The sequence below is a fragment of the Endozoicomonas montiporae CL-33 genome (assembly GCF_001583435.1).
Classification (GTDB): Bacteria; Pseudomonadota; Gammaproteobacteria; order Pseudomonadales; family Endozoicomonadaceae; genus Endozoicomonas_A; species Endozoicomonas_A montiporae.
On the sequence record NZ_CP013251.1, the window covers coordinates 2,918,558 to 2,976,228 of the forward strand.

The window sequence follows — 57,671 nt, forward strand, 5'->3', positions numbered from 1 at the left end:
CAGTTCTTAACGCATACTCCTCTCCACGATAGTGGCGAATATACTGAACGCGATAGTTGCCATTCTCGTCTTTCACCATAAATATCTCGACTTTGTAGTGCTCACTGAACTGATTGAGAACACCGTTCGCAGCTCCGGGATCAAGGTTGATATTAATACTTTCACCATCGACCACACGGCGACCCAATACATCGCCTAGATAATCGTAAAACTCCTCCACGTTAACAAGATTTTCATTAAGGTTGATATGGCCCGTTAAGGTGAAGCGGAATGCAGCCAGAATGAAGGTACCATCCGAGTCTGGATTACAGTGGTTTTCGTCTTCTATTTCCCTTACCAGAACTGACGCCTCCCCCAGAGAAAACTGCGCCCTGCCCACCCCGGTATTCCAGACCGTTCTGCCTTTTTTTACGCATTTTGTCAGCATATGTTTTTTGTACTGATGTTGTGAGAGCTGGAAATGATTGGTCTGCATTGCGATTAAAATAGAGTTCATCCACTCTGGCAGATGCTTGCCTTCAAGATGGTTAAGGGACTTGTATTGCCGAACCAGCCACAAAGCCGCCACCAGCATTTTTCTTTGAAGTTCGCCAATGGATCTGGCCTTGCGTCTTTTCATTACCTCTTTAACATACTTCGATTTTTCATTATTCAGGTACTCCATCTGAACTTTATTAAACTCTTCAAAGTTTGCCTTCATGAGAACTTGAATGAAAAGCGCAACATTTGAATGCTGCGACTCAAAGCCAGAGTCGTACTGCTCGAGCTGGTTCCATGAAAAAGGTATTGCATTGTCTATCGCTGATGCTTCATTTTGCTTAAACTGCTCTCCAATGGAAGCAGCTTCTTTCCGTTCTCGAAACTGGCGAGCGACAAGCGATAAGCGTTGCAGCAACTGCCCGATGCATAGCTCTGTGACTTGCCCACTCCGGGAACACAAAAAATCATTGGGATATCGGCGTGCAAGTAAGTTCAGTATTTCAGGAGGGAATTCAGATGTTGGAAACGACAGGTTCAGTGCCTGTTCGTCTGCAAGATAATTCAGATCATTCGAGGCTTGTTTAAGTATTCTCTTGATTTCATCCTCTGATTCATTTTCGGGCTTTGGATTCAACCGGTTCAGTAAAGTATCAAAACGAACATAGTCGTTACCCCAAACCAGTTTATAGCCATCAAAAGCCGCTCCGGCACTGAAAGCCCCCAAACCTCCAGCTACCGTCCCTCCGAGCTGACCTTCCAGAATCCTGCGTTTAATGGCAAGATACGGTGGATTAACGATCGCACTTTCCGGGTTTCTGTAAACAAATCGAACCCCGGGATCCAGAACGCCCTCCTTAACCAGGCGCCCGTGTAACTGATTGACCTCTTTGCCTATACGCCGATGGTTAGGCTTCGCCTGCAATGTTCCATTCAACAAACGCTTCAGGGCTTTTACCGGATTGCGATACAGCTTGAAAACCTCATACTCGATGCTGCAGTTTTACCTAAACAAGTAACGTATTTATCTCGATTCTAAGCTGCATCTAAAAGTTTAAACTTCCGGGCGTGTGCTTTGAGTGAGTCAGTTGCCTTTTGTTCTCCCAGGTCTCTACCAGCCATATGCCTGCTCGACTCCCGCTTGGGCAAAGTATGCTCTAAGGCTAAGGCCAGAGCCTTAAGCTCGGTATCTGGATCTTCCGATTCAACCACTGATTTCACCGTAGCAAGCAAGGCTTCTGCATTGAGGCGTTCGATCAGACAGCCTGCGGGCATTCCGGCCTGTTTGTTTTTCAGTAGGACGAATTGCTCAGGGTGCAGTAACAGCATGTGTTCGCACAGCAGGCTCAGGATCACGCCGCGCTGCGATCCGTCAGCACCTTGCTGTTTGCTCAACCTGTTCCAGCCACAATGAGCTTTCCAGTCTTGAATGAAAACCTCGACCAACCACCTCAAGGTGTAAATCCTGGCTATGTCGGTATGCCGCCATGACATATCTGAAGCCACCAGATAGCGATAATCCTCTTCACCCTCATACTTCAGGGCAATAACAAAACGTCTTTTCCCATGAGCCTTAACATACAGCCGAGCAGCCAGCATCGTGACCTGCTCTTCTTTGCCACCGCGTATTATGAGTTGAGTTTCAGCGCCTTTCTGGCGCGAAAAGTAAGCTTTGAGAGTCGCTTCCGAGTGGTTTCGGTTGGATACTTTCTGATTCGAGCGCAGTTGGCTGACAACCTGGGCTCCGCCTGTTATTTCCGCAGCCTTATCCATAAAGTCTCCTGTGCCATACAGTGCATCAGCGAGAATTGCTTTGATCGTAATGTTGGGAAACGAATCAACAAATTCTTGCAGCATAACCAGCGTCAACGACTGCATGGTGGGGTAACGAACATGATCTGGCTCAGGACGGTTCGGTCGTTCTTTTTTCTGAATGCCTTGCTTCCTGAGCGCCTTGTCTTTCTTCCTCCATGCAGATAACTCAGGGTCAGGAATATAAAAGCGAAACCCTACTGGAAAGGTAGCTACTTCAGTAACGAGCACCATAAACACCAGTTCCTGCCCATTAAAATAACCACCTGTTGATTTGTCTTTTATCTTATGGGCACCGTCGATTTTTGAAGTCCTTTTAGTGCGCTTTTTTCCTGTATCGTCGATAGCAAGGGTTCCACTTTGTATTCCATAGCGTAGAAGAATATTTCTGACGCTGGCCTGTAGCAGGCTTTGCCATGCAATTTCTGCTTGATAAAACATCCAGCACAGACGGGTCGCTTTGAATCTGCCTAAGCTTCTGCGCTCAAAAGCAGCCCAGTTAATAGTTTTAGTTACCACGATTCCCATGATAAAAACGCCCAGTGCCACTTTCTGGGATCTACTCAACTGCGCAGAGGAATTGATGGACTTGAGCGAATCATTCAAAGCATCCAGAAAGGCAGTGACAACGGGTAATGGGCGAATTAGCAAGATACGACACTTGACGGTTATTAAGTTCCTATGAGATCTTACCTCCAACCTGCTGCTGTGGCTATGATGGAATCTCGCAAGGCTTGAATTCGGAGCTGCAGTAGTAGTCTGCTCTTATGCCACCCTGCCATTTCCTGCTCTCCCTCAAATATCAAAAACTGCAGCATCGAGTCATACTTATGCCAACTATGTTGAATGAAATCATTCACATTGTTGAAGAGTTTTCCGTCAATTTCACCCGCAAACACCCCCCCCCTGAACGCTGCCTTGACTGCGCCACTGATTGTATCAAGGGAAAAGTCAGCACCGACAATGACACCTTTTTTAATCTGAAACAGGAGCTTTGCAGTATCGGTGGTGACATACCAGTCATGGCGTGTGGCTCCAAGATACCCGGTCAAAATAGCACTGGCAGCCCCGGGAACCGATGGCCCCCCACCGACCCTAAGCCCTGCCTGCACCCGGTAAAGAGCCTCCTCGCCGGGGTTACCAAAACCCTGCAAATCTTTTTTCAGCTTTTTCTTAAGCTCAAACTCTTCAGTCCGGAACACACTGTCTTCCAGAAGCGTCATCATCAACCCGATAGTTTCACTATGCTCCTGAAACTCGCTCTCTTCGCCTATCAGTATTTGGGATTCATTCCCTATCCGGCTTCGCTCTGCCAGATCTTTGAGCATCCTGATCACCTCTCGATGAAGGAGGTGCACATTATCAACGGAGTACGGGTCCACACGATGGTTGTTCATGGCCATATTCAGAAGGTTCAATCTGACCTGCGGAATATGGAAGCGATAAGTATCAAGAAATGAATCCATAACCCGGTCGAACAAAATCACAAACGTTGATCGGTCTGTTGGGTCTAGCACACCGCCTTCCTGAGCAACTGCACGAGCATGTCTGCCAACCGAAGGCGTAAATAAGCGGGTTAAAACCTCTGGCTCAAGCTCATTTATAACGTCCGAATCCTGGCCCACTCTTTCTGAAAAGAAATGCCTTAAAGCACCCTCTTCAAGCTCATCGATAACATCTCTGGTTTGGCCTTGGTTATTGGCTTCAAGCCGGTCCAAGGCTTCTGTAATTTCTCTGAGTTGTTCAGAAATCAAATGGCTCAATGCCATTAGCTCTTCATCGTCCGTATCTTCAGATGGCTCCGATGTATTCTGAAGCTCCTGCTCAGAAACTTCCGGAAGGCCTTGAGATATATCAGACTCTTCCCCCTCAAGGAGGAGTGGTTGTGACAAATCATTTTCTTCATCAGCATCACTATCTATGCCTGTGCTGTAGCCACTGCTTTCCTCATCTGACTGATGCTCTACAGTCCTCGACTTACAGTTACGGCGTCGCAACTCTTCACCAAATCCGTCCCTGGGCATGCAAGGACGCCGGTGTCCAACGCCGACCGTAATGGTCCAGTGCTCACTACTGAGATCATTATCTTCGTCATCACTGACAGCTCTGGAGTCTGCATGACGGTTCTGCAGGTTTTCCCGTGCCGCCCATTGCCTTAGCCGGAGGAATTCCAGACCAGCATAACGACCCAACGTTCGACTGGACTGTGGTTCTTCATCTTCACTGTCACTACTGCTCTGATCAGCAAAACCATCATCGCTATTATGGGCAGCCGTGTGAATCTCTTGATGAACGTCAGGGTTTTCTTCGACTCTGGACACCTGAAAACGAACCATTCTATTAGGCCGCACTTATCGATGAACAGCCTCAGGCTCAACATTAACTTCCTGAGCAAGCGCTGGTCGAAAGAAATCCTGAATCCTTTGTACATCTCTGTCTCTTTCAGACAGGCGTAAAAAACCCGGTGGAAGAGATCGCTGCCAGGGAGGAAGATCTTCTTGTCTATTCCCATCATTCCCGTCTTCTTGTTGTATCAGTGATCGCAGATCCTGTTTTCTCAACGTCACAAGAGCAGAAAGGCCAAGCAGAGACGATGTATGATAGACATTGGGAGTAGCAGCACGAGCCTGACCGTTATGCCCGGCAGTAAAAGGCATGGAAAGTATCAGCGAAAGCAACTTGCACTTGAACTTCAAAAGGGTGTGTATCCTTTATTGCATATTATTCAAATAATTATGTCGCCAATTTAAAGTAATGGTTAAAAATTGCACTGGTCTAAAAGCACTAACCTGCAATGCTCTTAAAGTGGTTTTTAAATAGCGCCAATGGCTATATGATGCGCCATCCGTTTTCATTACCTGTTCTCACCCAAATGAAAAGAGCACAGGTAATATAGCCAAGATGGAGTTTTACTATGGTTTCTGAAATTTTTGATCCGCAGCGATGGATTGAAGTCAAAGGGTTTGACTTTGAAGACATCACCTACCACCGGGCAAAGGATCAGGGAACGGTTCGCATCGCGTTTAACCGCCCTGAATGCCGCAATGCCTTTCGCCCGAAAACCGTTGATGAACTGTATCGTGCGCTGGAACATGCCCGCATCTCCAGCGATGTCGGCGTTGTTATCATTACCGGCAATGGCCCATCAGCCAAAGACGGAGGCTGGGCGTTTTGTTCTGGCGGCGATCAGCGTATTCGCGGCAGAGACGGTTACAAATACGAAGGCATGCCTGCCGATGAAATAGACCCGGCCAAACTCGGACGACTGCATATTCTGGAAGTTCAACGGCTGATTCGCTTTATGCCCAAAGTAGTGATGGCAGTGGTTCCGGGCTGGGCGGCAGGTGGCGGTCACAGCCTTCATGTGGTGTGCGACCTGACCATTGCATCTGAAGAGCATGCCGTGTTCAAACAGACTGATCTGGATGTCGCCAGCTTCGACTCCGGCTATGGTTCTGCGTACCTTGCCAAAATGGTCGGACAGAAAAAAGCGCGGGAAATTTTCTTTCTGGGACTCGACTACTCGGCTCAGGACGCCGCCGATATGGGCATGGTCAACAAAGTCGTTCCCCACGCCGAGCTGGAAAACGTAGCTTTGGAATGGGCAAAGATTATCGGCGAAAAATCACCAACCGCTCTGCGAATGATGAAGTACGGCCTGAACCTTACGGATGATGGCATGGTGGGCCAGCAACTGTTTGCCGGTGAAGCGACACGACTGGCGTATGGAACCGATGAAGCGCAGGAAGGCAGGGATTCTTTCCTTGAGAAACGTCCAAAAGACTTTTCAAAATTCCCCTACCACTACTAAAAGAAAAGTGTACTTACTGTAGGTTGGGACGAGCGAAGCGACCTCCCAACACGGTGAGCCAGCTGACAAGGTTACATGAAAGCAACCCGTATGTGCCATGTTGTGAGTCACCGTGTTGGGAGTCGCGTTCCGCTCGTCCCAACCTACGGGATGCATCAAACCAGAAGGCTTTACTCAGCCATTTCCAGCAACAACTTGTTCAGGCGCTGAACGTAAGAAGCCGGGTCATCCAGCTGCCCACCAGCGGCCAGACTCGCCTGATCAAACACCACCTTGCTCAGGTCAACAAAACGGTCTTCGTCGCTTTCCTGATCCAGACGGGTAATCAGCGGGTGCTCGGGATTGATCTCAAAGATCGGCTTGCTCTCAGGTACATCCTGACCCGCTGCTTCCATAATGCGACGCATCTGCGCTCCCATGTCGAACTGTCCTACCACCAGGCAGGCCGGAGAGTCAGTCAGACGGTGGGTCACGCGCACTTCTTCAACACTGTCACCCAGTGCATCCTTGATACGCTTCAGCAGGTCTTCTTTTTCCTTGGCACTCTCTTCCAGAGCTTTCTTGTCATCTTCGTTGTCCAGAGTCCCCAGATCCAGATCGCCACGGGCAATATCGGCAAACTGCTTGCCATCGAATTCCTGCATGTGGGACATCAGCCATTCGTCCACACGATCGGACAGCAGCAGCACTTCCACACCCTTCTTACGGAACACTTCCAGATGCGGACTGTTCGCCGCAGCATTGTGCGTGTCTGCAGTGATGTAGTAGATCTTGTCCTGACCTTCCTTCATGCGGGAAATATAGCCTTCCAGACTCTGATCCTGAGTTGCGCCTTCGCTCTCGGTGGTGGCAAAACGCAGCAGTTTGGCGACTTTTTCACGGTTAGCAAAGTCTTCAGCAGGGCCTTCTTTCAGTACCTGACCAAACTCAACCCAGAATTCGGCATACTGTTCCGGCTCTTTCTTCGTCATTTTTTCCAGCATATCCAGCACACGCTTGGTCAGTGCTGTTTTCATGCTGTCCACCGCCGGATCTTTCTGCAGAATCTCACGGGAAACGTTCAGAGACAGATCGTTAGAATCCACCACACCCTTGATAAAGCGCAGGTACATGGGCAGGAACTCATCGGCCTGATCCATGATGTAAACACGCTGAACGTAGAGTTTCAGACCTTTCTGCATGTCACGGTTATACAGATCAAACGGTGCCTTGGCCGGGATAAACAGCAGGCTGTTGTATTCCAGCTTGCCTTCCACGCGGTTATGACTCCACTTCATCGGATCAGTAAAATCGTGACTGATGTGTTTGTAGAACTCTTTGTATTCTTCGTCAGAAATGTCGGAACGGGAACGGGTCCACAGCGCCTTGGCAGTGTTTACAGTTTCCCACTCTGGCGCTTTGTTTTCCTGCTTCTCTTCTTCGCCTTCTGCAGCCGGTGCTTCTTCTTTCAGCATCAGGATAGGCAGGGAGATATGGTCAGAGTATTTGCGAATGATATTGCGCAGACGCCAGCCATCGGCAAACTCTTCTGCTTCCGGCTTCAGGTGCAGAATAATACTGGTACCGCGCTTTTCTTTCTCGATAGTCTCTACGGTGAACTCGCCGGAACCGTCGGACACCCAGCGAACCGCTTCGCCAGCAGCGACATCGGCTTTACGGGTTTCAACGGTAACCTTGTCAGCAACGATGAAAGCCGAGTAGAAACCCACACCAAACTGACCAATCAGCTGGGAGTCTTTTTTCTGGTCGCCGGTCAGGTTCTTCAGGAAATCGGCAGTGCCGGACTTGGCAATGGTACCCAGATGAGCAATCACGCCTTCGCGGTCCATACCAATGCCGTTGTCAGCGATGGTGACGGTTTTGGCATCCTTATCGAAGCTGATGCGGATATCCAGATTCGGGTCAGATTCCAGCAGGCTGCCATTGTGCAGGGCTTCAAAGCGCAGTTTGTCGGCCGCGTCGGAAGAGTTGGACACCAGTTCGCGCAGGAAAATTTCACGGTTGGAATACAGGGAATGAATCATCAGGTGAAGCAGTTGCTTTACTTCAGTCTGAAAACCTAATGTTTCTTTCTGGGCTTCGACAGTCATACGATCCTCAATACGATGTCATTCAATTCAAAATGCGTTAACTCGTATTTAGGGGTGATCGTTTTTGTTTTCAAGGGAGAAAATTAAATTTCTTTATTTTTCTGTCGGACGAAGCACCGACAAGTGTCTAAAAATGCGTCTCACGCTCGCTGACCGCCAGCGCATCCAGCACTTTTGAGTGAAACTCACGCCTGTACAGAATAAAGACAACCAGTGCCGCCGCGCCCATGAACAGACCGGGGTGAATAAACCACGCCAGCGTTGCCATGGCAAAATAATAAGCTCGCAAGCCATAGTTAAAATGGTTAGCTGCCAGAGTCATAATGTGTGCTGAACGAGTAGCAAACACCGCCTGCCGGGTTTTATGACCATTGATATCCTGACACAGGGGGGCACTGCCAAAAAGAACACAGCTAAAGTTATAAAGCCGCAGGCTCCAGGTAAATTCGAAGAAGGTGTATACAAAGATCACCAGCATCACCAATACCTTCAGCTCCCAGAGTTCACGAGTATTGGTAGTCACAAAAGGAATGGTGGACAGCACACCCACCGCTTCTTCCGAAGCAGCGATACCCGTCACCAGACCGGCAATAATCAGAATACTGGTAGAGGCAAAGAAACTGACACTGGCCCTGAGGCTCTGCAACAGACTGGCATCGGCGATGCGATTGTCTCGCCCCAGCAGCCGGTACATCCAGTCGCGTCGGTACAATGCCAGAACACTGGCCAGACAGGGCGTTTCCTTGCCTTTGTAGTAGGCGAAAGTAGTGTAACCAACCCAGAGAACCACCAGCGCCAGCAAAGCGATCCAGTCCAACTGGGTACCAACCGATCCGAGTCCTTCTAACATTACTGTTCGCTCTTGTTATCCATTATGTATCTGCGACTGTAAGCCATGTTCCGCTTCGGTCATCGTCAGGTAAGCACCGATGACAAGCGTTGATACCTGACATATCATAGCAGCTTGGTAAAATGGCTTTTATTCGCCACATACTCTTTATATCGTCACGACCCTGATGATCTGATGAATATAGACAACGACCGTATCATTTGTAGAAAAAACACAGATTTGTTATTTTCACCGGAATGCGTTCATCAGCTCATTGTTTCATTCAACTGGAGAATGAATGACAAGTTCGCAGATTTTGGCCGGCTGGGGTGTTTACCTTGCCGGTGTATTGGCTTGCACCATCGCCCTGTGGGTCATCACAGGTTCCATTAACCCCCGGGTTCGCAGACTCATGCGAGTGGGGCTTGTCGCACTACTGGTCACCCCCTGGTGGCACAGTGCCGATGTTAACCTGTTACAGCCCGCGTTATGGGTGATGATTTACGACGGGCTATCATCCGGCTTTCCGGAAATGGCAAGGGCCGGGCTGCCTTTGGTGGTTGTGACGGCAGTCAGTGCCCTTATTGCAGCTTCAATGCCAGTGTCTGATAAAGCAGGCAAAAAAAAGCCGGCTTCGACCCGGAAAGAGAAACCGTCCGGTCATCAGCCTGACAACCGTCAGGAACCCACACTTTAAGCCAAGAATACAGACGCATCAGCAGTACTCACCCTCTGGTGATGCGTTCAGTGACAGGGAAGTTTTCACTCGCCAATTTTGATAATAAACACAACGAACACTGACCGAGATTCAACTATGTGTGAACTGCTGGGCATGAGTGCCAACACCCCTACCGACATCTGCTTCAGCTTTACCGGCCTGATGCAAAGGGGCGGGCGTACCGGTCCGCACCGGGATGGCTGGGGCATTGCTTTTTATGAAGGTGCCGGTGTCCGGGAGTTTCGTGACCCTTACCCCAGCTGTGACTCCGAAATTGCCAATCTGGTACGCAACTATCCCATCAAGAGCGATATTGTTATCAGTCATATCCGGCAGGCTAATGCCGGCAGGGTCAGCCTGGAAAACACGCACCCCTTTACCCGGGAGCTGTGGGGTAAGAACTGGACCTTTGCCCACAACGGCCAGTTAAAAGGCATTAAGAAATATAAGCTCTCTCACTACCTTCCAGTAGGTACCACTGACAGCGAGCATGCTTTCTGCTGGCTGATGGGTACCATTCGTGAACGCTTTCCCAAACCGCCCAAACGAGCGAGCACCCTGCAACGGTTTATTCATCAGCAGTGCCATGAACTACGCAAACTTGGGGTATTCAATATGTTATTGACCGACTCCAAATACCTGTACTGTTATTGCACCACCAAACTAAGCTGGATAACCCGCAAAGCACCCTTTGATCAGGCCTGTCTGAAAGATGCCGAACTAACCGTTGATTTTGACCAGCTGACGACAAAGACCGATATTGTCACGGTGATCGCCACAGAACCACTGACCACCAATGAAGACTGGAACCGGATGCAGGAAGGTGAAATGACTGTTTTCAGGCTGGGTGAAAAGGTCTATTGCCATTGCGAATCTCTTCCTTCTTGATTAATAAGCTTTCTGAACAATCAGGCTCCACTTTTTAAAAAGCAGAGTCTGATTCATTTTATTATCCACTTAATACGCAATTTTAATAAAACTAATGTACCAAAAAGTACATTGCTTCAGGTTTTATTTTCATCACAGTTTCGATGTGTATTATGTTCACTCTTACATTAAAACAACTGCATGCCAGACACAAAAAGCTCTTCTGTAGCAAGGGATTAAGGCAAAGTAATAAAATGTAAAGACATTAGAAGAATAAAACTCAGAAGCAATTACAAATTATTGAGATTGAGCATTCCAGTGAATGCATGCCCCTTTATACATAGACATACATAGACGAATGCAATCAAATTAAGAAAAAAACAAAAATACAGACTACTTTAATACAAACCAGCAAGGGGCGAAAACAATCACAGGGATTGCAGTAGTCAGGAACTTCTGCTGTTTATCAGCTTGCAACCATGTCTGGAATAACAGAGACACATTGCATGAATCATGATGCGTTTGATCGTTAGCATATAGTCTGGCTATCTTTCGCAATAGATTGAAAAATCTCATATGACAAAGATCTTACTAAATGCTGTCTCTAAAAATAAACACTCAAAAGCAGTGAAAACAATACTTAGGATATTAGAAGGTTTTATAACCATGAGAGTGGCACAATCGATTACCAGCCTGGCTCTGAGTTTATCAGCAGTACTCACTTACGCTTCAGGCCCAGCTGAAGTCTCTTCAGTTACAGAAAGCAATGGCAAACCGGCCTATGTACAGATTACAGGTGCCGTGTTAGCAGAAACTTTGTCAGGCATATTTCAAAATAGGAAGTATGAAAATATGCACCACTTCAGGCTTCCCAGTGACCTGACCATGGGCATAGATATTTCCTACGGCGAAAACACTGACAATAAAGAATGGCCTCAGGCAACCTTTTACAGATTTTCCATGTTTTCAGTTGACGCCGTAAAAAAATATACAGACTTTCTCCGATCCGGGTCCGATGACAGAGAGAAATCTTCTGAAGGTCATTGCAATGCGGATAGCTGCAATACCGAGTCAGAGCAGGCCAATCAAAATGCTTTGATTCCGATGGGCGGCGACCAACAACGCAATGAGTTGATGAGTTTATCACAGGGTAAAGATGTCCTATCTGATTTGTCTGAATATTTTGAGAAAGACCGCTCCTCGGGATTTGGCGAATCAATATTGTCTGAAATGGATGACTCTGAAAAAAAACCTTTTGCGGATGGCGTCAATTTTAGTATTAATAACCCACTGGCAGGGCTTGGTCTGACCCAGCTCGCGGAGCTGATTAAGCAGTTACAGGAACAGAACCCAGAACAAGGAGAACTGGTTCTTTACGTAGCTCACATTCCACAGGTGAATCAGGCTCTCAAAAACAAAAAGATAGTCACTAGAGTGAAGTATCAGGTTTGTTCACAGGACCCATACAACAAAGGCACACTATACGGGTGCACCCGTCTTTTTAACCGAAATCAGAATAAGCCGGGCTTAATGCTGTTGAGTGCAGCTCACAAAGAAAGTCTACGCAAAATGCTAAAGGATACTGAAAGAGCCGGTTTTGTCAGCTTTTTATCTGATCAAATAGGTTATGATCCAAAGACAACAAGCTTTGAGGTCTATGACATCTTCGCTTACATCGCGAACGAAGTAAAAGGCATTATGGATACGCATGGCTTTACGATGGACGAACGATTCATTGACGACAGTATCTACATATCAACTTATACAGAGAGCAACGGGCAAATCATAAAGGATAAAAGCGGTAACCCACAATCCTTTACTTCAACACTGACCAATAAAAAGACCAAAAGTAAAATATTCATGACAGTGAGTACACAGGGTGGAAATTTTGCAAAAACAACATTCCATGCTGAAAACTTTGAACATGAACAGATTGCACTAACACCAAGATCTGTATTAAAACAGGAAGCCCTGAAAGCAGGCTACATAGATGCTCAAGCTATGTATGGCACAGTTAAAAACCTTGCTCAACTGTTCGGTAAAAACAACAATCTATTGCAAACTATTGCAGGCCTTAAGCTTGAAATTGAGAAAATGAAAATGCTGACGTCCAAAGGAATAAGGGGTGGTGTGTGTAAGAATGTCAATATTGACTGGGAAGAAAAAACAATCAGGGGATATTGCTACCCTAATAATAACTGGTATCCCAAAAACCTCGAAATGAGCTTCAAACAATGTAACCTCCTCAAAGGTGGTGTTGAAATAAACTTTACAAAAGACAGGCATGGCCACACAAACGGTTTCAAACTGGTATGCGAACATCACCTAACTGAATGAGCATTTTTAGCTTCATACTATAAAGAATAATCTATTTATTATGAGCGCAACTCCACGATAACGAAAAAAGAGGGCTGGTTTTATGCCAGTCCTCTGAAATTGTTGTTAGCTGATCACTTAAAATAAGCATTATCCGTGACAGTATGATCCGTCACGTCACGCACACCCTTCAGCTCCGGAATGCGCTCAACCAGTGTTTTTTCCACGCCGTCTTTCAGGGTCAGATCTACCGCACTGCAGCCCTGACAACCACCGCCAAATTGCAGAACCGCAACACCGTCATCAATTTCCACCAGTGACACCATACCACCGTGGGCAGCCAGACCCGGGTTGATTTCAGTCTGCAGGAAATAGTTGATCTTCTGATCCAGCGGGCTGTCTTCATTGACTTTTGGCAGCTTGGCATTAGGTGCCTTGATGGTCAGCTGACCGCCCAGCTTGTCTTCGGAAAAGTCCACTTCAGCGTCTTCCAGGAAAGGTTCGCTGACCCCTTCCACATAACAGTTGAAATAGTCCAGCTCCATCATCAGGTCGCCTTCCTTCTCCTCACCGGGCTTACAGTAAGCCAGACAGGTCTCGGCATACGGTGTTCCCGGCTGGGTCACAAACAGGCGAACGCCAATGCCTTCAACGTTCTGCCGTTTCAGCAGACCTGCCAGATATTTCTGCGCGGCTTCTGTAAATGTAATCTTCAATTCAAATACCTCATTCGGTCAATGGGCACATTCTATGCTAATGAACCCCTTCAGGAAATGTTTGTTTCTTCAGATGACCCGTTCGTTGACTGCCAGCCTCTGGCAAGCGGTGACTGACCTGCTGACAGATATACTCGCCAATGGGAATCGCTGACGTCGCCGCAGGTGAAGGCGCATTGCAGACGTGCAAACTTCTTGGGCTTTCGGCAAACAGAAAATCATGCACCATTGAACCGTCCTTCATCACCGCCTGGGCGCGAATGCCTGCCGGATAAGGTGTCAAATCATCAAGCTGCAACTGCGGGCAGTATTTCTGTACCCGCCGCAGATAGCCACGCTTCCAGATCGAATCAAGGGTTTCACTGAGCCCGGTCTTCAGATTGTTTCGGGTGGCCCGCCAGAATCCGGCAAAGCTCACCATCTCCCTGATATCACTCAGGCTCATATTTATACGACTGTACCCTTCCCGCTTCCAACCCTGTACGGCATTCGGCCCGACGGTGACAGAGCCGTCGATCATTCGGGTCAGGTGTACGCCGAGGAAAGGCAAATCCGGATCAGGAATGGGATAAATCAGATGATTCACAATGTTATTGTGCTGCGGAGCCAGCTGATAGTACTCACCGCGGTAGGGAATAATCTGGAAATCCGTTTTGATCCCCAGCATTCGGGTGGTCCGGTCTGCCATCAGGCCCGTGCAGCACACCAGATAGCCCGCCTGTAGCCATTGCTGTTCAGAACCATTGTCTACGTTCAGGCGAATACCCTGTGGTCTTTCCTCCATAGAAACCACTCTGGAACGCAATCGAACCTCACCACCCAGCTCTTCAAAACAGCGTGCCATGGCCCTCGTGACCCGACTGTAATCAACGATACCCGTGGTTTTAACATAAATCGCTCCGCATCCGACGATATTCGGCTCGCGTTGTTTCAGGGCAGCCGCATCGAGCCACTCCACCTCAATGCCGTTTTCCAGACAACGTGCATAAAGAGCTTCCATCCGATGAAACTCCAGCTCATTCGTTGCCACCAGCAACTTGCCGCATTGGTCGTATGGAATACCCTGTTGGTCACAGAAGTCCATGGTCGCCTTGACGCCCGCTTTGCAGAAGCGGGCTTTCAGGCTGCCCGGAGCATAATAGACACCAGCATGAATGACACCGCTGTTATGCCCGGTCTGATGCTGCGCCAGTTCAGACTCTTTTTCCAGCAGCAAGACTGATTTAGCAGGGTAACGCTGTTTCAGCTGCCACGCTGTGGAGACTCCGACAATACCACCGCCTAATACAATAAAGTCGTACATCATTGTTTTGACTGCCCTGTGATCCGGATGAAGTACTATTTATAAAAGTAACTATTTATAAAAGTAACTATTTATAAAAAATGACTATTTATAAAAATGTCCGCGCTGACGCAGCAATTCGCGGTACAAGCCGGGATCAGCCATAAAACGATCTCTGCCGTGTAGCCAGATATGGTTCTGAATCACCAGCATCGAACCGGGAGGCAGAGTGACTGCAAAACAGTTCGGGTCTTTTTCCAGAGACTCTCCCATTGCATACAGATACATCCCCTGATCCATATTCTGCGGATCCGCAAACTGATCGATGAACAGCATCATGGGTCTGCCATTCGCGTCTTTTTCAAAAAACACCGGATGGCTGACTTTATAATCAATGTTTTTGCTCGGTGGTGAGGCCCACTCAATGGACTCACTGGCCAGCGGATGCTGGTAGAACTGCTCCAGCTCTTCCCAGTCGTCCATATGCAACAACAGCGATTCGCCTCCCTGCACATTGCGTTCCGCCAGTTTCATCATCAGCACAAAGTCTGTCCGCTCGTCCACGTAGGTACCGTCATTGTGCAACTCCATACGACGGTGTGCCTGCCTGAGATAACTGTCACTGTCGTCTTTGTTTTCCACCGCGAAGCACGCGTAATACTTACCGTACATGGCATCAAAATTGGGCACACCGATCAGGTGAGACACCGCAGTGGACAGTTTAATATGAAATTCGGTGTCATCCTTTGCCTCATCACTGTCGTATTGTAACAGAAACGCACCGGTTTCCCGGTTTGACAAAATACCGTTCAGCTTTGAACTCAAAGACCGGTTGCACACCCTGTCGAGCTGATCAGCAATGGCAAAACGTAAAAAGGGTTTGTATTCCACTGCCTGCAGATTCCACTGTTCTGTCGCCTGTTTAAAGGCGTCAATGGTTTCTTTCTGCAGGGTAATCACCTGCAGGCGGTGGTTATCAGGATACGGATGAAGAGTGTAACCCAAAGGTTCAATGGCGGTTTGCACAAGTGGTGTGACGGCAACCATAGAAGTTTCCCTGTTATTCATTGTTCTGGGAGAACAGGTCAGTCAACACAAGTACTCTAGGGCACAATAAAGAAGACACCTGTTTTCTATTTTCTATCGTTATGGACCCACTGCACATGCTATGCAGTGGAGGACACTGTAAAACTGGTGACCAGATATTTCAACACCTGTTGCAGCCTCTGCTGCACCGGGTATTCGGGCTCGTTAAGCCAGCAAAATGTCAGGCCCGCAACAGCCCCGGTGGTCGTTGCAGCGCAAAATTCCGGCGTTAGTCCCGTCTTGAGCTGTCCGGCATAATGTCGGTAAAAGCTGACCAGTTGGGACGTCAAAAAGGATTGCAGCTCTGGTCGGTCATGGTCGTCCATCTGAAAACTGCTGACCAGATAGATAATAAGTTCCCGATGCAACCTGCCCGACTGAAGAAACCATTGCAACAGAGGTTGATAAAAGTCATGCAGCTGTTGGGACAGCGAACGACTATCATCACGTACCTTTATCTGGATACTGTCTGCCAGTGGAGACAACAGCCGGTCAAAACACAGCCTGATCAGAAGGTCGTGCCTGGAGCGGTAATACTTATAAAATGTCATTCGGGAAATATCTGCCTGTGTACAGATAGTTTCGACGGTGACGGCCAGAACGCCCTGCTGCTCAATCAGGATAACGGCCCCTTTCAGGATGCTGTCATCGACAAACTGTTTCTTGCGCTCCCTGCGACTTAGGACCGGATAAGACAAACGAATCAATACCTGTTAAGTTACTGGCTGGCCTTCATAATAATGAAAACCCGGGTATAGGTGGAACCTTTGACTGTACAAGCCATCACTTTAAGAGAAAAACGTAAGCAGGCGATACGTCAAAAGATTCATACACAGGCCTGCTTGATTATTCAGGATACCGGTCTGAACAACCTGACCATCGACAGAGTGTGTCAGGCCACCGGCATCACAAAAAAGACGTTTTATAATTATTTCCCTTCGCGTCATACACTACTTCTCAGCTTGTGTCAGAGCCTGCTACTGGATCAGAACCTGTCTCTGGTTCGACACGTCTGCCAACAGACGACCACCCTTGAGCAACGTCTGCAACACTTTTTTCTCCGGTTTAAAGAACGGTTCAGTCACCGTGGCACTCTGGAGAAAGAGCTGATTCGTTTTCTGTTAACCAATTTTATCGATCATCGCGATGAAGGCACCGACATCCACCAGCAGATGCTCGCCACCTATGCCGAGCTGTTTCACAGCGATCATCACGAGCTGGCACCCGGTCTCGACAGCCAGCTCTGTGCCGAGATCACAGTGGGTATGCTAAACACCATTACACTGGACTGGCTGAGCGATGAACATTGCCCGATAGAGCACCGCCTGGACGATCTCTACCAGTTTATCAACAGTTCCATGATCAGTCGTTCATCGGTCAATAACCCCGGGCTTACCGAACCCCCAATTTCCTAAGAGTCGATGGCGAAAAATACGAGGTAGTGGGCCAGAACTGTTATATCGCGTGAATATTGACCCCAAACTCAACTTTATTAATCAATAATCCAATAACAATATCGTGCATCTTTTCGAGCTTTGAAAAACAAATTGTCTTTCTGGCCAACCGTTTAATCCAAGTCCGAAAATTAAGGTTTTTACGCTCTATCTTCTGAGTGTTTGCTTTACCAATAATATGCATGTTTTCATCAAGGTGTCGCTCATAGGCTCCCCAATCATCGGTGTAAAATTTATTAATACCAAATGGCTTCAGAAGTGTTTTGAGTTCTTTAAAAACTTCATCTTTCCGTTTTCCGAAAACATAAGCAAGCACGGTATTTGTAGCGTGATCAACAGCATACCAAAGCCAGCGTTGGTTCGATTTATCATGAACATACGACCACTGCTCATCTAGCTCAGCCTCTTGGCAGACAAGCCCTACATGAATAATTGCATCTGACTTGAGATCAATAGTTTGAATATTTGGGTTGACCTTTACCAGACCGCTTTCTTTTTTTTAAGAGTCTTTATTACTGTTGTCTTGCTTATTCCGAGTACTTTACTTGTATCCCTGATTCCGCTGCCATTTATTGCCATATCGATGATTTTTTCTTTAACGCCAGGCTCACAGGCCTTGTAGCGATATTCAAGCATGAAGGTTTTGATTTCACATTTGTCATTACAGCAATAGTATCGTGGAACATCATGAGTGCTGTATCCGAAAGGCCGAACTTGGTTACTGCCACATGTTGTACAGAGGACTTGCGTAAGGCACATTTTTAAACCGCATTTTTCAAAGTTGCCGAATGTCGTATTTTAGCAGACAGGGCTAGAATCACAGAACTGTGCCACTACCAAATACGACAGACTCTTTGGCTTCTGGTTATACTTCCTCGGCTTATTAAAATTAGTTACCCCGTCAGCAAAGTATTCTCTGGTGACCAGATCAAGGTAGATCGACGTCCTTGAATAGATTCCACCGACATCATATTGGTTAATCGAATTCAGCATTGTCGTACGCCACAATTTGTTGCGGTTGTCGTATTGATCGACCAGTACCGGCAGCCAGCTGTCTTCGTCCAAAAACAGTTCTCTGGTTTTATAAATATTACGAACGCCTTTTTTCAACTCTGCCCTGAGTACCCAGACCCGATGCAGCTCATAACGCATAAATTCAGGATTAGGGTGTCCGGCAGGCAATAGCGTTTTGGCATTGGCATCATTATTTTCAAAACGGTAGGCATTATAGGGAATCAGCATCTCCTTCTTGCCAACCAGAGTCCAGTTATAACGATCCGGTGCGCCATTAAAACCATAAGATTCGTCAGTGGTTCGCCAGTTTCCTAATCCCTGAGGAGAGTCGTAAGCAATCGTGGGCGCACGCCTTACACGACGAACTCCCGGTGAATAGTTCCATGCCGCCCGAGGCTGCTCTTTCGGGTTAATAAACTCATGCACAACATAACTTTTGCCTTTATCCCGGTTGGGCGCATGGGTCTCAATCAAAGTACCCAGCCTGGGCATTTTCTGATCCTGAAATTCTTCGATGGTCAGATTCGGATCGAAATAAGGCGCATAACGCAAGGTAGTGGTTTCACCGACCTGATGGCTGCCGTTGCGATAAACCAGAACCTGACGTTCTGTGACTAATGATGAAAGAAGCCCTCTGGACAAAGTGGCATTCCAGACGGCCTCGCTGCCATTTTCAGGGATGGGAAAAGGTGCTCCACCAAAGGTACTGGTAACACCACTTCCGCCGTCCACCAGCTCGGCACGCACCGCATTCTTGCGGGTTTCATCCAGCATAAAATCCGGGTAACTGCCATCCCTGTGGGAAGGGTAGACATGCATCTTGAAGGTTCTGGGATAAATTTTGAACAGTTTCTGAATGCCCGGTGTCAGCAGCTCAAGGTACTGTTTATAGTTTGCCGCGGTAATTGTATACAGTGGTTTTTCATCTTTATAAGGGTCAACGTATCTGCCACCGGGACGATAATCACCAGGCGGTTCAAAATCCGGGTTCCAGGCCGGAATAGTACCCTCCGCATTACCCGCACGCTCTGCACCAAATGGTGTTAAGTCACTATCCAGCTTTGATGCTTCTTCCAAACTGACTCTGGCGGATGCCGACACCGAAATCAGTGTCAATCCGGCAATAGCAGCGACCAGCAAAGATTTTGTTATTTTCATTAGTATCTCTGTGCGCCTTACATGGTATTGGTCGTCAGTCAGTGGCAATCAGCTCTTTTTCCTTGCGAACTTCCGCTTTCGCTTCAGGCTGGAATTCCGCATAGAACTGCTGGAACCATCGACGATACTGACCAATAGGTCCATCACCATCACACAGGATGGGACGATCCAGATACTTTTTATGCACCCAGATTGGAATATCCTGCTCCAGCTGATGCACGACTTCATCTCTGAAGCCACGAGCATAGACGTTCTGAGCCTCACTCTGCCCAACAGGCAGGGTAAAGTTGAAGCGTAACTGCAGGTTCTGGTCGTCTATTGGGGTGATCGTTGCCATCATGACAATATCAAATAACCGTGAGAATCGTTGGTAGGTCTGTCCGGGCCCAATGGAGTATGACTCCAGCTTGGCCGTTTCAAAACCACCCTTGCCATGTTCAACACTGCCGTCTTGCTGGACTTTATTGGCCTCGGAATCAAACATGGTACAACGACGATGGCCTTCCAGAGTGACTACACCATCGGGCACCGTTGGACGACCATGAACAGTGACAAAGTGCGCCAGATCAGCGGCGTTTTCACCGGTTTCCTGAATAATGGTCGGAATGGTCCACTCGTAGGTATCCATATCAGTCCAGCCTTCAGCCCCGATCTCGGGGATTACCTCGACCTCAAACAACGGTGCGGCATCATAGGGGTGGTACCAGGCCCAGATCATTTCGTTGCGCTCAACCACTTCGTAGTGGCGAATGCATTGCTTGTCTTTGACTTTTGGCGGTGTCCGTTTGGCATAAGGTACATCGGTACACATGCCATTACCGTCAAACTTCCAGGCATGGAAAGGACAGCTGACACTTTCGCCCTTAACAATACCTCCATGACCCAGATGGGCACCGAGATGGGGGCAGTAGGCATCCAACATCGAAGCTTTGCCGGATTCTGTACGAAACAGCACCAGTTCCCGACCAAAATAACTGAGGGGCTTTACTTCACCTTTTTCCAGCTTGTTCGAATACTCAACGGCGTACCAGCCATAAGGAATAGGCTTGTCGTAGCGACTCTTACTCATCACTGTATCCTCTGTTGTTCTGCTTCTGGTCAGCGATTGTTGTTGGTTTTCAGCATCAGCTTTTTAAAGGTGACAGCGTTATGGTCTTCCAGGCTGCGCTCCGGCTCACCGTCCAACTCAAGGTTCGGGAACTGCTTGAATAATTCAGTCATGGTCAGATACAGCTGACTTTTCGCCAGCGAGGCACCAATGCAGAAACGGGGGCCATAACCAAACAGCACGTCCGGATCGAATACCCTTTCAACATTGAACGTATCCGGGTCTTCGTAATAATCAGGGTCACGGTCTTTCAGGTGTGGCATTAGCAAAATCATCTGGCCTTTCTTCACCTGTTGCCCCAGTAACTCCATGTCTTCTGGTGCGTAACGGGCAAAGCCCATCTTGGATTTGCACGACCAACGCATGATTTCACTGAAGGCATTACGAAATGCTTTTAATGACGACAATGCCGTATCAATCTGGTCTTTATGCTTCAGCAGGCTGTAGGCAGTCCATTGTTGTCCGACCAGTGTCGTGTCTGCTCCCGCACCAATGAGTGCCAGAATCAGCGTGATAACATCCCATTCTTCGAAGTCTTCATGCTTCTTCTCTGCCTCAAGCAATACACTCAGGAAGTCATTTTCCAACGGTTGGTCACGACGCTCTGCCATGACCAGCTTGAGAATATCGATAGCCCGGCTACTGGCCTGACGTGCCGCTTCACGACGTTCGGGAGTCAGAGTCGGGTTCCATGCCTCGGTGAATTTCATAATCACCGGCTTCATTTCTTCCCAGTACTGTTCAGGCACACCGACCATCCGGGTGATGGATATAAACGGTATGTGCTGGGCAATCTCTTCAATGAAATCAAAGCTTTCGCGGTCTTTCAGATTGGCAATCAGCTTTTTGATATCCGGTTCAATCCGGCGCTGAATTTCATCCACAACATTGCGTGAGAAAGCGGGTGAAGCAATCTTACGGATAAGCCGGTGGTGTGTAGGGTCGGCCAGCAGACTGTGACCAATCATGGCCGTTTCAAAATTGCTCCATTCTTCTTTCGGCGGCACTTCAGGAGCGTACTGCCAGTCGTATAAATCAGACGACAGGTATTCCCGCTTCCAGCAGTCCATGATGTCGTCCATGCGGGTCATAATCCACGCTTGCCAGGGTGGAAACCATACCAGACGACCACGTTCTGCTAATGCCAGACACTGGGGCACCGGGTTAACGCTGTAATCCAGAGAATTCGGGCGAAATACCTGTTCAATAGGGGCATCTTTCAGTGAAGAAAGCACTTGAGCTTCCTGAGTCATGAATTGTCTCCTGCTGTTCTTATTGTTGAGCACCGACTGCAGTGCTGTGCAGGCTAATCAGGGTTGGCATCCTGCGTTTTTCTTCCTTAACTGTTCACAAATACTGTGACGGATTGCCATGTTTACACTTGCGTTGAAAAATATACATTGAGTATACCTTTACAATCAATGTCTTTTTTTGCTTAATGTCCACAGCGTTTTGAACAGACTTTTTCAAACCGCTGGCGACAACCAATAAAACAGACAATAAAGGTCGCAGAACTCAACCTGGAGTTAAGCAATGCAAGATTTTAATAATAAAGTTGCAGTCGTGACTGGCGGAGCCAGTGGCGTAGGTAAGGCCATTTCGAAATTGCTGGCATCACTGGGTGCCAAAGTGGTGGTATCCGATATTGAAGCTAAAGCACTGGATGCAGCTGTGGCCGGTATCGTTGAGAAAGGCGGTGAAGCCATTGCCTGTCAGGCAGACGTCACCAGTCCTGAGTCTATGCAGAATCTGGTTGACACTTCTGTAAAACAGTACGGCGAAATCCATCTGGTCTTTGCCAATGCAGGTGTCGGCACCGGTGAAGGCGGCCCAATGTGGGAATACAGCCTGAATGACTGGGAATGGGGTTTTAACGTCAACACCTGGGGGCTGATTCACTCAATCAACGCCTTTATCCCCTTGCTGGTTAAGCAAAATAAAGAAGCTCATTTTATTGTGACCGGTTCTGGTAATGGCGCTTTTGTTATGATGCCGAACACACCCATTTATACCGCCAGCAAAGCTGCGGTGCAGGCCATCACAGAAAACCTCCACTATCAGCTTCAGGGTGCGCAGTCTCCGGTTAAGGTTAACGCCCTGTTCCCCGGACCACACGTGGTTAACTCCGGTATTTTCAACTCAGAACGCAACCGTCCAGAAGATCTGCCGGTAGACCCCAAAAAACAGGACTCCGGCATTCATTCTGTGGAAGATATGCGCAACATTATGGCGCAGTACGGTCAGAAACTGGAAACCACCGAGCCTGAAGAAGTCGCTCAGCACGCCATTGATGGCATCAAGGCCGACAAGTTCTGGATCTGCCCGAGAACTGAAAAATCAACACTGGCCTTTAAAGCACGCGTTGAAAGTATTCTGACCGGTGAAACCCCAACACCACCAAACGTTCTCTGACGTTTAATTAATAACCGCAGACCTTACAGGCCAGATGTTACACCTCTGGCCTGATTTACAAATATATTAAAAAAGAGGATAAGCCATGAGCAACGTTCCTCAGAGTAACCCCGGTGAAATACTGAACTGGCCCATGCTGAAAATTCAGTACCAGACCACACCGGAAGCCATTGCCAAGCTGCTACCACCCGGCATTGATGCCGGTCAGTCCCCTACCGTTTATCTGACTGTTTACAACTTCCCTATCCTCAACGAGCCCGAGTACGGTGTCGTGGTCAGCGTAGCTGCCAACTGCGATGGTGTTGAAGGCGAGTACACGCTGCTGGTAGGTATTGATCAGGAAGCACCGGTGATTCGCTGCCAGGAACGCTGGGGGCAACCCAAGTATGTCGCACAGGTTGAGTATTACCGAATGATCGACAAGGTCGCCGCAAAAGCGACACACGCCGGATATACCTTTCTGGAATTCGAAGGCAAAATCACCGGACCGGACGACAATCTGGAAGGATTTGACACCAATGAATTCTGGACCAAGTATTCCCGCTCCTTTGATATGAGTGAAGGCAAATACGACCTTCCTCCCAGAGTGATCCGGGTGCACAGTCAATACGGTACGGCCTACAAGGAAAAGGTCGAAGGCACATTAACCCTGCGCGAAAGCCCGTGGGATCCCATTGCCACTCTGCTACCAGTGACATCCAAGCCCGAAGCCCATCTCTGGACGCCGATCTTTAAAGGCCGTCAGTATCTTGAACACAAACATCTGGACGGTGCAGCCTTCTGGCCTTACTCCGAAACGATCAGCGGTTCCCGCTGGCCGGGTGAAGGTGGCGGGCCGTTAAAGAGCTGAGTCAGACACGATAAATAATCCAGAACTTTTCTGACAATACTCCCCTTGTCCGGGCTGGCTTAACAACCTCCCGGACTATTGACCCAGCTCAGAACACTATTTAGCCGACTATGTTCAGATAGTGGCAGCCTCTTTTGTTAATTTGCCCGTCAACATCATCACAGCTAACGGCTATGCAAAGCATAACAACGACAATTGCGCATCATCTTGCCGAGATCATTGACGATATGAATCGCTGGCAGGACAGTCATCAACTGCAGATTGAACAGGTGGCCACAAGCAACCAGGCCAGTGCCCGTAATCTGGTTGATTATCTGGGCTTTCGTTCGCAGGATCGCACCCGCCTGCAAGCAGAACTCAGCGCTATCGGTCTCAGTTCACTTGGGCGCTCAGAAGCAGCCATACGGGCGCAGATTAACCGCATCAGCGACATCATTGAAGGGCTTCAGGGTGACCAGAAAGCCGTTGAACGGCTCAATACACGACCACCACAGGATAAAGGCAGCAATAAACTTCGCAGAAAAAGTGAAGAACTGTTTGGCCCTTGTTCGAATCAGCGCAACACACGCATCATGGTCACAATGCCGGGCAGTGCGGCATCCAGCCCTGAAATCATCAGCCAGTTTCTGCAATCCGGCATGAACGTAGCACGCATCAACTGCGCCCACGACAACCCGGATATCTGGCGCAGTATTGCCATGCATATCCGTCGCCTGAGCAAAGAACTGGATCAGCCCTGTAAAATCATGATGGACCTAGCGGGCCCCAAACCAAGAACCGGACCCATGCCTGCCGGTGCACAGGTCGTTAAAGTCCGACCACATAAAGACACCCGTGGCCGAAGCATAAAGCCTGCAAAAATTGTTTTTTACAGTCACGTGATGAATATTCCGCCTTCGTTTCCGGATGCGGTATCGATCCCGTTACTGTGTGATTCCTTCAACAACCTGCCTCCGATTAAAGGTGTTAAACTGTACGACACACGGGATAAAAGCAGAAAGCTTGACATCATTGAGCAGACGACAAACTACATCATTGCCATCTGCAACAACAGTGTTGTGTTTGAAACCGCTCAGATTGTCTACTTCAAATCAGCATCCAACCTGCTGCCCATCACCGTGGCTCCCCTTCCTGCCATGGAAAATTTTATTTACCTGCAGGAAGGCGATCCGCTGTTTCTGACCGGCGATAACCGAACCGCATCGCCAGCCACCTGCAATGATGCCGGTGACGTATTGGTGCCAGCCACCATTAGCTGCGCGGTCAAAGAAGTCATTGAAGCTGCACAGACCGGACATCAGATCAAAATGGATGATGGCAAGTTTACAGCGGTTGTTGAACAGACATTCCCGGACAAACTGAAGCTAAAAATCACCGAAGCTCCGCCACTGGGTGCCAAACTGAAAACCGAAAAGGGGCTGAACTTTCCTGACACGGAGCTGCCTGTCAACGGGCTCACCAGTAAAGACATCAACGATCTGGAGACCATTTCCGACATTGCCGATATTGTGGCGCTCAGCTTTGTAAACCGGGTCAATGATATTGAACAGCTGCAACAACAACTGCAAAAGCCCGGGCACAAGCATCTTGGTATTATTCTCAAAATCGAAACCCGCCGGGCTTTTGAGCACCTGCCCGAGCTGTTGCTGAGCGTTATGCAGTCCGAACATGTGGGCGTTATGATTGCCCGGGGAGACCTGGGCGTTGAAGTCGGCTGGCGCCATATGGCCGAGCTGCAGGAAGAAATTCTCTGGCTCTGTGCCGCCGCGCATATTCCTTCCATCTGGGCAACACAGGTGTTGGAAAAACTCGCCAAACAAGGTCGGCCTTCCAGAGCGGAAATCACCGACGCTGCCATGGCCCAGAGGGCAGAGTGTGTCATGCTCAACAAAGGGCCATACATTCACAAGGCGGTACGCATGCTGAACCGGATTATCCGCACTATGGACACTCAGCAATACAAAAAGAGCGCCAGACTGCCGAGACTCAAACTGTATACCCAGACACCGAGGGCTGGCCGCCCGACCCCGAGACCCGAACCGGAAGTCTCAGCCACAAATATGTGAAAACCACGCATTGATCTGAATCAAAAATCTCTGCATTCTGCGCAGCCGTTTTATCGCGAACCTTTTTTCTTCGCAGACGGCTGCTTCATGCGCCGAAGCCATACCGGAAACTGAACAGGCTTTTATTGCCTATAATCCATCGGCGTTATTCACCTGTAGAGACTTACATGCGTCAACTAAACCCTGAGAAACATACCACTGCCGTACTGGTCGTTCTGACCCTCTTTGCTGTTGTGGGTCCGGTGTCCATTGATATTTTCACACCGTCATTGCCCGCCATCACACAGTACTTCGACACCGACTATGCTACCGCTCAATGGAGTGTCGGCATCTTTATGCTGGGTTTCTCACTGTCCATGTTGATCGTTGGTCCGCTGAGTGACCGCTTTGGTCGCAAAAATACCCTACTCGGCGGCTACTCACTGTACCTTCTGGCCACCATTGCCACACTGACCACCAACAGCATTCACCTGTTTATCGCTGCCCGTTTTGCCCAGGCGATTTTCGGTTGTTTTGGTACTGCAGTAGCAAGAACCATTGCCCGTGACTACTACTCCGACAAGATGGAAGTGAAGATTCTGGCTTACATCAGCGCCTGTCTGACCATTGCGCCGATGGCGGCACCCATTGCCGGTGGTTACATTCAGCAATACGCAGGCTGGCAATACAGCTTTCTGGTCATGGCCGCCTTTGCCGTCATTGCCATGCTGGCGCTGACTCTGCTGCCGGAAAAAGCCGAGCGTAACCTGAATGCCACTAACGGCATGTTCAAAGGCTACTCTGCGGTTCTGACCGATCTGCGCTACATGCGTTTCTCGGTCGCAGCAGGTGTTGCCTTTGCCGGTGCCTTTGTGTTTGTTGCCGGTGCGCCGTTTGTACTGATTGAGCAACTGGGCATCAACCCGAAAGATTATGGTTTCATCTTCGCCTCTGCCATTGCCGCCTATCTGGTCAGTGCGACTATGGGGCCTAAGCTGACTGATCGTCTGAGCCGTGAGCAGGTCACACTGTTGTCCGGTTCTACCCTGATGATCGGTGCGCTGATCTCCATCGCCTCGGCCTGGTTCAGTGGCGGAGAATCCGTCATGGGTTATGTAGCTGGTATTGTTGTATACGAACTGGGTCTGGGTATCTTCAACCCGCTGTGTCAGGCGCGTGCCACCGAACATATGAAAACCCATATCGGCACCGCATCCGGCCTGATTTTCTTTATTGAAATGCTGATGGCGACCCTGATCAGTGGTGCGGTCGGTTTCTTGCCTGTAGCAGGCACCATGACTCTGGCTGCTGTTACTCTGGCGTCTGCAGCGTTTGCTTCCCTGTGCCTGATGGGCACTGGCAAGCCTGCCGAACAGCTGACGACCCAGGCAGCATAATGCAGGGTCGTTCATTAATTGATATAACTACAATCAGCAGCTGGTTGGTCTAGTTCACCAGCTCCCCACATCACTGGGATTTTCCAGATGAATGAAGAATCATACGGATTCACAGATAACAAGTATTGACGTAGTGATTCTTTGTAATAAGGGACTATTGATGTTGATAAAGGCGTCACCGTTTTGCTGGAAGAATCCCCACTAGCGTCCGAACTGGGTGATTCCGTTAAAAAATCCTCCGGCCTTCTTTTCAAATAAGTTAGATCTTTGCGTGTGAACCAAGACAGATGGCGATTCTTAAGGAGTTTAAGAACCTCTTTCTGGTAAACTATCCCAATTTGTTCAGGGGTGATGATCAGAAAAATCTCGTCGTCGTTTAGAGATAAAAGATTAAATTCCTCGTGAGCTATACCAGTAGGTTCAACATAAAATGCAGCCAAGAGAAAACCATCACCAAAATGGGCACCTGAATTCAATCGCGAAACCACTCTTTCAGCATTTAATTCTCCCAGAAATCCACTTAGAGGCAAACCTAGACCCATAGGATCGCTATTTAAATTAAGCAAATAGTTGGAGATTTGTCTTGGTCGAAAAATAACAGTGCCCGGATTGTATTGTCCCAATGCACCAGCAAGCCCTGACAGCAAAATTGAATGTAGATTTTTTATAATGGCTTGGGAAATCTCCGGTAATTGTACCAATGCTCCTCTATGACTTCTAGGTATACGGACACGGACCCCTCTCTCTTTCATTACTCCTGATTCTGTGTATATCGCTTCCACTTTCGGTTCATGAAGAACCAATGGATGCATTTTGAACTTTAAACTTGACGAATCATCCAAGCCGAAAATATGCCTGAATTGTTTCAATCTTTTATCATCAAGAGGAAAAAAAGTAAGCTGTCTTTGACCATTTAGTGTTTCAATAAAATCTACGTTCACACTGGCCTGTTCTGTAACAGGCACAGATATATAGTTTATTTTGACCACAGAACCGTCTGTTAAATGATGTTTGCCGACAACTGCATAATGAATACCCTTGTACGGGTCTATTATCAATGTCAGTGCATACACTTTTGATATAAACAAACACAAAATAACCATTAATAAATTATGCCTAGCTTTCATTTTTCCATTTTCCACAGACTTTTTGAAAAAGGATTTAAGAGTAGTTCATGTTCTGAATTTATACAGCCACTGCTCCAGCACCACAGGCGAAGGCATCATCATGCCCTGCCGGAGCACTTCTTCTCAGTCAATGGAATGGTATCGTGTGGAGAACCTTTACTGAGAAGTACATTTTGACTGCTTTCTGATACCATCCCAGTTTCAATACCATTCTGACTAAACCTACAAGAACGAACTGGCTGGAATCTGTACGCATGCCGATACTTTCAGAACAACGAATTCAGGAGGCACAGGAACGTGCCCAACTGCTGCACAAACGACTGCAACAACAGATTTTGATTCTGGACGGTGCCATGGGCACCATGATTCAGGGTTACCGGCTGGAAGAGAATGACTACCGTGGCGAACGCTTTGCCAGCCACTCCTGCGATGTCAAAGGCAATAACGATCTGCTGTGCCTGACTCGCCCGGACATTATTCAGGAAATACATCAGTCCTACCTTGATGCCGGTGCGGATATTCTGGAAACCAACACCTTCAATGCCACCACCATTGCCATGGCGGATTACGAGATGGAGGCGCTGGTACCGGAGATCAACCGCGAAGCGGCACGACTGGCACGCGCCGTTGCCGATGCTGAAACAATAAAGAACCCAGATAAACCCCGTTTTGTGGCGGGCATTCTGGGTCCCACCAATCGCACTGCATCTATTTCTCCGGATGTGAACAACCCCGGCTATCGCAATGTCAGTTTTGACGAGCTGACAACGGCTTACCGTCAGGCCGCCATCGACCTGCTCAACGGTGGTGCCGATATCCTGATGATCGAAACCATCTTCGATACATTGAACGCCAAAGCCGCCATTTACGCCGTTAAAGATCTGTTCGATGAGCTGGGTTTTGCAGTACCCATTATGATTTCGGGCACCATTACCGATGCCTCCGGTCGAACCCTCTCCGGTCAAACGACAGAAGCCTTCTGGAACTCGGTCGCCCATGCTAACCCGCTGTCGGTGGGTCTGAACTGCGCTTTGGGGGCAAAAGAATTGCGCCCTTATCTGGAAGACCTGTCAAACATTGCCGACACCTTTGTCAGCGCACATCCCAATGCAGGCTTACCTAACGCCTTTGGCGAGTACGACCAGACACCGGAACAGATGGCTGAGATTGTCGCCGAATTTGCAGAATCCGGGCTGATCAATATTATCGGTGGCTGCTGTGGCAGCACCCCTGATCATATTGCCGTTATTGCTGAAAAGATGTCGTCTATCTCCAGACGCGAAGTACCGGTCATTAACAAAGCCTGTCGTCTGAGCGGACTGGAACCTTTTAATATTTTTGAAGACTCCCTGTTCGTCAATGTCGGCGAACGATGCAATGTCACCGGTTCTGCCCGCTTCAAGCGACTCATTGTTGAAGAAGATTACGACACCGCTCTGGATGTTGCCCGTCAACAGGTGGAAAACGGCGCTCAGGTCATCGATATCAATATGGACGAAGGCATGCTCGATGCCCGTCAGGCGATGATTACCTTCCTGAACCTGATCGCTTCGGAGCCGGATATTTCCCGTGTGCCCATTATGGTGGATTCGTCCAAATGGGACGTTATTGAAGCAGGACTGCAATGCATTCAGGGCAAAGGCATTGTTAACTCCATCAGCCTGAAAGAAGGTGAAGAACAGTTCCGTCATCATGCCAGACTGTGCCGCAATTACGGTGCTGCGGTAGTGGTTATGGCGTTTGATGAGACTGGGCAGGCTGACACTGAAGCCCGAAAAATTGAAATCTGCCAACGCTCTTACGATATTCTGGTGAACGACATTGGCTTCCCGCCGGAAGATATTATTTTTGATCCGAATATCTTTGCCGTCGCCACCGGTATTGAAGAACACAACAATTATGCGGTGGATTTTATCAATGCCACCCGCTTTATTCGTGACCAACTGCCCCATGCCATGATATCCGGCGGTGTCAGTAATGTGTCGTTCTCTTTCCGGGGTAATAATCCGGTTCGGGAAGCCATTCACGCTGTCTTTTTGTATCACGCCATTAAAGATGGCCTGACCATGGGCATTGTGAATGCGGGACAGCTGGCTATTTACGAAGACATTCCTGCCGACCTCCGTGACCGGGTAGAAGATGTGGTGCTAAATCGCAATCCGGATGCCACCGATGCCCTGCTGGCGATTGCCGAACAGTACCGGGGCGATGGTGCAGCCAAGGCCCAGACCGAAGACCTGAGCTGGCGCGAACTGCCTGTTAACAAACGTCTTGAACACGCATTGGTAAAAGGCATTACCACTTATATTGTTGAAGATACCGAAGCCGCCCGACAAGCGGCTGAGCGTCCTATTCATGTCATTGAAGGCCCGTTGATGGACGGCATGAACGTGGTGGGTGACCTGTTTGGTTCCGGCAAGATGTTTCTGCCACAGGTGGTAAAAAGCGCCCGGGTGATGAAACAGGCGGTTGCGCACCTGATTCCGTTTATTGAGGAAGAGAAAGGCGACGAAGTTCGCTCTAACGGCAAAATCCTTATGGCAACCGTTAAAGGTGATGTACACGACATTGGTAAAAACATTGTCGGTGTCGTGCTGGCCTGTAACAACTTTGAAGTCATTGATCTGGGCGTGATGGTACCCTGCGAAAAAATCCTGCAAACCGCGGTTGAAGAGAAGGTTGATATTATTGGCCTGAGCGGACTGATCACGCCATCGCTGGACGAAATGGTACATGTTGCCAGCGAAATGCAGCGTCAGGGCATCAATCTGCCACTGATGATCGGCGGTGCTACCACGTCCAAAGCGCATACTGCTGTTAAAATCGAACCGGAATATCAGGATGATCTTGCCGTGTATGTCACTGATGCTTCGCGCAGCGTGGGCATCGCCACCCGTTTGATCAGTAAGGAACTAAAGCCGACACTGGTGGAAGAAACCCGGGCGGAATACGACAAAATTCGTGTCAGACATCACAAGCGCAGCAATAAACGACAGCTATTGACCTATCAGGAAGCGTTGGAAAACCGCTTTCAGCCTGACTGGACAGACTACCAACCACCTGAACCAACGTTCACCGGTGTCAAAGTGTTTGAGGACTTTCCTCTGGAACAGCTAGTTGATTACATCGACTGGACGCCGTTTTTTATCACCTGGGATCTGGCTGGAAAATTCCCGGCAATACTGGATGATGAGGTGGTCGGTGAAGCCGCCACCAGCCTTTATGAAGATGCCCGCGCCATGCTGGATGAACTGGTTCAGCAGAAGAAAATCAAGGCAAGGGCAACCATTGGCTTCTGGCCAGCGGCTCAGGTGGATTTTGATGATATCGAGCTGTATAGCGATGATTCCCGTTCAACCGTGTTGAACCGCTTGCACCACCTGCGACAGCAGACACCCAAACCTGAAGACAAGCCTAATTACGCACTGTCCGACTTCGTTGCCCCCAAAGAAACCGGACTCACCGATTATGTGGGTGGGTTCATTACTACCGCCGGTATTGGCGCAGAAGAGTTGGCAAAAGCTTATGAAGACGCTGGTGATGATTACAACAGCATTATGGTGAAAGCTCTGGCTGACCGTCTGGCAGAAGCTTTTGCGGAATGCATGCATGAGAAGGTACGAAAAGAATACTGGCACTACGCACCGCAGGAGTCTCTGAGTAATCAGCAGCTGATTAAAGAACAGTACACCGGTATCCGCCCTGCCCCCGGTTATCCGGCTTGTCCGGACCATACGGAAAAAGCAACACTGTTTAAGCTGCTGGATGGTGAACAAAATGCTCAGGTGTCACTCACCGGGCATTTCGCCATGATGCCTGCCGCCAGTGTCAGTGGCTGGTATTTCTCGCATCCGGAATCAAAGTATTTTGGGCTGGGGAAAATAACGGCTGATCAGGTGGCTTCTTATGCGGATCGTAAAGGTATTTCTGTTGAAGAAGCTGAAAGGTGGTTGAGGCCTAACTTGTCCTGAATGAAACCGTTAGCCTCCCTTTCATGGAGGCTAACGGGGCATACCTCGCCAATTCTGTTCCAAACCATTACAATCGCGGCAGTTTTTCTAATCACACGTTTTGTCTTTTCTCTTTCATTACGAGGCAGTCTTGAAGCCGCGCAGTCTGACCATTGTAAAACTGGCAACACCCATTATTCTCGCTATGTTGTCACAAAGCCTGCTGAATCTGGTGGATGCCGCGCTGGTCGGGCCTCTGGGTGAAGAGGCTCTGGCGGCGGTGGGAGCCGGAAGTTATGCCAACTTTGTTGCGCTGGCCCTGATCGCCGGGCTGTCGGCGGGCGTTCAGGCACAGGTAGCACGACGGTGTGGAGCCGGTCAGAAGCAACACTGCGCGGTACCGGTTAATCACGGCATTATCATTGCCCTGCTCTTTGCACTGCCTGTCAGTCTGGTTCTGATGGCCATGGCACCATGGATTTTGCAATTGTTCAGTCAGGACGGTGTGGTACATGATGCTGCCGAAACGTATTTTCGTATAAGAGTGATGGCTCTGATGGCTGCTGCCATGAGCCTGTCATTCCGGGGCTACTGGAACGGCACTGGTCAACCTTCCGGTTTCTTAAAAATACTGGTGGTTTCCCACCTGTTTAATGCTGTGGTCAGTTATGTGTTGATTTACGGTAAGCTTGGTCTGCCAGCCATGGGCGTTGCAGGTGCAGCCCTGGGCACATTTCTGGCCATGTATCTCGGTGCTCTGCTTAATCTGTTGATTCTGTTTCGTCAGGTGAAACACCATGGTTTCCTGCAACCCTTTCGACGGGCTGACTGGATAAACCTGAAAACACTGATCAGGCTGGCGATTCCCGACTCCTTGCAGCAAACCCTGTTTGCTCTGGGTATGATGCTTTTCTTTGCCATTATTGCCCAGCTGGGTACCCGGGAAATGGCCATTGCTCATGTGTTAATGAACATTTCGTTGTTCCTGATTCTGCCCGGGATAGGACTGGGTATGGCTGCTAATACGCTGGTCAGCCAGGAGCTTGGGGCACAGAAACCGGAAATGGCAACGGCCTGGGGCTGGAGCAGTGTTCGGGTCGCTACAGCATTGCTCAGTACGCTCAGTCTGCCATTACTGCTGAATCCAGAATGGGTACTGGGACTATTCCTGCACGATCCGGAGCTGGTGAGCGCCGCCAAACTCCCTCTGCAACTGACGGGTGTTGGTATTATTCTGGATTCTGCCTCACTGGTATTAACCCAGACATTGCTGGGCGCAGGAGCCAATAAAACAGTGCTGGGGATTCGTTTTGGCGCTCAGTGGGGCTTTCTTCTGCCCGTTTGCTGGTTGCTGGGAACAATTCTGGGTGCAGGGCTGACAACACTCTGGGTGCTGACCCTGTTGCAGCGGCTGATCAGCTCTACCGCTTTTATTGTGGTCTGGAGAAAAAGACAGTGGAGTCATATCAGGATCTGATACGACTCCTTTACCAATAAAGGTTACTTTATTCCGTCAGCAATAACCGGATACCAGCCTGACGACTGGATGAGGTACTGAACGATGATAATATTCTGAACCGGTCGGACGATACACCATCAGCCTTTAACTGCTGCTGCAACATGGACTCTTGCCTCTGTTGGATGGCAACCTGACTGTCAGCTCCTTTCACGCCTTCCTCCAGCACAACCGGTAATTCGATATTAATCAACAGCTGTCGCAAGTCGTTGCTACGTAGTGCTGAAAGCACCTCACGATAGGTATCATTCCGGGACAACTGCTCAGCACTGACAGGCAGGCGATCAATGTAATAAGCCATTGCAGCAGTGTCACCGCCTTGCACCTTAGCAGCAACCGAGAACTCATCCACCAGCGTATAAACCCGTCGATTACCGCGTTTCACTGAGTAGACCGTATAATATACGACATCTTCAGGTCTTACTTTCTTACCCAGAAAATAATGCTGTTGTCTGCTCATTCCATAGAGTGAAGAGACACGGAAAATATCATTTGCCCAAAAATTACTGTCGCCACAGCCAAAACTGTTGCAACTGAACAGAGGTTGAACATTTTGGGCTTTCAGCTGTTGCAGGAAGAACTGGTAACCGTCTTCACTTTCGTGACCAGCCGGTAACTGATAAACACGTCGTGTCAGAGTTCCATCAAGACGCTGCATTTCATCGGCCAGCACAACACCGTTCACCTTTTTCATTGGGCTGCTGACAATGGGGTGATTGCTGCGGTGTTCATCAACCCTGAGATTGACAGACGCAGCCGGGTAAGGTTGAAAATCCAGTGCCGTAACCGTTGCTGGAACAGCCACTATCAGTAACAGCACTGCTTTTACCGGTGTTTTACAGGCTTGCCATAGGCTCCGCATAAGTTGATTCGCTCTAACCATGAGTCGGATTCTACATCTTGTTATCAACGGTGACAGACTATCACAAGGTCACTATTGCAGAACAGTGTCCCAGATCTACAAGAGTCCAGACAGATGGGGTTGTGTTTTCAAGATATAAGGCGCTGGACAGCTACTTATTTCGATAAGCTTTAATGGCATCGGTCAGAATGGCTTTTATGCCGCGTTTTCTTTCAGCCAGTACCTCGTCCGTAAGAGATTGCAGAGTTCGCCCCTGTTCCAACAGTTTCTTCTGGCCTCTTGCCGTGCCTTTGGCATCTTTTGCCAGTTCAGACTCGGCAGCTGCCATAATTTTATCCGCGTCTAGAAAGGCTTTTCTGGATTCAGGACGAATCGCACGACCATGGTAGCTCTTCAATTTCTTTTTTAAACGTTTTGTTAAACGATCTTCAAGCAGACTGTAGTTCTCGTCCCAGACATCATCCAGAGATCGCATCTGCCCTTCCCCCATAACCTGATCGTGCGCTTTAATCATATTGAGCAATGACTTGACCCCGGAGGTTTTATTTTGCAAATCAGCTTTCAATCGGTTTCGGTCATCATCACTAAGATTAGTGGCAGACAATTTAGTCCGGGTTTTGGCGACATCCTTGAGGGTGTTTTTTAAGTCTGCACGCAGGGCTATTCCGGAAACGGGTTCCAATCCCATACAGGTTTTATAGAGGAACTCAAGATTTTCTTTTTTAATCAAGCCTTTTCTTATAAGCGTACTGGTTGTGCTGCCAACCATTGCTTCATCCTTTTCATTGCCAGCCTTTTGAATCTGAAAAACCGTAGCGGCCAGCAACGCCAGCTTTTTCTTATTCCGGGGCTTGGTCCGGGTTACACCTTCCACAGTAAAAGATATGGACTTGAGATAATCACCATGAGTGCCCAGCTCTATCATGCCATTGTAAAACGCTTCCTGAAGTTCAGCCGGAGGGTTACCCTGACAGTGCTGCTTGACGTAATCCATAACTTCCCGGGTGTAATTCGTGAAAGCGACCTTCAGTGATTTCTGATCAGTGGCTTTCAAACCAGCCGCCACTGTTTTAGCAATACCTTTGGGTAGTTCGGCTTCTTTTATCTGTCCCCTGCCAGAAGGCACCAGATCAGGAATGTCCATATTTGTGTCAATGGACGAATCGTCAGGCTCAGTTTGTTCAGGCAAGACTTTCAGCTCCCTGACTCTGGACAATGATGCTGTTTTGTCAGCACTACCACTGGATTGAAGCTCTACGTTCCAGGTCTGAGCTCTGGCACCCGGAGACTTTTCAGAGTTCTGTGTCTTAGCGGATGACTGACTTTTTTGACCCGGCTTCGGTGGCAGATCCGGCTTAATCTTTGGCTTTGGTTTTAGCTTAGGCTTTAAGCTCGGATCAGAAGGTGTTGGACGTTGTCCCTGAGTCTTTGGTCTTTGTGGAAGAAGCGACTTTTTCGCAGGTTGGGGTTTTGTCTTTGAAGCTGTTGCAACAGAGGGCTTTTCTTCAGATTTTGGTACTGTACCAGACTGGTTGTCCTTAAGAATCTGGCTTGGTTTTTTGTGCGACAGCAAAACTTTACACGCCGGATCAGGAATCACCTTTGTCATCCGTTCGCACAGCATAAGAGTTGGAACCTTGTTATCTGATGGCTTATTAGGAGCCTTTGATTGTGAGCTGGAAATATAACGGGTGGGTTTTGGCTCAACGGCAATTTTCTTACCTCCCAGCCCCTCACCAACTTGAGATTTGACACTTTTCTTAACTGACGGCTCTAATGAAGAACGATTAAAGCTTTCAGTAGTATTGTTAATGGGGCTTCCTGACATATGGCTTTCTTGTTTAGGTCAAAAGGTATTCATGTAATGGTAGTTAAGTAATTCAAAGAGCGTTTCCATACACGGCATTAGCAGCTGTTTCCGCGCAGCTTCGACTGAAAAGCCGACTTAGTACGTTCTGTATCCATTAACCTTCTATTGTATGTGTCAAAAACCCGGCATTGTCAGTCATTATTATCCCAGCTTACTTCTCACAGGCATCATTGCGCTTTATCGGTCAGTTAGATTTGAACGGCAGGGGTAACATAATGGTTGAACTCTAATAAAATCAAGGTATTATAAGCAGCAAGTCAGCAGCGATGCTAAATGTCGGAGCGTAGCGCAGCCTGGTAGCGCACCACAATGGGGTTGTGGGGGTCGGAGGTTCAAATCCTCTCGCTCCGACCAGAATTTTTACTGATATTTCAGCAACTTAAAAAGCTAATCATTCGATTGGCTTTTCTTGTTTTGGACATGTTTGGACACGTTTTGGACAAAAAAAATTTGCACGTAAGCAAATTATTGAACGACAGCATCTAATTATCGCGCTGCGCTTTCCTCTGAATGCTCAACCTTACCCAGCTCCTCTAAAGCCTCAAAAGTAAGAGCAGCATGGCACTCTATGTAGTGCCTGTCAGAAAACCTCTGAAAAACGGCAGTTGTTCTTGGCCGACAGAAGTTGATAACGGCTGGATTTGAGTTACCAGACGAACAAAGGATGTTTTTTGTACCGCACTGTTCAAAATACAACCTGATTCGACTATCTACAAGCGCAGTAATCTCTCATGCCCGGCATGATCAAAAGTAAACTGACGGAAGCCTGGCTGAAAGGCTACTGACGATCTCTGGTCAGCAGAATTTTACCCAGCCGTTTCAGGTTGCTGGCGACAACAGCCAGTGCGACATAGCGCTCAAAGCCTTCTATCCCTTTATCCGGGCATTTGTCGAGACCATTCGCTTCCAGTGCATTGATATCGGAATGAACTACCCCGGAGCAAGCTCCGGGGTATCAAGTTAGCTCTTGAGTAGTTCGCAGCAAGCTGCGGGGAATTAGACCCAAGGCTTCGCATTCAACGGCTGAGTGTTTTCTTCTTGCCCGGATAAACTCCGGGTGGGATTCCCGTTTTTTATCATTGGCCGACAGCCTCCCTTTCTTGGGGAGAACCGGGCGTTCCAGAAGAACTTCCAACTTTTCAAGATTGCCCGGACTCCAGAAGCCTTTGTCGTAGCTCACCTAGCTTAATGTCGGGAACCGCTTTTTGGCAGCCTCGGCCATAGGTACTGTAACCTGGTCGTCTGTTTGTTTTTGCATGACCTGATGATGCAAAGTAAAACCGAACTGATCCTGCAACACGCAGACCCGTAACCCCAGTTCAACCGGAGTTCCGGCTTTGCCTTTGCTGATCCATTCTGTATGAGGCTCAAAGATTGAGAACACCTTCTCATTATGGGGAATCTGCTCATGTTCTATCACCCGTCGGTAAATCAGGTTTATCTGGTGACGGCTGTGGGCTATGTGGTATTTGAGGTTTTCCAGCCTTGGCTCATCCGGTTGTTTTTTCAACAGCAAGGACAAGGTCGTTTCAGCTTTGCGGACAATTGAAAGGCTGTACTTTATGTACTCAAGGTGAGCCATTTCAATGTCGTGCTGCCGCTGCTGTTGTTTCAGTTCACAGTTTGCGCTGGAATGCTTCAGGTTTCGAGCCTTGTTGTAGCGTTTGCGATGCTGGTCTTTAAGATATTTGCTCTGACGCCAGCCCGGAAGCTGGTACTGATTGGAGAGAGCGGATGCAAACTCAATGCTTTTACGGCAAGCGTCGCTCAGAAGGCTGATATCCGTGGGGAAATGGACATCGGTTTTGACTACGAAGGAATCGGCACGGCCATGTAGCGGCTCATCTTTTTTTTAACCAGCTGGTGACCTGCATCCACCGTGACCTGGTTAATCTGATCCAGTATCTCCGGTGTGAAGAGGCTGATGTTATCCTGCAATGTTTGTATGTGGTAGGAATGGGTACAATATGGGCCGTGACCGAGCATTTTCCGTAATGTCCCATGTTCATTAGCCAACTCTTGCAAGCGGTAATAGTCACAATTAGTGACAAGGCGCAGAGTGCCGAAAACCAGAATGTTCCAGAGGTCCATACCGGGACGACCATTTTGCCGACTGGCAGGAATCATGTTCTCAAGCACCTGAAAAACCCTGTGTCGCAGATCAGGTGTTATCCAGATATGTTGCAGGCCCCGAAGCAGACGGGGAATGTCGTCTCTGGACTTGGGATTAAACGTGATGGCAGAGATATCAACTTCGCCCAACTGCATTTGTGGGTTGATGGTTTGGCGCATAAATGTGAAGGGTGAAAGTCTCATATTGACTGGTACTATAATTCCAAGTCACCTTTCTGCATGGGGAATGGGATGACATTGTCCATACCCACTTCCGTGACCTTGGCGCAGTAGGTCACCGCCAGTAACTTCCAGCCATTGTCGAACATGCCACTCTGAATTAATGACCTTGCTGTCAAAATACCTTGGCCTCCGGGATGCCGCCACCTCATTCCAGAACACTTCATTCGCTGCGTTACCAAGGTTTTACAAGTAGCCTCAATAAACCCCTGAGCCTATTGGCAAGTTGTGCGACAAGTGTTCAGCATAGTTCATGCGGGTTCGATTACTTCTGAAGTACTCCAGCTCTGTTTTCAACTTCGATCGACGAGGGTGTCGTTTATGCTGGTAAGCCAGAGCTTTGATGACTTTTTCAACACCTTCGGGCTCCTCTTTGAGGATGTGGCGATAGGTGATGAACTTTTCTCTGGATTTGTTGCTGTTTTCACCATAGGACAGGTCAAACGCTTTCTTCAGGTGCTCTGCGGCATGATAGAAGTCTACAACCTCGTGACCTTCAGGGAGTTCATTGGCAAGGTAGGTCCAGTTGTCTTTTGCCCCATCAGCGACTTTAACAAGCGTCAGATCTGGCCTCTGTCGAAGAGCTTCGCTCAGGAGTGCGGAGAGTGATTGTTTCAAAGTCACTTTCTTGCTTTCAGGCATTCGACTCATCCTGACCGTTGAGAGGCGTTCACCCTGTGCATCGTAAAACGACAATGTTCCACAACTGGCCTCCTGACAGCCAGCAGGGCCACGGGTTCGCTTGCCATCGACTCTATTCTGTTCCCGCTTTTCCTGACGTTTACCATCTTTCATCGGCAACATGACGCCATCAAGAGAAGCGGCCGCAGTCACAGCTTCTTCAGGAACCTTGACGCTTTCCCAGAGAAAGTCTTCAAAGGCTTCCCTATTGGGTTCCCACTGCGCATTGAACTTTTTGGGTAGTCTGGCCAGAGAGCTTTCCGAGGGCGTCATGTTCCCTATCAGATCAAGTAGGCTTTTAGCCTCTCCGGGAGGCATTTGCGCAACCATCCAGACAGCTTGTTTAGCTGCTTTTGGTGTCCAATACCCCTCTACAATACCTGCCTGTAGCTCCAAAGGGATGATAGAGTGATCCTTACCGTTACGATAGAGCGTACGCAAAACCCGGACAGGGCCGACAGCGGATTGATAAGTTTCTGAAGATCGCAACACCCGATGGTAACAGACACCGCTTACCTCAATCGCAGGAACGTCAATATCAAGCCCGGTCAGGTCTTCTGCCAGAACGCTTTGCTCTGCTTCGATAAAGAGTTTATGGATCTCACCTTCATAGTCTTCAAAGTGCTTGATTGGGCTGTGTTCCTGACGAAGAACGGCCAGTTTTTGCTCAAGCTGTTGGATAGCATGACAAGAAAAATTGGCGGCTTCAGCTAGTGGCTGACATACTTGCATCGGGGCGGCCTTTCACTGTTGCGGTATCTTTTACAGTAACCATCATAGCGGTGTTTGGCCGTTCCTATGTAAGTCCAGAGAAAATTTGTAGCTGCTGTATAAACCACGGACGGCAAGCCCAGAAAAAATGGTCAGTATGAGACTTTCACCCAATGTGAAAACAGCTTGTTTTGGAAAATCTTCGAGTACTATATGGGGCTGCAGGCTGCTATTTTCAAGTGTTTGAGGGTTTTCGGACAGGCACTATGTAACCGTCCGGGTTATGACCTTCGAGGTAGATGTCTGTAGTCTCCTCATCTTTGTGAGCCATCAATTTTTGAATCTCTTTTTTATCCGCTCCGTTGAGTTTTAGGGTAGTGGCACAGTTCTGTGATTCTAGCCCTGTCTGCTAAAATACGACATTCGGCAACTTTGAAAAATGCGGTTTAAAAATGTGCCTTACGCAAGTCCTCTGTACAACATGTGGCAGTAACCAAGTTCGGCCTTTCGGATACAGCACTCATGATGTTCCACGATACTATTGCTGTAATGACAAATGTGAAATCAAAACCTTCATGCTTGAATATCGCTACAAGGCCTGTGAGCCTGGCGTTAAAGAAAAAATCATCGATATGGCAATAAATGGCAGCGGAATCAGGGATACAAGTAAAGTACTCGGAATAAGCAAGACAACAGTAATAAAGACTCTAAAAAAAAAGAAAGCGGTCTGGTAAAGGTCAACCCAAATATTCAAACTATTGATCTCAAGTCAGATGCAATTATTCATGTAGGGCTTGTCTGCCAAGAGGCTGAGCTAGATGAGCAGTGGTCGTATGTTCATGATAAATCGAACCAACGCTGGCTTTGGTATGCTGTTGATCACGCTACAAATACCGTGCTTGCTTATGTTTTCGGAAAACGGAAAGATGAAGTTTTTAAAGAACTCAAAACACTTCTGAAGCCATTTGGTATTAATAAATTTTACACCGATGATTGGGGAGCCTATGAGCGACACCTTGATGAAAACATGCATATTATTGGTAAAGCAAACACTCAGAAGATAGAGCGTAAAAACCTTAATTTTCGGACTTGGATTAAACGGTTGGCCAGAAAGACAATTTGTTTTTCAAAGCTCGAAAAGATGCACGATATTGTTATTGGATTATTGATTAATAAAGTTGAGTTTGGGGTCAATATTCACGCGATATAACAGTTCTGGCCCACTACCATTTTTTGGTGTAACTTTTCGATTTATACGCCGCACTAAAGTTACAACTTTTCTGTTCTTTGGGCCGATGCTTACGTGCAAAGGTCTGTTGGCACCATAGAAGTAGAGCTTATCGAAGTCACAGTTCTGAATGACCCACTCAGCCACCACATCAGATGACTGGTCAGGACAGACAAAATCACAGGCCAGTCCCAGATCGGGGCAAATTGGCATACCTTTGCGGTTTAGTTCATACCCAGAATGTTGATCCACTGAAGGACAGATATTTGGTGTTTTATAATTTTTCCTGGCTCGCTTACGAATTGCAGAGGTCAACGAGGGAGTAGATAGACCGTAGGTCAGATGAACCCTACCAAAATGATCTCGTACCGGATCAAGAATCGACGTAGCCAGTATCTTGATGGCAGCCCAAGTATCATCTTGCTTCGGAATATTTTTCGGCTGTTCCTGTTCGAAAGTTTCACCACAGCAAATCAGGTCTTTGTAATAAAAGTAGTTACTGCACTTCTGGTCAATCTGGTATTTGATAGCGTGTAATCTCCTTTGCCCGGAATCATATGCCTGATTCCACCTTTCGGGTTTGCCACATCGCCGACTCTGCGTGGTATCAAATGCACATGGCAGTGAAAAATTGTCTGCCCTGAATCTTTGCCGCAATTCATCCCGATATTAAAACCTGAAACTGATGTGTCAATCTGTTCAATTTTACGCTTTTGTACTTTCAGCAACTGATGTATTGCACAAACTTCCGCTGAGTTCAGCTCAAAATAGGTTTCTACATGCCGTTTTGGTATGACCAGAGCATGGAGCTCCGAAACTGGAAATCTGTCTCGTATGGCATAGGCAAGCGAATTGCTGTCGATGACTCTATCGCGAGAGATAGCGCAGAACAAAGAGTCTACAGCCTCTCTGCTGGTTCCATTACTACACATAAACTTCAAGCCTTGGTCAAGAAGTGGAATAGTTGGTCTTGCTCTAAGATACTCTGGACGCTCGGAACATGCTTCTCAAAAAACTTTGACTGAACGTTTTTAATGGTCATATCCAGTTCATCGCACTGCTTTCGATGCTTCTGGAACTGTAACTGATACTCCTTTTGAGAAATTTCTTGCGTCTTGAACCGGTGTCGCAACTTTCCTTTCTGGTCAATCAGTTTGGCTTGCGTGACCTTGACCTGCTGTACTCTTTCCAGAAGCCCTCCAGCTCTATTGATCTCTGACCTGAGTTGCTTTTCCTTCTTCTTGTATAACCAGCGCAAAATACAGCTCCATGAGCAGTTCAACGGCTTTTTGATGCCTTTTTTCTCCTCTATAACCCTTAAACTGCCGAGCAAAATAGGGAATATGGCACCCAGCCGTAAATCCAGAGAAAGGCTCCAGAATTTCTACCGATATATCGTATGGATCGTAATGAGTGATTTTGCCCTGAACAAGGATATCATTGAAACGGAAGGAAATAATCTCGGACATAAGTCGTTCTCCTGTTTAGCGAAATTTGTTAAGCGCCTGCAAGTGGGAATAAATCAGCGCTACACCTTTACTTTAGAATCCTGAGGCTGACTGTCAACACAGCACCTTCTATCCTCAAGGTAGAGATCATCGGAGAATGAGAAGGGCTACTGTTATGACGGAAATGCAAGTTTCAGTGATTGTTTTCGGACTGCTTGGGTTATTTTTCCTGGGGCAATCCACTGTTGGCGGCCTCATCCGGTTGTTCTCAAAACGGTTAACTCTGGGCTTTGTGATAGCCAATGCGATGGCATGTGGTCTGTTTTTACTTCTGAGCTTTGCAGCCAGTATCTGGGAAATTCAGGGACTGAAGTGGAGCGACGTGGTCAGTCAGCTCCTTTCCTGATTGCCTTATCCTACCCGGTCAACCCATACAAAATGATCATTATTCAGCGCTTTCTCTCCCTGCCAACGGTAAGCTACTAGCTTGCCATTCTCGCTCTTGCTACTGTAATCCACACAGGCAATAGTTGGGCTGAGTGTTCCAGGTGTTCCCTGCATCCAGTAATGCCCAAAGAATAAGGGCACAGAATCCTTGTAGCGGTAGATATCTTCAGGAAGTTCCACTTCAGGCAATGCAGCATTGCCTGTGTTGGTTGCCGCTTCGGGCAAACGCTTCGCCTGCTCATCCCACCATTTCAGACGGACTTCATGTCGAGTCTGACCATTCTTGTCCGTAAATTCGTGACCTTCTGGCAATTTGTACTCAATGCCTTTGAGAAGATTTTCTATGGCATCATAAAGCTCACTTCCCAGCCTTGAAGCCTGACTATAAGCCTCTGTCAGCAAGCAGTGATCAATATTAATCCATGGTTGTACAATTTTCAGGCTTGGATGATGCCAAACAGCATGAACCACACGAATAGCTTCCAAATCGAGAAACAGCGGTAAGGTGCGAAACCAGTCGATCATATCTTTGTGTTCCACTGAACCCAATGGATATTCATCAAGAAATGCCTGGTGCGGTTGTTGATTTTTTACCGAATGTTCTCTCAGAAAAGAACCCGGATTTTCAGGATCAGGCGTTGCATAGCAAATAGCATTAAACTCATGATTACCCATCACTGCCAGTGCACAGCCCTGCTCCATCATGTTGCGACAGATGGTGAGTGCTTTTTTATGCTCCGAGCCACGGTCAATAAAATCGCCTACAAAGATGGCTTTTCGCTCAGGGTGCTGGAATATGCCATCTTGGTTTGTGTAATCCAGTTTTCTGAGCAGTTCTGCCAAAGCAGTTCCATGACCATGGATATCACCGATAATGTCGTACATGGAGGAGCTGATTCCTTTTGATTATCTGTGCATGGATTCAGTTATTATCGTCATGAGTCGCTTGTCCATAATCCACCAGCGCATTGTAAAGGTTCACCAGGGTCATCTGCTCAACACTGTTTACGTTGAGGTGTCCTAAATCGGGATTTCCTACGACAATGGCCAGAGATTGTGCCCGGCTGATTGCTACATTGATCCGGTTTCTGTCAAACAGAAAGTTCAAGCCCCTTGGGGATTCAGCGGCATCACTGCCACACATACTCAGGAATTCAATGGGTGCTTCCTGTCCTTGGAATTTATCAACACTGCCGACTTTGGCGACTTCTCCGAGCGCATTACTAAGCTTTCTGACCTGATGGTTATAGGGGGCAACAAACAGCATGTCTTCCCAGCCTATTTTTCGTTCCTCACCGTCTTTGGTCACGAAGGTTCTACCGAGCAGGGACTCCGCCAGTGATTTGATTTCGGTTACCTCTTCTTCTGAGGCTTGTGTATTGCCTTCATGAATGACAGGTACGAACACTATTCCTGCTTCTTGATCCAGAGGGCCGGTATATGTGTCTGGGACTTTTATTACTTGTCGATCATTATTGGAATCTGACCGCAGTTTTCCCTCGTAGATAAACTGACTGATAAACTCATTGACCTGAGAGTGCATTCGGAAGGTGGTTCCCAGAAACACGCCCATATCATCGGTAATTGTTGGGCTGTCATGCAGCAGATAATCCAAAATGGATAAGCCGCTTTCCTCCGGGTGCGTTCCTTGTGTGGGCTGCCCCAATTGCATCTGGTCACCCATCAGAACAAGGTTTTTGGCGGTTCGGCTCATGCCGATCAGGTTTGCTATGGATACCTGACCTGCTTCATCAATAAATAGGTAGTCCAGTTGATCAGCCATTTCATCCCTGGTAAAGCCCCACGCTGTGGTGCCAAGGATGCAAGGCGAATCCACATAATCAGCCAGTTCAGTATTTTTGGTAATAGTTATTCCCGCTGCTTCAAGCTCTGGATCTGTATCCTTTGTGCAGGCCACGGTGACTTCAATTCCCGCTTTCTTGCATTGCTTTGCGGCTTTTAAGAGCAAGTTATTAATGGCCTTGTGACTGTTGCTGGAAATACCGATTTTTGCCCCTGATTTCACCAGTTCGGCAATCACATGCTTGCCTGTGTGGGTTTTGCCGGAACCGGGAGGCCCCTGGATGGTCAGATAGCTATTATCCAGATTCTTTACGGCAGCAATGACTTCATTCAGTTTCTGCTCAGGGTCTTTGCTGGGAGCAATATCACCACCATTCACCCCTTTAATTCTTGGCTGTCGTCTTTGCAGAAAGTCGATGATGGCACATTTTGACAAGCCCCCCGCTTCAAAATCTGACACCACTTGATCAATTGCCCTTTCAATTACACTGGCATTCACATACTCATCGGGTATCAGGGAGATGGTATGAGGAGGTTCATATTTGGACTGAAGAACAATCAAACCCTGATCAAGATCGCTTGCCTCTTTTACGAAAGTAACCTTTGATCTTTTATCATCGCCTTCTTCAACGCCCAGCAAGTAGAAATTCTCAGCCGCCCCTTTGAACTCCTGAGCAGGATCAAACTGATATTCGTAGGCTAGATTTCGGGATTTTGGTTTTGGCTTGAACGCTTTCCTGTCCGTCCGATGGCAATTAGCCAAACAATCCAGATCATCCTGCAAATCAACAGGTTCAAGCCCAAGCCGGTCAAAGAGTTTCCAGAATACCGGTTTGGCTTCACGGCGATGAAATTCCAGAACCCAGGCAAGGTTTTTTATCAGTGTTGCCTGTTCCTGATTATCAGATTCCAGCGACTCGGCTTGTGACAGAAGTCGGTCCCGTAACTCTATTCTCTGGGTGATTTCCTCCTTAACTTCCGGCTCTTCTACCTCTTCTTTTCCTACGAAGGCAATCCCATGCTCTTGCTGCTTTTTCCGAAGCCAGTCGGTCAGTTCCTGAGTTGAGTCACAGTCGTCGATATTGTAATCCCGAATATCGCTCAGCGTGGTAGAAGTCTCCCAAGTATCTCCTTCTTCGCAACGCTGGTTTGCTAGTCGCCAGACATCATAAACCACTACCGAATCACCACCCGTCTCCACTTCTGTCTGCCGCTTACCCCGATATAAATGCTCGACATTTTTGATGGAGTATCGGGGTTCACCCAGCAATAACCCGCCTTTTACCACCTTATATAAATCCACAAAAACTTCATTTCGTAGCAGCTGATCCACTTCATTCTCGCAGGTGCCATAGCGCCCCATCAATTTCCGGCAAGCCGCTATTTCATAGTTGGCATAGTGATAGATATGCATACTGCGATTTTGTTGCCAGCGAGCATAGACCCATTGAATAAATGCTTCGAAGGCTGCTTTTTCTTGCTCCTGATTGTGCGCCCAAAAATCTTTAAATTGCCGCTGACCTGATTCATCAAAATAGGTATTGCCCCAAAGATACTCCAGACCACCGTCTTCCAGAGGAAAGCTTTCAATATCAAAGAATACATCCAGTGGGGATGCAGGAGGTAATAGAGCCAGACCTTTTTTATCTCCTTCCCCATGAGGTAGAATTTCATACTCCGGTATCGCTCTACCGACACTTCTCTTTTGAATAGATGCCTGAGCAATCAAACGCTGTAAAACTTCAGGTTGAATTCCTTTGATTTTCATTCCACCAGGATTAAAGTCTGCAAGTGCCTGCATGGTATGGATGCCAGCCTGATTCAGCTTTTTGATCTGACCTTTTGTGATCGTAGCTACCTGAAACAAATGATCTCGCTGAACCAGCAGAGATTCAGCATATTCAGACCAATTTCCCCAGCTTTTGGAGTTTGCCAGATCAGGGTAATTGGTAGGGTCAAACTGTTCCTGAGCCTTCAGGAAACCGTTGAGTTGCTGCATGAAATAGGCGGAGTAGTCAGCCACCCTGAATGATTTCTTATCACCATTGCCTAATAGGACACCAATGGTTGCTACCTTGATGCCATAGCTTTTTTGGAGCATGAGAGCGTAGCTGCACAGCTGTATCAGAAATGAAGGCTTAACCTTTGTACTGAGTTTGGTATCCCAGATTTCAAAGCTCTTTCTGTCCTTTGTTCGGATCAAAAAATCAGCAACCCCGGCAAACCGGGAACCCTCAAGATCACAACCTAAATGTGCCTGAGCAATAATGTCAACGTCACTGTCCAGTGCATGTTGTGTCAGCGCATAACCAAGCTCTCTGGTTTCCGCTTCTCTCCGCAAAAGCGAATACCCTTCATTGCGAAATTGCTGCTCAATCTCGGCTTCAAATTCAAAGCCTTTTCGTTGCAGAACTTGCATTAACGGGTCTTCAGGATCTTTTTCCGGAGCTTTGTCAGGCAGCTCCAAAAACAAGCGATCCATCCAGGAAGCAAAGGGACTTTCAACGAAGCGAGTCAGGTCTGAGGGGGAGAAGACAGTTTGGTTATTGCGCTTATACATAAATAAGGAAAGACTCCTGCCTGTTGATGCTGTTTAAGAGCTTACCTGCTCTGTGGCAGTTGTACCAAGGGCTTCACTGATCATAGTCACAGTATTATACGCCTTTTATCAGCTGCGTTTGCTGAGACGGGCGCAAAGCACCTGATGATCACCATACCTCCGGGTGTCTACTCCATTGATTGCCTGTATGAACTCGGAAAATGATGAAAAGCCATACCTTTTCTCATCAAAATGCTCGTCAACGGATAGAATCCTGTTCTTCAAAACGGAACAATTCAGCGGTTGTTCTGACTCCTGAAGGACACTTCGGGTAAGATGAATCGCCCCTTCAAGACCCGGTGGACAGATGGTTCGATGACTGTTTTGCTGATCTGTATAAAAATAGCGTGCACAAAAGCGTTTAACAGATTCACTCAATGGCGAATGTGGTCCGACACCGACAACATGCTTTCCTAAAGAACGAATTTCGCGGAACAAGGGAGAAAAGTCCGAATCACCGGTCGCCAGAACAAACCAGTCCACATCCAGACTCGTCTGTGCCACCTTCATAACTTCAATAGTCATCGCAATATCTGCCGAGTTCTTTCCGGATACTGGGTGAAAGGTATGAACAAAATCAAATCCTTGTTCGTTCAAATGGTCTTGAAACCCCTGAAGGTTTGGACCACCCCAGTTACCAAAGGCTTGGCGTATGGTAACCAGACCAAACTCTGATAACTCATCTATCAGGTGCTCGACTCCGTTATGCTTCAACCAGCCAGCGAGGTTTTCAGTATCAAGAAACAAGGCAATATGAGTGTGAGGAACGTCCATGCAACACCTCCGAATGCAATACTCTTACTAAAATCTAGCAGCATCCCAAAGCCTTAAAACGAGCAAAAGAACCAGTATTTAGCCAACCTACCGAAAATTAAGACGTTTTTCTGCATACTGGAAATCAACTCATAAGCGCCCCAATGATAGCGATATGACCTGATCTAAGACACGGAAACAATCAGCCTATCTTGCTTATCCGTTTCACCATAGAAGCTAACCAGTCGCTTCACTCCCGGCCTGCCACTCGCCATGCGATGCCGGTTAGTATCTCTGTAGTGTCTTACTGTACCGGTGTTTTTTGTCAGGTGGCTTTTGCCTGACGCTTACATAGCTATAGATAAAGTGTCTTCTATTGTCTTGGACAAAAAAAATGTATCTATCTGATTTTATTGATCTTTATTTTCTAAATTTCCCCCATACGAGAAATCAATATATCTATAAATATCAATCAGTTAGCTATCAGCTATTCCCGCTGAATATACGTCTTAAGACGTTTAAGTTGGTGTAGGCAAGGAACATTTAATACGTTCAGGGAGTGTCCTTCACTTCCAGCGAATCTTGAACGAACAAAAATTTTGAACCCTGAAACCAGACTGCCCCACATTCTTTATGAACTGTCGTAAGGCACTATTCCCGCGACGGTACGGCTAATGATGGCATCAAACAACCCTTCCCAGGTTTTGATCAGCCAGGTCTGGAAATAACCTTTCATCAACTCCCACAGATGTATTCGTACACCTCGCGTTCGTTCTTTCAGGGCTTTTTGAAACTCCGGGCTGCCCAGTTGTTGCAGCTGGTCAACCAGAAAGGCCAGTACCGTCAGGTAAGCCAGATTGGTGGCAAGGTGCTGTTCACCGTGCCCGTAGTTGTGCTCAAGGTGGTAGTCTTGTTTCTTCAGGGTATTGAACGTTTGGTTTTCAATGTGCCATCGGCATCGTCCTCCTTTCATCAGGGCTTCAATGGTCTTTTCTGTCAGAGGTATGTCAGTGATCCAACTCCAGGTGTGACGATCACCTTTTTTGTCCGTCTCAACAAAATCCAGCACGTTGACATGCTCAACGGGGTTAGACTTGTTGAGGGGCACATCGTTAGTAAAACGATACCAGTACTTGATGCCAGTCACCGGGTCAGTTTTGAGGCAACGTGCCACTTTTCCTTGCTTATCCAGTTCATCTACAGCTTCAATCAGCGAGCCGTGATTGCCGTCTTTCGCAATGATAATGTAATGCCAGCCGTAACTCTTGATCAGGCGGATAGTTGGTCCGTCAGCATACAAGCCATCCAGTACGATAATCAGTTTCAGGTAGGGGTGGTCTTTTTTTACGTTGGCAAGAAAGCGCTTAAGGGCACTCTTTTCACAGTCGTTCTTGGTACAACCATCCTGTCGTACAATAGCTTCGGGAGCCAATGGTATAACGACTTTCTGGTCGGGGTGGACAATGCAACCGCCCATCAGCTGGTGATAATAAGCCTCATTGGCTTTGCCCTGATTTTTTACGCAGCAGTCGTCGCAGTGTAGCTTTCCGGAGAAGAAGGTTTGTGTACCATCAATGGCCAGCAAATAATGGTTTTTAAGGTGGCCGATGTGAAACTCAAACTTCTGCAGGTGCCCCGAACGCTGAAAGCGTGAGAAGATTTTTTTGTAAGGCTTCTGAAACCAGTGTGGAGAAAGCTGGTCAAGTACTTCTCGCATCCGGGTGTCACTGGGAACTCTGCCATTGACGACATCAAACAGGGTTTCCAGATTGTGAGCCTGGACAGGGTCTTCCCTTTGGCTATCAAAGCGGAGCATGGACGGCATTTTCATTTGCATCATGGCAAAAGCGGACTTGGCAAAGTTGCCAAAGGGAATGCCATTCTTGCAGTGATTAGGTCGGTGATCGGGAATGTCAACCAGACAGTCAGTAACCTCTTTAATAAGGTGGCTGGCAGTCAGGTGCGTGCAATTTTTTTGAATGGGCTTGGCCATGGTTGCAACCGGTCAGATCATGCAGCATAAGGTCAAAAATAGTCGTTCAATTGTGCGGTTGCAGATTTTTTTATCACGCTCTAAAGCCTGATAGCTGGGGGCTTTTGATAAAGGTCGGGAATTGCTGGTTAGCTATTTATTTTGCTCTTTTGCCCAATAATGGGGTTGTGGGGGTCGGAGGTTCAAATCCTCTCGCTCCGACCAAAAAACTTTAAAAGAAAGCAGCTTAAATAGTGCCTGTCAGAAAACCTCTGAAAAACGGCAGTTGTTCTTGGCCGACAGAAGTTGATAACGGCTGGATTTGAGTTACCAGACGAACAAAGGATGTTTTTTGTACCGCACTGTTCAAAATACAACCTGATTCGACTATCTACAAGCGCAGTAATCTCTCATGCCCGGCATGATCAAAATTAAACTGACGGAAGCCTGGCTGAAAGGCTACTGACGATCTCTGGTCAGCAGAATTTTACCCAGCCGTTTCAGGTTGCTGGCGACAACAGCCAGTGCGACATAGCGCTCAAAGCCTTCTATCCCTTTATCCGGGCATTTGTCGAGACCATTCGCTTCCAGTGCATTGATATCGGATTCAACAGCTGAGTGTTTTCTTCTTGCCCGGATAAACTCCGGGTGGGATTCCCGTTTTTTATCATTGGCCGACAGCCTCCCTTTCTTGGGGAGAACCGGGCGTTCCAGAAGAACTTCCAACTTTTCAAGATTGCCCGGACTCCAGAAGCCTTTGTCGTAGCTCACCTGGCTTAATGTCGGGAACCGCTTTTTGGCAGCCTCGGCCATAGGTACTGTAACCTGGTCGTCTGTTTGTTTTTGCATGACCTGATGATGCAAAGTAAAACCGAACTGATCCTGCAACACGCAGACCCGTAACCCCAGTTCAACCGGAGTTCCGGCTTTGCCTTTGCTGATCCATTCTGTATGAGGCTCAAAGATTGAGAACACCTTCTCATTATGGGGAATCTGCTCATGTTCTATCACCCGTCGGTAAATCAGGTTTATCTGGTGACGGCTGTGGGCTATGTGGTATTTGAGGTTTTCCAGCCTTGGCTCATCCGGTTGTTTTTTCAACAGCAAGGACAAGGTCGTTTCAGCTTTGCGGACAATTGAAAGGCTGTACTTTATGTACTCAAGGTGAGCCATTTCAATGTCGTGCTGCCGCTGCTGTTGTTTCAGTTCACAGTTTGCGCTGGAATGCTTCAGGTTTCGAGCCTTGTTGTAGCGTTTGCGATGCTGGTCTTTAAGATATTTGCTCTGACGCCAGCCCGGAAGCTGGTACTGATTGGAGAGAGCGGATGCAAACTCAATGCTTTTACGGCAAGCGTCGCTCAGAAGGCTGATATCCGTGGGGAAATGGACATCGGTTTTGACTACGAAGGAATCGGCACGGCCATGTAGCGGCTCATCTTTTTTTTAACCAGCTGGTGACCTGCATCCACCGTGACCTGGTTAATCTGATCCAGTATCTCCGGTGTGAAGAGGCTGATGTTATCCTGCAATGTTTGTATGTGGTAGGAATGGGTACAATATGGGCCGTGACCGAGCATTTTCCGTAATGTCCCATGTTCATTAGCCAACTCTTGCAAGCGGTAATAGTCACAATTAGTGACAAGGCGCAGAGTGCCGAAAACCAGAATGTTCCAGAGGTCCATACCGGGACGACCATTTTGCCGACTGGCAGGAATCATGTTCTCAAGCACCTGAAAAACCCTGTGTCGCAGATCAGGTGTTATCCAGATATGTTGCAGGCCCCGAAGCAGACGGGGAATGTCGTCTCTGGACTTGGGATTAAACGTGATGGCAGAGATATCAACTTCGCCCAACTGCATTTGTGGGTTGATGGTTTGGCGCATAAATGTGAAAACAGCTTGTTTTGGAAAATCTTCGAGTACTATATGGGGCTGCAGGCTGCTATTTTCAAGTGTTTGAGGGTTTTCGGACAGGCACTAAATAGCTGCTTTTTTTGTGCCTGTTATTTGTTGGCAAAAAACGGGTGATGCCTCAAATGCATTGAGTACGGATTGTCCTATATAGCCAGCTTGAGAGAATTGTGCATTTTGCACTATGGCTACGATAGAAATTACCTGCATTCACTGTAACAGCACTCGTGTCGTTAAAATTGCAGCGCTTCTTCTGCAACAGCTGCCGAAAGAGTTTTCAGACAGTGGTTATCTATAATGCAAATCAGCCTGTGTGAAGCACAGCTAATCCCGCGCTTTCAATTACAACCAGTAATCACAAGGGATTCAGCAGCGTAGAAAAATCGGGATAGGGCGTAGCCTCACAGCTACGCTCCTCCCACACCACGCAGCGTACGGGTCCGTACTACGCGGTTCGGCCAGTTAAGCAGCCAACAACCTGATCAATCCTAACCCGTCAAACCAACTATTCGGTAGCGCCATATGTAGAGCTGGACTCCGGCTCATTCGCCAGTGCCCTTTTCCTGAAGCTACCGTTTGCCTTGTCAGTTTGTCACTGATTCCCTGCTTTCGCAGTTCCTTGTACCGCTTTGGGCTCCTTTTCCATTGATACCAGAGTAAACTTCTTAATCGCCTTCTTATCCAGCAATCAAAGTGCTCAAACTCTGTGCAGGTTTCTATTTCCCGGAAGTAGTTCTTCCAACCCTGCAAGTATCTGTTGAGTCCTTCCAACCTCTGTTCAAGGGATCGCCCTCCCTTTCGGGTTAGCTGTCTGATTTTATCTTTGAAACGCTTGCAGCTCTTTGCCGCAAGGGTTTTCCTACCGTCTCGGGTAAAACTGTATCCCAGAAATGCGCGCTTCCATGCACGATCTACCGCACTCTTTGTACGATTGACCTTTAGCTTCATTTTACCTTCGATCAGCTTAACCAGACTTGCCATCACCCTTTCGCCTGCCTTCTTACTTTTAACAAACACACGACAGTCGTCTGCGTATCGAACAAACCGTAACCCTCGTTTTTCAAGCGTTTTGTCGAGTTCGTCCAATACTATGTTTGAGAGCACAGGAGACAGCGGCCCTCCTTGTGGCACACCTTCCGTTTGCGGTTTTGACAGTCCATTTTCCATCACTCCGGACTTCAGGAATCGATGAATCAAACGCAATACATCCTTGTCCTGTATATGCTCTGCCAGCTTTGCCATCAGTCGATCATGATTGACTCGATCAAAGAACTTCGACAAATCAATATCAACCACCCAGTCGTAACCATCCTTTATATACGACTGAGCCTGACTGATAGCCTGATGTGCTGACCTCTGCGGTCTGAATCCATAGCTGTAAGACGAGAACCGTGGCTCCCATTCTGCCTGTAATACTTGCTGTATTGCCTGCTGCACCATTCGATCAAGAGCTGTTGGAATGCCCAACTTTCGCTCTCCACCATCCGGTTTGGGGATCAGAACTCTTCTTACCGGAGCTGGTTTCCACAACCCTCTCAGCAAACATTGCCTCAGTTGACGACCATGCTATTGTAAATACCTGAACAGGTCATCCACTGTCATACGGTCAATGCCTGCCGCTCCTTTGTTGCGTTTTACTCGTTGAAAGGCTTTCTTCAAGTTGTTGGGATGAGCAATGCGTGCCATCAGGCTTGCATCGCTTGCCGGGCTTTCGTAATCCTGTGATACCGACACAACCTCAGCCCTCATAGCGTCGCAGCCTCCGGTTCCGCCGTGACCACTTGGTATGAGTTCCAGTGTTTGCTGGATTTGTCTGCGTCCGGTGTTTCGAATAACAGAAACTACTCACCACTCTGTACCGTTCAGGCCTTCACTGACATGCGCCAGCTACTATGCCGTCTGCTGACTTCTGTATGGCGATCAAATCACCTTACGGTGACCTCAGTCCGAAATATCAGACACCACACAGACCTCCCGAGGTAAGTCACACCGCCTTCGCCGCACAACCACCAGATCTACTGCCTGAATGTCCGGATGAGTATGGACTTCGTCATCAAGTGCTGACTCGTCCTCACGCAAACAGCCTCATATCTGATTTCTGTTCGTTGGCTCGCGGTTTTGCTCCACACTGCCTTCAGCCTGCACCTCGCGATACAGACCTTGTGCTTCGCTAGTCCTTCGCCCTCATCTGGCTGGACAGGGGACTTTCACCCCCAAGCTGTGTGACATGCTCGGCACACAATGAACCCCCCTGTGTCAGCATAGTTGTCACCTCTTCTGATTTTTAAAAATCTCACAGGGGACGGTCAGTGAGCAATCAATGGCCAGCTATTCAGAAGAGTTGAAGCAGTCCGTCATTCAGAAGATGATGCCACCTAATAATACGCCTGTATCGCAGTTGGTTCGTGAAACAGGTATCTCTAACTGGACTCTATACAGTTGGCGAAAAAAAGCGTTATCGCAAGGAGTGCCCGTGCCTGGCAACGGTAAAAATCCAGACCTATGGACACCTGAAAATCAGTTAGCTGTCATCATTGAAACAGCGGCATTAAATCAAGCTGAACTGGCTGAATACTGTCGTAAGAAAGGCCTGTTTGCTGAACAAATCCAACAGTGGAAAGAAGGCTTTATCAATCGTAGCCCGGCACAACCTGAAAGTCAGTCGAGTCAGCGTAAAAAGCTGTCTGACGAACACGAAAAAGACAAGCAAACGATTAAAAAACTGGAACGCGAACTCAAGCGCAAGGACAAGGCGTTAGCAGAGACTGCTGCCTTGCTGGTACTCACAAAAAAGGCCCAAGAGATCTGGGGGGAGCCAGAGGACGATTAGTTTCCCTTCCGGATCGACAGAACGCAGTAAAACTGATTGAGCATGCCGTCAGTGATGGTGCTCGCCAATCAAAAGCTTGTCAGGTTATCGGGCTGTCAGAAAGAACCATTCAGCGATGGACGCAGGAGGGTACAGTGATACCTGACAACCGAAAAAATGCCGACAGGCCAGAACCAGCGAATAAGCTTTCAGATGCTGAGCGACAGGCGATCATAGATGTCTCTAACAGCGAGCGTTTCAAGAGCCTTCCTCCCAGTCAGATTGTTCCTGCACTGGCTGATGAAGGTGAGTACCTTGCGTCTGAGCGGACATTTTACCGAGTGCTCCATGAAGCGGGCCAGCAGAATCACCGTGGGAAGGCTGCCAGACCTAACCGACATAAGCCGACCTCTTATTGTGCAACAGGCCCTAATCAGGTGTGGACCTGGGATATCACGTATTTAAGGTCTCCGGTAAGGGGCCAGTTCTACTATCTGTATCTCGTGATAGACATCTATAGCCGTATGATTGTCACTTGGGAAGTTCATGAAGTTGAGTCAGCTGAGTATGCATCCGAAATGATCACGAAAGCTTGTATAAAACGGGGTATCGGGGCGATGGAGTCACCGTTGGTTTTACACTCTGATAATGGCAGTGCAATGAAGGGCGGAACGATGCTGTCAACGCTGCAAAGTCTGGGCGTGGTGACCTCTTTCAGTCGCCCACGGGTCAGTGATGACAATCCATATTCTGAGGCTATATTCAGAACATTGAAGTACCGGCCTGGTTACCCCCGAAGTCCGTTTGCAGATCTGGAAGCTGCACGCAACTGGGTACATGGCTTCACTCAGTGGTACAACGAAGAGCATAAGCACAGCGGGCTGAAATTTCTGACACCAGCCCAGAGACACAGGGGAGAAGCGAATGAGCTTCTAAATAATCGTAAAGAGGTTTACGAACTTGCAAAGCAGCGTCATCCGGAGCGTTGGGGAAAGCGTTCAACAAGAGACTGGAATCTTGACTGTGAAGTCTGGTTGAATCCGGACAGGTCGATCACTGGTCAACAAAAGGAAGTTGCGTAAGATGAGGCGACAACTTTGTTGACAAATACCGAGTGTGTCGTCTACATCTGCACTGAACACTACTCGTCTATATTTTGCAGGGCAGACTAAATGATACATAAGTACAGTTACATTGTGAGATTTTCGGATAAAACTGCTTTTAGCCATCTCTCCAATGTAGACACAAACCCATGCTGCGGCTAACGCCGCAGAATCGCAGCAAGCTGCGGGGAATCAGACCCTAGGCTTCGCATTAAACGGCACTGGTAAATTTCCAAGACTGGCAAATGTCGTTGAATATGTTTCATGCTGGCTGCCATGTGGTCAATGTAGGAACTTTTGAGTACTTACGAAAAACATTATCTTCACAAAAGTGATGAACCAGCTCGCCACTGAACCATTCGCTTCACTGTTTGCACAGAATACTGAATACTGTTCGTTGATCAACAGCACGCTATTACTGTGTAGCGATCAGAAACAACGAAGCCAAAGCATGATGCTATGGGTCAAAAAAGTCTCGGAGTATTCGTTTTTCCCAGGGTCAGCATTAAGCAAGTTTGCTGACGCCTGGCTGAACAGCGCAGGAAACTCATTCAAACCATTGGCCTACGTTGATCTACTACAAAGGATGCAAAGCCCTTCGGCTAAACAACAGTTAGACGGCTTTTACCACCAATTGCTGACTCAACAACCAGAATGGCCCACAGGTACATCCGACTCAACTTCAGAAAAGAATGTTCAAACGAAAAACAAGCAATCCGGAAAGCTTAAAAGACTATTGTCGAAGCCCACTATCGATACAGGCTGGCAACACACACCAACAGGAAAAGGATTTTCCGTCACAAGAATGATACTGGAAGAGCCCCCATTTAAAAAATCCGTAGAAGGTGCTGGCAACCTTTCCAGACCCGCAGTGTTTTATATGAACAGAACAACGCTCAAAGAGCTGAAAACCACCTATTCGCTCTGGGAACGGAGTCGTTCAGAGTTTTCACCTGGACCGGGTGAACTCGAGTCTACAGACACCCTGAGAACCTTTAGAACGGCTGCGACCTCATCAACCTTTTCTACAGCACTGGGAGCGTCATTTGGAATGCAGGAAGATAACCATCTGGATGATAGTAACAGTA

At 47.9% G+C, this 57,671-nt stretch carries 43 protein-coding genes, 1 tRNA gene and 2 pseudogenes (2 of these 46 running past the window's edge); 16 read left to right on the forward strand and 30 right to left on the reverse strand.

What is annotated here, in order from left to right; all coding sequences use genetic code 11:
* From EZMO1_RS13485 to EZMO1_RS13500, 4 genes are all read right to left on the reverse strand, one after another.
* Positions 1–1,417: the 5' portion of a hypothetical protein gene (locus EZMO1_RS13485; RefSeq protein ID WP_222842110.1), read on the reverse strand. The gene continues 608 nt to the left of window position 1, outside the view; the window shows 1,417 of its 2,025 coding nt (coding positions 1–1,417); its start codon is at positions 1,415–1,417; its stop codon lies off the left edge, out of view.
* Positions 1,418–1,512: 95 nt separating this feature from the next.
* On the reverse strand, positions 1,513–2,940 hold the full coding sequence (locus tag EZMO1_RS13490; RefSeq protein WP_145912468.1) for a transposase: 1,428 nt from the start codon (positions 2,938–2,940) through the stop codon (positions 1,513–1,515).
* Positions 2,941–2,978: 38 nt separating this feature from the next.
* On the reverse strand, positions 2,979–4,625 hold the full coding sequence (locus EZMO1_RS13495) for a hypothetical protein (protein ID WP_034872852.1): 1,647 nt from the start codon (positions 4,623–4,625) through the stop codon (positions 2,979–2,981).
* Positions 4,626–4,640: 15 nt separating this feature from the next.
* Positions 4,641–4,967, reverse strand: coding sequence for a hypothetical protein (locus EZMO1_RS13500; protein WP_222842111.1), 327 nt, complete (start codon positions 4,965–4,967; stop codon positions 4,641–4,643).
* Positions 4,968–5,203: 236 nt separating this feature from the next.
* Here EZMO1_RS13500 and EZMO1_RS13505 point away from each other — a divergent pair, with 236 nt between their 5' ends.
* Positions 5,204–6,100: a 1,4-dihydroxy-2-naphthoyl-CoA synthase gene (locus EZMO1_RS13505; protein ID WP_034872848.1), complete on the forward strand. Its 897-nt coding sequence runs from the start codon at positions 5,204–5,206 to the stop codon at positions 6,098–6,100.
* Between the two features lie 170 nt (positions 6,101–6,270).
* On the opposite strand, the gene htpG is transcribed toward EZMO1_RS13505, so the two are convergent.
* Both htpG and EZMO1_RS13515 read right to left on the reverse strand, forming a co-directional pair.
* Complete coding sequence (gene htpG / locus EZMO1_RS13510) at positions 6,271–8,190, reverse strand: molecular chaperone HtpG (protein ID WP_034872847.1); 1,920 nt, start codon at positions 8,188–8,190, stop codon at positions 6,271–6,273.
* A 127-nt stretch (positions 8,191–8,317) separates the two neighbouring features.
* Positions 8,318–9,040, reverse strand: a complete 723-nt coding sequence (locus tag EZMO1_RS13515) for a DUF599 domain-containing protein (RefSeq protein ID WP_051789289.1) — start codon at positions 9,038–9,040, stop codon at positions 8,318–8,320.
* 277 nt (positions 9,041–9,317) lie between these two features.
* Here EZMO1_RS13515 and EZMO1_RS13520 point away from each other — a divergent pair, with 277 nt between their 5' ends.
* From EZMO1_RS13520 to EZMO1_RS13530, 3 genes are all read left to right on the forward strand, one after another.
* Positions 9,318–9,716 (forward strand): hypothetical protein, encoded by a 399-nt coding sequence (locus tag EZMO1_RS13520; protein WP_034872846.1) that lies wholly within the window; start codon positions 9,318–9,320, stop codon positions 9,714–9,716.
* Positions 9,717–9,833: 117 nt separating this feature from the next.
* Positions 9,834–10,625 carry a class II glutamine amidotransferase gene (locus tag EZMO1_RS13525; RefSeq protein WP_034872845.1) on the forward strand — a complete coding sequence of 264 codons (792 nt, stop codon included), beginning with the start codon at positions 9,834–9,836 and terminating at the stop codon, positions 10,623–10,625.
* A 555-nt stretch (positions 10,626–11,180) separates the two neighbouring features.
* A complete protein-coding gene (locus EZMO1_RS13530; protein ID WP_145912598.1) occupies positions 11,181–12,941 on the forward strand; it encodes a hypothetical protein in 1,761 nt (586 codons plus the stop codon).
* A 113-nt stretch (positions 12,942–13,054) separates the two neighbouring features.
* Here EZMO1_RS13530 and nfuA read toward each other — a convergent pair whose 3' ends face one another.
* From nfuA to EZMO1_RS13550, 4 genes are all read right to left on the reverse strand, one after another.
* Entirely contained in the window at positions 13,055–13,636 is a 582-nt protein-coding gene (gene nfuA / locus EZMO1_RS13535) for a Fe-S biogenesis protein NfuA (RefSeq protein ID WP_034872843.1), read from the reverse strand.
* 37 nt (positions 13,637–13,673) lie between these two features.
* Positions 13,674–14,942, reverse strand: coding sequence for an L-2-hydroxyglutarate oxidase (lhgO, locus tag EZMO1_RS13540; RefSeq protein ID WP_201772133.1), 1,269 nt, complete (start codon positions 14,940–14,942; stop codon positions 13,674–13,676).
* 81 nt (positions 14,943–15,023) lie between these two features.
* On the reverse strand, positions 15,024–15,965 hold the full coding sequence (gene glaH, locus EZMO1_RS13545; protein WP_051789288.1) for a glutarate dioxygenase GlaH: 942 nt from the start codon (positions 15,963–15,965) through the stop codon (positions 15,024–15,026).
* A 119-nt stretch (positions 15,966–16,084) separates the two neighbouring features.
* The gene (locus EZMO1_RS13550) at positions 16,085–16,702 is read right to left on the reverse strand and encodes a TetR/AcrR family transcriptional regulator (protein WP_051789287.1); all 618 of its coding nucleotides are present in this window, start codon (positions 16,700–16,702) and stop codon (positions 16,085–16,087) included.
* A gap of 69 nt (positions 16,703–16,771) precedes the next feature.
* On the opposite strand from EZMO1_RS13550, the gene EZMO1_RS13555 reads away from it, so the two are divergent.
* Positions 16,772–17,419: a TetR/AcrR family transcriptional regulator gene (locus tag EZMO1_RS13555; protein ID WP_160174003.1), complete on the forward strand. Its 648-nt coding sequence runs from the start codon at positions 16,772–16,774 to the stop codon at positions 17,417–17,419.
* Positions 17,420–17,459: 40 nt separating this feature from the next.
* On the opposite strand, the gene EZMO1_RS28165 is transcribed toward EZMO1_RS13555, so the two are convergent.
* The 4 genes from EZMO1_RS28165 to EZMO1_RS13580 form a co-directional block, all read right to left on the reverse strand.
* A protein-coding gene (locus EZMO1_RS28165; RefSeq protein ID WP_420809906.1) for an IS1 family transposase occupies positions 17,460–18,217 on the reverse strand; the annotation gives its coding sequence in 2 pieces (ribosomal slippage) (positions 17,460–17,950 and positions 17,950–18,217; 759 coding nt in all).
* A 39-nt stretch (positions 18,218–18,256) separates the two neighbouring features.
* Positions 18,257–19,630 (reverse strand): DUF1329 domain-containing protein, encoded by a 1,374-nt coding sequence (locus EZMO1_RS13570; RefSeq protein ID WP_051789286.1) that lies wholly within the window; start codon positions 19,628–19,630, stop codon positions 18,257–18,259.
* Between the two features lie 34 nt (positions 19,631–19,664).
* Positions 19,665–20,699, reverse strand: coding sequence for a Rieske 2Fe-2S domain-containing protein (locus EZMO1_RS13575; RefSeq protein ID WP_034872840.1), 1,035 nt, complete (start codon positions 20,697–20,699; stop codon positions 19,665–19,667).
* A gap of 29 nt (positions 20,700–20,728) precedes the next feature.
* Complete coding sequence (locus EZMO1_RS13580) at positions 20,729–21,991, reverse strand: cytochrome P450 (protein ID WP_034872838.1); 1,263 nt, start codon at positions 21,989–21,991, stop codon at positions 20,729–20,731.
* A 280-nt stretch (positions 21,992–22,271) separates the two neighbouring features.
* On the opposite strand from EZMO1_RS13580, the gene EZMO1_RS13585 reads away from it, so the two are divergent.
* The 4 genes from EZMO1_RS13585 to EZMO1_RS13600 all read left to right on the forward strand — a co-directional run bounded on the left by EZMO1_RS13585 (position 22,272) and on the right by EZMO1_RS13600 (position 27,442).
* Complete coding sequence (locus EZMO1_RS13585; protein WP_034872836.1) at positions 22,272–23,150, forward strand: SDR family NAD(P)-dependent oxidoreductase; 879 nt, start codon at positions 22,272–22,274, stop codon at positions 23,148–23,150.
* A gap of 85 nt (positions 23,151–23,235) precedes the next feature.
* Positions 23,236–24,000 (forward strand): acetoacetate decarboxylase family protein, encoded by a 765-nt coding sequence (locus EZMO1_RS13590; RefSeq protein WP_034872834.1) that lies wholly within the window; start codon positions 23,236–23,238, stop codon positions 23,998–24,000.
* Between the two features lie 173 nt (positions 24,001–24,173).
* Positions 24,174–26,066: a pyruvate kinase gene (locus EZMO1_RS13595; protein ID WP_051789285.1), complete on the forward strand. Its 1,893-nt coding sequence runs from the start codon at positions 24,174–24,176 to the stop codon at positions 26,064–26,066.
* Between the two features lie 167 nt (positions 26,067–26,233).
* The gene (locus tag EZMO1_RS13600; protein WP_034872832.1) at positions 26,234–27,442 is read left to right on the forward strand and encodes a multidrug effflux MFS transporter; all 1,209 of its coding nucleotides are present in this window, start codon (positions 26,234–26,236) and stop codon (positions 27,440–27,442) included.
* 14 nt (positions 27,443–27,456) lie between these two features.
* Here EZMO1_RS13600 and EZMO1_RS13605 read toward each other — a convergent pair whose 3' ends face one another.
* Positions 27,457–28,569, reverse strand: a complete 1,113-nt coding sequence (locus tag EZMO1_RS13605) for a hypothetical protein (protein ID WP_034872830.1) — start codon at positions 28,567–28,569, stop codon at positions 27,457–27,459.
* A gap of 254 nt (positions 28,570–28,823) precedes the next feature.
* Here EZMO1_RS13605 and metH point away from each other — a divergent pair, with 254 nt between their 5' ends.
* Positions 28,824–32,540 carry a methionine synthase gene (gene metH / locus EZMO1_RS13610; protein WP_051789284.1) on the forward strand — a complete coding sequence of 1,239 codons (3,717 nt, stop codon included), beginning with the start codon at positions 28,824–28,826 and terminating at the stop codon, positions 32,538–32,540.
* A 130-nt stretch (positions 32,541–32,670) separates the two neighbouring features.
* The gene (locus EZMO1_RS13615; RefSeq protein ID WP_034872828.1) at positions 32,671–33,996 is read left to right on the forward strand and encodes an MATE family efflux transporter; all 1,326 of its coding nucleotides are present in this window, start codon (positions 32,671–32,673) and stop codon (positions 33,994–33,996) included.
* 28 nt (positions 33,997–34,024) lie between these two features.
* On the opposite strand, the gene EZMO1_RS13620 is transcribed toward EZMO1_RS13615, so the two are convergent.
* Positions 34,025–34,855, reverse strand: coding sequence for a DUF4892 domain-containing protein (locus tag EZMO1_RS13620; protein WP_160174002.1), 831 nt, complete (start codon positions 34,853–34,855; stop codon positions 34,025–34,027).
* A gap of 193 nt (positions 34,856–35,048) precedes the next feature.
* On the reverse strand, positions 35,049–36,725 hold the full coding sequence (locus tag EZMO1_RS13625) for a hypothetical protein (protein WP_034872827.1): 1,677 nt from the start codon (positions 36,723–36,725) through the stop codon (positions 35,049–35,051).
* Between the two features lie 319 nt (positions 36,726–37,044).
* Here EZMO1_RS13625 and EZMO1_RS13630 point away from each other — a divergent pair.
* Positions 37,045–37,121, forward strand: a tRNA-Pro gene (locus EZMO1_RS13630).
* A gap of 424 nt (positions 37,122–37,545) precedes the next feature.
* Here EZMO1_RS13630 and EZMO1_RS25595 read toward each other — a convergent pair.
* The 3 genes and pseudogenes from EZMO1_RS25595 to EZMO1_RS13655 all read right to left on the reverse strand — a co-directional run bounded on the left by EZMO1_RS25595 (position 37,546) and on the right by EZMO1_RS13655 (position 40,532).
* A pseudogene (locus EZMO1_RS25595) lies at positions 37,546–39,059 on the reverse strand (ISNCY family transposase).
* A 35-nt stretch (positions 39,060–39,094) separates the two neighbouring features.
* On the reverse strand, positions 39,095–39,286 hold the full coding sequence (locus EZMO1_RS26225; protein ID WP_145912599.1) for a hypothetical protein: 192 nt from the start codon (positions 39,284–39,286) through the stop codon (positions 39,095–39,097).
* Between the two features lie 31 nt (positions 39,287–39,317).
* On the reverse strand, positions 39,318–40,532 hold the full coding sequence (locus EZMO1_RS13655; RefSeq protein WP_061509537.1) for a hypothetical protein: 1,215 nt from the start codon (positions 40,530–40,532) through the stop codon (positions 39,318–39,320).
* 431 nt (positions 40,533–40,963) lie between these two features.
* Here EZMO1_RS13655 and EZMO1_RS28170 point away from each other — a divergent pair.
* A protein-coding gene (locus EZMO1_RS28170) for an IS1 family transposase (RefSeq protein WP_420809906.1) occupies positions 40,964–41,721 on the forward strand; the annotation gives its coding sequence in 2 pieces (ribosomal slippage) (positions 40,964–41,231 and positions 41,231–41,721; 759 coding nt in all).
* 491 nt (positions 41,722–42,212) lie between these two features.
* Here the strand turns inward: EZMO1_RS28170 and EZMO1_RS25610 are convergent.
* Together EZMO1_RS25610 and EZMO1_RS26235 are read right to left on the reverse strand one after the other, a co-directional pair.
* Positions 42,213–42,632 carry an HIT family protein gene (locus tag EZMO1_RS25610; RefSeq protein ID WP_222842112.1) on the reverse strand — a complete coding sequence of 140 codons (420 nt, stop codon included), beginning with the start codon at positions 42,630–42,632 and terminating at the stop codon, positions 42,213–42,215.
* A gap of 312 nt (positions 42,633–42,944) precedes the next feature.
* Positions 42,945–43,208: a hypothetical protein gene (locus EZMO1_RS26235; RefSeq protein WP_145912600.1), complete on the reverse strand. Its 264-nt coding sequence runs from the start codon at positions 43,206–43,208 to the stop codon at positions 42,945–42,947.
* A 154-nt stretch (positions 43,209–43,362) separates the two neighbouring features.
* Here EZMO1_RS26235 and EZMO1_RS13685 point away from each other — a divergent pair, with 154 nt between their 5' ends.
* On the forward strand, positions 43,363–43,593 hold the full coding sequence (locus EZMO1_RS13685; RefSeq protein WP_034872825.1) for a hypothetical protein: 231 nt from the start codon (positions 43,363–43,365) through the stop codon (positions 43,591–43,593).
* Between the two features lie 5 nt (positions 43,594–43,598).
* On the opposite strand, the gene EZMO1_RS13690 is transcribed toward EZMO1_RS13685, so the two are convergent.
* From EZMO1_RS13690 to EZMO1_RS27320, 7 genes are all read right to left on the reverse strand, one after another.
* A complete protein-coding gene (locus EZMO1_RS13690; protein WP_034872823.1) occupies positions 43,599–44,519 on the reverse strand; it encodes a metallophosphoesterase in 921 nt (306 codons plus the stop codon).
* A gap of 37 nt (positions 44,520–44,556) precedes the next feature.
* A complete protein-coding gene (locus EZMO1_RS13695; RefSeq protein ID WP_034872821.1) occupies positions 44,557–47,997 on the reverse strand; it encodes a TM0106 family RecB-like putative nuclease in 3,441 nt (1,146 codons plus the stop codon).
* Between the two features lie 108 nt (positions 47,998–48,105).
* The gene (locus EZMO1_RS13700; protein ID WP_051789279.1) at positions 48,106–48,810 is read right to left on the reverse strand and encodes an NYN domain-containing protein; all 705 of its coding nucleotides are present in this window, start codon (positions 48,808–48,810) and stop codon (positions 48,106–48,108) included.
* A gap of 610 nt (positions 48,811–49,420) precedes the next feature.
* A complete protein-coding gene (locus EZMO1_RS13705; protein ID WP_034872820.1) occupies positions 49,421–50,782 on the reverse strand; it encodes a transposase in 1,362 nt (453 codons plus the stop codon).
* A gap of 438 nt (positions 50,783–51,220) precedes the next feature.
* Positions 51,221–52,644 (reverse strand): ISNCY family transposase gene (locus tag EZMO1_RS25615; protein ID WP_244886698.1). Its coding sequence is split into 2 segments (ribosomal slippage): positions 51,221–52,200 and positions 52,200–52,644, totalling 1,425 coding nucleotides; the frame shifts between segments, so codons are not numbered across the junction.
* A gap of 489 nt (positions 52,645–53,133) precedes the next feature.
* A complete protein-coding gene (ltrA, locus tag EZMO1_RS13720; RefSeq protein ID WP_201772263.1) occupies positions 53,134–54,213 on the reverse strand; it encodes a group II intron reverse transcriptase/maturase in 1,080 nt (359 codons plus the stop codon).
* A gap of 24 nt (positions 54,214–54,237) precedes the next feature.
* Positions 54,238–54,420: a hypothetical protein gene (locus tag EZMO1_RS27320; RefSeq protein ID WP_201772262.1), complete on the reverse strand. Its 183-nt coding sequence runs from the start codon at positions 54,418–54,420 to the stop codon at positions 54,238–54,240.
* Positions 54,421–54,991: 571 nt separating this feature from the next.
* Between EZMO1_RS27320 and EZMO1_RS13735 the strand changes: the two genes are divergently transcribed.
* Positions 54,992–56,562, forward strand: a protein-coding gene (locus tag EZMO1_RS13735; protein WP_145912601.1) for an IS3 family transposase whose coding sequence is annotated in 2 segments (ribosomal slippage) — positions 54,992–55,466 and positions 55,466–56,562 — 1,572 coding nt in all. Because the reading frame shifts where the segments join, the coding sequence is not laid out codon by codon here.
* Between the two features lie 30 nt (positions 56,563–56,592).
* Here EZMO1_RS13735 and EZMO1_RS28175 read toward each other — a convergent pair.
* Positions 56,593–56,709: pseudogene (locus EZMO1_RS28175) on the reverse strand (IS200/IS605 family transposase); the annotation flags it as partial.
* A 610-nt stretch (positions 56,710–57,319) separates the two neighbouring features.
* Here EZMO1_RS28175 and EZMO1_RS13740 point away from each other — a divergent pair.
* Positions 57,320–57,671, forward strand: partial view of a hypothetical protein gene (locus EZMO1_RS13740; RefSeq protein ID WP_152556998.1) — the 5' end (the start) only. Its footprint extends 410 nt past the window's final position; the window shows 352 of its 762 coding nt (coding positions 1–352); it begins with the start codon at positions 57,320–57,322; the stop codon falls past the right edge of the window.

Coding starts and splice junctions, on each gene's coding strand:
- EZMO1_RS13570 (WP_051789286.1), bottom strand. CDS start 19,630: ATGAAAATAACAAAATCTTTGCTGGTCGCTGCTATTGCCGGATTGACA.
- EZMO1_RS26235 (WP_145912600.1), bottom strand. CDS start 43,208: ATGTCCGAGATTATTTCCTTCCGTTTCAATGATATCCTTGTTCAGGGC.
- EZMO1_RS13695 (WP_034872821.1), bottom strand. CDS start 47,997: ATGTATAAGCGCAATAACCAAACTGTCTTCTCCCCCTCAGACCTGACT.
- EZMO1_RS13625 (WP_034872827.1), bottom strand. CDS start 36,725: ATGTCAGGAAGCCCCATTAACAATACTACTGAAAGCTTTAATCGTTCT.
- EZMO1_RS13575 (WP_034872840.1), bottom strand. CDS start 20,699: ATGAGTAAGAGTCGCTACGACAAGCCTATTCCTTATGGCTGGTACGCC.
- EZMO1_RS27320 (WP_201772262.1), bottom strand. CDS start 54,420: ATGAGGGCTGAGGTTGTGTCGGTATCACAGGATTACGAAAGCCCGGCA.
- EZMO1_RS13520 (WP_034872846.1), top strand. CDS start 9,318: ATGACAAGTTCGCAGATTTTGGCCGGCTGGGGTGTTTACCTTGCCGGT.
- glaH (WP_051789288.1), bottom strand. CDS start 15,965: ATGGTTGCCGTCACACCACTTGTGCAAACCGCCATTGAACCTTTGGGT.
- EZMO1_RS13530 (WP_145912598.1), top strand. CDS start 11,181: ATGACAAAGATCTTACTAAATGCTGTCTCTAAAAATAAACACTCAAAA.
- EZMO1_RS13580 (WP_034872838.1), bottom strand. CDS start 21,991: ATGACTCAGGAAGCTCAAGTGCTTTCTTCACTGAAAGATGCCCCTATT.
- metH (WP_051789284.1), top strand. CDS start 28,824: ATGCCGATACTTTCAGAACAACGAATTCAGGAGGCACAGGAACGTGCC.
- EZMO1_RS13705 (WP_034872820.1), bottom strand. CDS start 50,782: ATGGCCAAGCCCATTCAAAAAAATTGCACGCACCTGACTGCCAGCCAC.
- EZMO1_RS13505 (WP_034872848.1), top strand. CDS start 5,204: ATGGTTTCTGAAATTTTTGATCCGCAGCGATGGATTGAAGTCAAAGGG.
- EZMO1_RS13600 (WP_034872832.1), top strand. CDS start 26,234: ATGCGTCAACTAAACCCTGAGAAACATACCACTGCCGTACTGGTCGTT.
- lhgO (WP_201772133.1), bottom strand. CDS start 14,942: ATGATGTACGACTTTATTGTATTAGGCGGTGGTATTGTCGGAGTCTCC.
- htpG (WP_034872847.1), bottom strand. CDS start 8,190: ATGACTGTCGAAGCCCAGAAAGAAACATTAGGTTTTCAGACTGAAGTA.
- EZMO1_RS13690 (WP_034872823.1), bottom strand. CDS start 44,519: ATGTACGACATTATCGGTGATATCCATGGTCATGGAACTGCTTTGGCA.
- EZMO1_RS13495 (WP_034872852.1), bottom strand. CDS start 4,625: ATGGTTCGTTTTCAGGTGTCCAGAGTCGAAGAAAACCCTGACGTTCAT.
- EZMO1_RS26225 (WP_145912599.1), bottom strand. CDS start 39,286: ATGAAGTGTTCTGGAATGAGGTGGCGGCATCCCGGAGGCCAAGGTATT.
- EZMO1_RS13595 (WP_051789285.1), top strand. CDS start 24,174: ATGCAAAGCATAACAACGACAATTGCGCATCATCTTGCCGAGATCATT.
- EZMO1_RS13590 (WP_034872834.1), top strand. CDS start 23,236: ATGAGCAACGTTCCTCAGAGTAACCCCGGTGAAATACTGAACTGGCCC.
- EZMO1_RS13700 (WP_051789279.1), bottom strand. CDS start 48,810: ATGGACGTTCCTCACACTCATATTGCCTTGTTTCTTGATACTGAAAAC.
- EZMO1_RS13685 (WP_034872825.1), top strand. CDS start 43,363: ATGACGGAAATGCAAGTTTCAGTGATTGTTTTCGGACTGCTTGGGTTA.
- EZMO1_RS13605 (WP_034872830.1), bottom strand. CDS start 28,569: ATGAAAGCTAGGCATAATTTATTAATGGTTATTTTGTGTTTGTTTATA.
- EZMO1_RS13655 (WP_061509537.1), bottom strand. CDS start 40,532: ATGCAAGTATGTCAGCCACTAGCTGAAGCCGCCAATTTTTCTTGTCAT.
- EZMO1_RS13525 (WP_034872845.1), top strand. CDS start 9,834: ATGTGTGAACTGCTGGGCATGAGTGCCAACACCCCTACCGACATCTGC.
- EZMO1_RS13515 (WP_051789289.1), bottom strand. CDS start 9,040: ATGTTAGAAGGACTCGGATCGGTTGGTACCCAGTTGGACTGGATCGCT.
- EZMO1_RS13585 (WP_034872836.1), top strand. CDS start 22,272: ATGCAAGATTTTAATAATAAAGTTGCAGTCGTGACTGGCGGAGCCAGT.